Below are 57,671 nucleotides of genomic sequence, written 5' to 3' on the forward strand. Positions count from 1 at the left end.
CGTGGACATGGCCAGTCTCCAATTGCGACCCTTGGCGGTGCATTGACGTAATGCGATTGTAACACTCGCACCTGAACATGAATATGAACATGGTTGGGCAACGGTGGCAGTTGCGTGGCCGATCTTCCTTGTGTCAGCGAACAACGCGGCGCACGATGGTCATGATCAGATGCGCGTCCGGGAATTCGGCTTTGATACCTCCGGGCCGAGCGCGGGTCTCACGAGAGGACCAACTGGGCGACTTTGATCGAAGGAGAACTTCGATGAGCACGTCCGAATACTTGACTGAGCACCAACTCATGCGATGCGTGGTCGAAGGCGGCCCAAACTCCGGTCTGCACCTGGCGATGCTGGAGCGACAGCAACAGGCATTGGCCACGGCAGAAAAGAACGCAATGATCAAGGACCACGCGGTCGCTCCGACGGACAACGGCGCGAAACGAACGACACCACACCTGCTCCAGCTACGGCTGTCCCACTGGCTCGGTGTCAAGCTCATCTCTGCCGGCCACCGTCTGGCCGATTCAACCGTATAACGCGGCGGGATGCGTTCAGCCCAGGACGATCATCCCAACCCGGGTCATTCAGAGCGGGTTGCCCTGTATCTCAGACCGTGTAGCCGCAGTCTTCCAGAGTTGCAATCGAGCAATGTTCGGGCAGCCACGGAGGACTGCGACTACGCGAGCGAACCACATTGAGCGAGGCGGATACCGGCGTGGCCAAGGTAGATCGTGCCGGAGACGAAGGCGCGCCCATTGGCCTGGACAGCCTGGATGGCGCCGCGATCGAATCGATAGGAACCCCGCCCGGTCCGATGTATGGTATATGGTATGTGTCAGTCCGCCATGCATACGTCGGGAAGGCGAACCGATGCGCAAGACAACTATCTATTTCCCCGATACGCTCAAGCTCGAAATCGAAGCAGTTGCCAGGATGGAGCGCCGGCCTGAGGCCGAGATCATCCGGGAAGCAGTCAGCGCGTATTTGGAAGAACGTCGCAAGCGGCGCTGGCCGCGCTCGATTGGCTTTGCGTCCGACAAAGAGCTCGACCCCTTGGACATCGACGCGTACCTTGCAGACAACTGGAAGCCCGATTGGTAACGCTCGATACGTCGGCGTTGTTCATCGCCATGAATCGGGACGCCCCGCAACATGCGGCATTTCGGGAGTTCTTCGCATCCTGCAGGGGACCCCTCATCATTCCGGTCGGGATCATGTCCGAAATCACCTACCTCGTCGAAACGCGGCTTGGGCTGCAAACCGTCGACGTCTTCCTGGAAGACATCGAACTGGGCAGCTACCTGCTCGACTGTGGCGACCAGGACCTGCCGCGCATTCGGGAACTCGTGCGCCGCTACCGTGACATGCCGCTTGGGTACGCCGACGCATCTGTGATCGCCTGTGCCGAACGCAACGGTGGACAAGTCGCCACGATCGATCTTCGCCACTTCTCCGCGGTTGCGCGAGAAGGCACGATCCAGATCGTTCCCTGACTGGTCAGCTTCTCCGCAATGCCGCGCCGATGTCGCGCACCGTCGACTCGAGGATGGCCACGTCGTCCGCGGTCGTCGTCCAGTTGTCGAATGCGCAGCGGATTCCGGCATGGCCGCGGTAGACCGTACCGGAAACGAAGGCGCGGCCATCGGCCTGGATGGCCTTGACCGCGTCGCGGTTGAACTGGTCGGTGGCGGCTTCGTCCAGCCCCTCCGGCGTGTAACGCCAGCAGACGATATTGAGCGGCGCGGGCGCGATCAGCTCGAGACCGGGTTCCGCATCGACCCACTCAGCGAACGACCAGGCATTGTCGAGACAGCGGTCGACCATTTCCTGGTAGCCGCGCAAGCCCATCTGCTTGATCGACATCCAGATCGCGACACCCCGCGCGCGACGTGACATTTCCGGGATGTAGACGTCGAAATCGAGACCCACGGGCGCGCCGGCAAGATAGGCCGCGGGATTGCTGAACGATCCGAAGAGCGTCCTTGTCCCGCACGAAGGCAAAGCCGGAGTCGTACGGCACGTTGAGCCACTTGTGGGCATCGGAACCGATCGAATCGGCTCGTTCGATACCATCGACCAGATGCCGGGTACGCTGCGACAGCCGGGCGAAGAGCCCGAACGCCCCATCGACATGCACCCACGCTCCGCCCGAATGCGCCCGGGCGATATCGATCATGCCGTTCAGGTCGTCGAAATGCCCGGAGTTCACTTCGGCGGCATTGGCAACCACCAGCACCGGGCCATCGATCGCATCCATCTCCTGCTGAAAGGCAGCGAGGTCGATCGCGCCGCCCGGGGCAGCTACCTTCCTGATGGCCTTCTTGCCCAATCCGAGATGCCCAAGCGCTTTGATGGCGCTGGTATGGATTTCGGTGCTGCTGACCACCGGGATGACCGGGTTCCCCGCCAGCCCATCGAGCGCGGGATCGAATCCGAGTTGCTGCCCGACCCATTGCCGTCCCGCCGAAAGCCCGACCATGTTGGACATGGTGGCCCCGCTGGTGGTGGTTCCCACCCAATCGGCCGGAATCTCGAACATCTCTTTCAGCCAGCGCACCACGGCATGCTCGGTCTGTACCGAGGCCGGATTCGCGGTCCAGAGCGATCCCTGCTGGTCGAGCGCGGAGATGAGCCAATCGCCCGCGATCGCGCCGGGAGTGACTCCGCCGAAGACCCAGCCAAAGAACCGTGGCCCGGCGGTTGCGACGATGCCCGGTTCGGCGCGGGCGAGCCATTCGTCGATCGCGACAGCGGCGCGCACGCCCTCGATCGGAAGCGCGTCATCGAAGGCAGCTTCCATCGCCTCGGGCGAGACCCACGCCCGACCGGCCGATCGGCAAACGTGAGGATGAGTTCCCTGGCGGCAGCATGGGCCGCATCCATGGCAAGCGCAACATCTTCGAATGGGTTTGGTCGGTTGGACATGGTGACCTCGGGTTAGGACGGAAATAGGAAATGGGAAATAGGAGATAGGAAACTGGAAACGGCTAAAGCTTGGCGACTGATCGACACGCGGACGCAATGTACGAAATCACTATTTCCCATTTCCTATTTCCCATTTCCGACAACCATCGCAATCGGGCTGACCATCGAGCCGGTGGCGCCCATGAACTTGAGCGGGGTGCATACAAAGGTAGAGATCCAGGCGTTGGCGTCGGAAAGGGCCTTCAGGTAGAGGTTCTCGATGATGTAGATGCCATGCCCAACCAGGAACGTCGCGTGGCCGGGGAGCTCCATATCGAGCTCGGGATCCCACAGGCCGATTGCATCCCAGGCCATGGTATCGGCGCCGGTCGCTTTGATGCCCAGGCTCGCCAGCCATTTGGAGGCGCTGCCGTCCATCCCGGGACCGGGGAGATACTGGCCGGGATCGTTCCAAACCAGGTCGTTGCCGGTGCGGATGAGGACCACATCGCCGGCGTGCACCTCCACTCCTTGCGCCGCGGCAACTGCCTGAAGCTCGACCGCGCCAACGACATCACCGGTGACCAGCGATTCGACCCCACGGTGCTTCGCGACATCGAGCAAGACGCCACGCGCCACGATCGGGCCGATCTGCTCGACCCCGTGATTGGCATAGCCACCGAACTTGATCGACTCTTCCGCCGGCGTCCCGCCGTAGAACTGCAGATCGACCGCCTGGTGGCAAAGGGCATCGATGTGGGTGCCGGAATGCTCCATTGCCACGATCACACCCGATGATCCGGTGCGGGATCCTGGGGCACCGTTGCGAATGGCATCGGTATGCCGCCGGTGGAGCGAATAGAAGTATCCCGGCTGATGCGAATCGTGCACGGGCATCCCCCGGAAACGGGGTTGCTCCAGATCGTAGATTTGCACTGCGCGTCCGTCGACAGTGCCGGAAATCGGTTGCTCCATTGCGCGCGGTCTCCTGGTGGGCGAAGCCTGATGCGTGATGATACGATGCGTTTGCAGCGATGAATCGGGCCTTCTGGAAAGCTCGAGCAGAGACGATGTTCGGTCCGGCGCGAACGACGCCAGTGGTCGAGTTTGGGAGCACTTCACACGGTATTCGAATCCGAACCTCCGGTTCGATTCGGATACCGCGCGCGGTTCATCCGTATATGGGAATCGGCGTTCCGGTGGATCACACTGTACAGATGCCTCCGGACGTGAGGCGTTTGTCGTGCTGCGTCGATGCCGCACGCCTTCGCATATCGGAATCGTCATGACTCGTCGTTGGTCAATGCGAACCCGCTTCGTTGCAGCGGCGTCGCTTTGCCTCCTCCCCTTGTTGGGAGTCATTTTCTACATCCTCGATCAGAGTCTTTCCAATAGCCGCGATCAGCTTTACGAGACAGAAGTCGCTTTTGCCGAAGTTGTCTCACGCGGCATCAATCAGACATTGCAAGAAAACCAGGACGTGCTGACCAGCTTGTCGGCCAACCCCGCGATCTCGTCGATGGACCCAACCCAGGCGAGTGAGGTGTTGGCGCAGGCCAAGGAGCTCCGTCCAAGCCTGGCCGGGCTCTTCCTGCTCGATCCGAATCAACAGGTCATCGCCTACTCGGGAGGTATCGACCCGGCAGCCTTTCAAGCGGAGATCAAGACCGCGGCCGATATTGCGCTGACCGCGGGAGAATCGGCCATCACCGGCAAGCTCGTGGTGCCCGAGGGCGAGGTCGAAGTCATCGCCATGGTCTCCCCCGTATTGTCGAAAGCCGCGGACGGCAGTGAGGACACCGGCACCCCGGTGGGCGCCATCGGCTCGTTCATTTCGATCGACCGTTTGCAACGCGCGTTCCTGCCGGTTTCCGGCGAGTCCGAGAGCCAAACATCGGTCATGCTCCTTTCGGCCGGAGGCGTTATCGCCGACCAGGAAACCGATACCAGCGCCAGCCAGACGATCACCTCCGACCTCGAACAGGCGGTGACCGATTCGGTGGCTGGCAAACGCGTGCGCATCAACTACACCGATCCGAACGGTCTGGAGCGGATGGGGGTGCTGCTTCCGGTGGAATACCCTGGCGCGCAATGGTCGGTGGCGGTCACCGGACCCGCCCCGGCCAACTACGGCCCGAACGAATCGCTCGTGCGCAACAGCCTGATCGCGCTGGCAACCGCGGTCGCGCTCACGTTGCTCCTCTCGGTGATCTTCGGCGAGCTCACGGCCCGCCCGCTCCGGCGCCTCACCAAGGAAGCGGCCGCAATCGCTTCAGGCGATCTCGACAGCCAGGTCGAGCCGGTCGGCCGAGGCGAGGTCTATTCCCTCAGTCTCTCCCTGCGCGATATGGCAAACCGGCTCACGAGCCAGGTCAAGGAAGTCGAGATCGCGCGGGCGCAAACCGATGAGCAAAACGACCTGATGCGCGAGCTGCTTCGCCGCACGGTGCGTCTGCAGGAAGACGAGCGCCGCCGCATTGCCGGCGACATTCACGATGCCGTCTCGCCGCTCATCACCGGCGCGCTCTATCGGGTGCGCGCCCTCGTCCTTTCGGAGGGCGGCAACGGGCATGGTCACGCGAACGGCAATGGCAACGGCGAATCGGCGCAAACCGAGGGGCTCGTCGCCACGTCAGAGCTGCTGGAACAGTCGATGGACGAGCTGCACAACGTGATCTTCGCGCTCCGCCCACCCGACCTGGACGATGTCGGCCTGGAAGCCGCCGTAGAACGCTATGTCAACCAGATCAACCGCACCGGACTCCCCTCCGAACTCGAGGTCACGGGCGAGATTCGCCGGCTCTCGCCGGAAGTGCGGCTCAGCATCTATCGCATCATCCAGGAAGCGTTGCACAACGCGCTGCGGCATGCGCAGGCGGACGAGTCGCTGGTCAAGATCGAGTATCGGGAAAACGAGCTGCGCGTTTCGGTGCGCGATAACGGCTCCGGGTTCGATATCGACGCGGCGGGGCGGTCGATGTCGCTTGGGCTGCTGAGCATGCGCGAGCGGGCCGCGGCCATCGGCGCGGATCTCGATATCGTCTCGCGCCCTGGCGCCGGCACCATCGTCGTCTTGCGTCGCGCGTGGGAGAATGATCTTGTCCGGCAGCCACCGGAGGCCGAGCTGGATGAGTGGGTGGACGATGTGACGCTCGACGGCGCGTCGACGAACGGCATCCCTGCAACTGAGCCGGTCGAAGAGGCGCAAACCGCGTGATTTCTGTGCTCTTGGTCGACGATCATCCAGTGGTCGTCGAAGGCATCCGCCGGGTGCTGGAAACAGCCGAAGATATTTCCGTCGCCGGCGTGGCGAATGACGCCTCGACCGCGTTGGAACAGGCTCGCGCGCTGAAGCCGGATGTGATCCTGCTCGATCTGCGCATGCCCGGGGCGAGCGGGGTGCAGGCCACCCGGCGATTGCGGGAACAGGATGTTCGCTCGGCGGTCATCATTCTGACCTCCTATGGCGATCAAGCCTATGTGCGGCAAGCGCTCGAAGCCGGAGCCGACGGCTACCTGCTGAAATCGACCCCGCCCGATCAGCTCATCTCCGCCATCCGCAGCGCGGTGCGCGGACGCCGCCAGCTCAGCCCCGAACTGCTGGATGCGGTGCTGGAAGACTTCAAGGGGCTGGCGCGCGAGCAGACCCGGCGCGACGCCGATCTCTCCGATGAAGACCGGGACATCCTCAAGCTGGCCGCGCAGGGATTGACCAACCGCGAAATTGGCCGGGAACTCGGCCGGAGCGAGATTGCGATCAAGAAGCGGCTACAGGTCATCTTCGCCAAGCTGGGGGCCATCGACCGCGCGCATGCCGTCGCAGAAGCGATTCGGCGGGGATTGATATAGGTCCGGGGTCCGGAGTCCGGAGTCCGGGGTCCGGGGTCCGGGGTCCGGGGTCCGGGGTCCGGGGTCCGGGGACGATTCTGGGTGTGGATGACGCGATCGGGCGCTGTGCGCTGGGGTGTTTTCGCACGACGCGCGAGATCCAAGATCGTTACGCGCGAACGGACCAAAATTGGTATCCAATCGGCCATGGTTGTACGCAAAACCCGGTTCTATGATGGAAACAGATCGAAGGAGCGCCAGCCAGCCGCCTTCGATCAGCGCCGAACACCATCCAGCCAAAGGTGTCCGGTGGAACTTCCCTCCAAAGAAGTAGGCCGAACGGGACCAGCCACCCGTTCGGCCGATTTCATTTTCTCGGCACGCGGCACGCGGCACGCGGCACGCGGCACGCGGCACGCGGCACGCGGCACGCAGAGATTGTCGGCGAACCGCGCCGGTCTGAACGCTCTCTCCCAATCGTAGGGCAAAGCGTCTCTCCGTTCCCCTTCCGGTCGTAGGGCAAGGCGTCTCTACGTTCCCCTTCCGGTCGTAGGGCAAGGCGTCTCTACGTTCCCCTTCCCCTCGTAGGGCAGGGCGTCTCTGCCCTGCCAGCGGCCGTAGGCCGCCATTGCGCGACCCGACGGAACTCGACTGGACACTCAGGAACGGCTCATCGTCACTCCGCGAGGTCCCACCGTTGAAACGCCGGGCTAACTCCCCTCGGCAATCACCTGGAATTCGGGGTTGGATTCATCGACCGCGGCGCCCCGGTAATACGGATTCTTGCGCTCGTCGATGTAGTAGAGGGTCAGCCCGATCATCGCCAGCGGCACCGTGATGGCATAGATGAAGCTGCTGATCAGGTTGGCGGCAACGGGTTCCAGATCGAGCCAGACCATGAGCAGGAACCCGATGATCGGTCCCGGCACGATGGCGATCGCCTGGAACACGATCGTGTTGAGACAAGTCGGTATCCAGCGATGGCGCACCACTTCCCGGCTCGCGTCGAGCGCGCCCTTCCAGGTGCGCGCGCCGCTCACCAGCACGCCCTGCACATAGAACTGCCAGCGCACCAGGATGAAGATGGCGATGATGATGCCGATGAAAAACGAGGCGAGAACGCCAGTCACCAGGGTGAGCAGGATCAGGCAAATCAAGATCGGTTTGATGCGCAACAGCGCGGTCTTGTAACAGCCAACGACATTGGCCGGATGCTTGCGCAGCAGCGTGGCGGTGGCTGCCACGGTGGCCGGCACGACCAGCAGCAAGATGGCGAGATACTGGAAGCTGGTGGCCAGGAAGAGCGAGGCCACCGACGTTTGCGACGGGCTGTTGAACCACTCCACGATCCAGGTTCCCGGCCGGGTTCGCTCGAGCAGCCACGCGAGCGCATCGAACGCGAGACCAATTGGCACGGCCAACAGCCCGATCCCAAGGAAAAGCCGCCAGTTCTCGCGGTAGATACGGACGGCGCCTCCGATGCGGCGGCGGGTGGTGAAGCCGAGGGTGCCAATGGCAACAACCACCGCCAGCAAGCCGATCAGCAGGGCTCGCTGGTTTTGATCGGCCCAACTGATGATTGCCGCGCCCCCCGACGAGAGGGCGCAGAACGTGTCGGTGACGTTTGGGCCAAGCGAGCCAGATCCGGGCACGATCAGACTGGTTTCGCGCCAGTTGGACATGTCGCTGACCGGATCGGCCCAGCGACGGGTGAGATTTGGAGAGCGAGGACCGTTGAACTCCCAAGGTTGCCGCTCGCCCCAGCGCCCACCAAAGGTCGCCCATCCGAACTCGCTATTCGGATCGGGATCGTTGGGTACCACGATTGCCACCAATGGCGTGTTGGTTCCTGGAGGCCGTGAGTTGTCGCAACCGAACCCGGTGCCGTTCTCGCCCCATCCCAGGTAGAGCTCCTGCTCGTAATGGGTGGCGTGGGAACCGGCGGCAGGATAGATAACCGGGTGACCGTTCTCGATCAGCAGCTTGCGGTCGCCGGGATCGGCCAGCTCGCCGCCACCGTGCTGCGCGTAGGCATAGCGGATCGGTTCGGATGCGAGCGCGCCTTCGATGCTGTCGGCGTCAAAGACAACCTGCACGACCTCCCAGTCGCCCTCGTGCAGATTGTTCCAGTCATTGAAATACCACCAGAGCCAGTACTGAATGACGACGCGGTGCTCCTCCTCGTCCATCACGATGTGGGCGTAGGTGGTCGGTTTCAGACCGTTAGCTTCGGCGTACTCCTGGAAATCGGTTTCGAAGACACAGCCGGGGCGACGCGGATTGCCGGGAAAATCGAGATAGTGCGTATCGTCGAGATTGGCAATATCCTGCGCGGTCGGCGCCATCTTGACGATGGTGTCGGTGGCAGAAGAATCGGAGTCGGCAATCTTGAGCGCGACGTCAGGGTTACCCAGCACCGATTCGACCGGCGCAGGGAAGTAGCCTTCGCCGTTGCGGTCGCAGGGACGGGACTGGTCGCGCAGCACAGCCAGCGGCACATAGCGATCGGCAAGTTGCTGCGCGGGATCGGTTTGCGCGATCACTGGTTCGAACAGTTGGCTGGCGACGCTTGCCAGCAGCAGAACGCCCAGGAGCAGCATTCTCGTAGGGAATCGAATGGTCATCCGATGATCTTCACTCATGAGGTGTAGCTGGTGAATCGTACACGTCTGGGTGTCCCGGCACATATGCGCCACCCTACCCCGCGCATTCGCCACCGTCCGAAACCGTGATCGGGCCGCCTGCCATCGTCGCCGATCGACTTGCCTGAAGGCCGGTGCGTTGCTTGCCATCGGCTTTGGCCAGGCGTATAGTCGGACCATCTCTCCTCCTCGAACACGCGTATCTCCTGCTCACTTCTTCCCCCCTCTCTTCACGAACGGAGCTGCGTATGGACACCAGTACACATGTCGCCGACACGGCGCATCGGGCGTTTATGGACCCAGCCGCGCTGGATGCGGCGGCGGCATTCTGGGTGCGCTTTCTCGACGTCATGTATGCCTTTCCTGAGGTCAGATCCAACCACCGCCGTATCGTGAACCTCATGGAGCTGCACCCAGGCTCCTCGCTGCTCGATGTGGGGTGCGGCACCGGGAACTTTGCTCGTGACGCGGTGGCCATCGTGAGCCCGGGTGGACGCGTCGTGGGGTGCGATATCAGCGAAACGATGCTGGGTATCGCCAATACCCGAACCGCGGATGCTGGTCTGGAGATCGACTACCACCTGGGAAATGCCAATGCGCTCCCCTTTGGCGACGATTCGTTCGATGCCGCCCGCATCGAGCGCGTGCTCCAATATCTGGACGAGCCGGCGAAAGCCGTGGAGGAAATGGTTCGCGTCACGAAACCCGGCGGTCGGATCGCGGCCACTGAGGTCGATTGGGATGGCATTAGCATCGACTGCGGCGGCCGACTCGATCATGACATCTGGCGCCGCGCCATCGGGTCGATCAGCGACGGAGCGGGCAACGGTTGGCAGGGCCGGGAGATTCGCCGGCTCTTCATCGACGCCGGACTCGAAGAAATCACATGCGAGGCCGTCGTTGTCATCGTGACGGAAGCCAGAACCATGCTCGAGGATCTTGCTGGCCGCGTATCGATGGAACGGGCACGAGATGCCGGGGCCGTCAGCGATCAGGAGGTCGAACAGCTCGTTGCGACCGCTTTGGAGCTCGACCGCACCGGACGATTCACCGGGGGAATTCCGCTTTACACCGTCGTGGGTCGAGTTCCCCGGCAAGCGTGACCCCCAGCGCTCCCGCAACCGCGAGTCGCTGACCGGATCCCCGAACTCGAGATCGCATCGATGCGCCAGTCAGATCGGCAGTCCTGACAAACGTCCCAGCGCTGCCGATGCGCGCATGTGCACGCCCAATCGAGCGAGGATGGGATACTTGCCGGGCAAAGGAGCATTGGTGTCATGGCGCATCCCGACAAACCGCATCTCGACCGCGTACCGAAACGCTGGCAGCCGTCCGTCTGGGCGAGCAAGGTACCGTTCGGGCTGACGACCCCGCATCCCAACAACTTCGCCGAGATCACCCGCGCCATCAAGGAAAACAAGGACCAGCTGCCCTTCGCCTGGCGGATTCTGAACGAGGGCGTGTGCGACGGGTGCGCGCTCGGTGTGGCCGGGATGAAGGACTGGACTGCCGACGGTCCGCATCTGTGCAATATCCGGTTGCGGCTCTTGCGCCTGAACACCATGCCGGCGCTCGACGTGCGGCTGTTGGCCGATGTCGAACCGCTGAAGAAAATGAAGAGCGCCGAGCTGCGCGAGCTCGGGCGGCTCCTACCCGATGCTGCGCGCGAAGGGCGAGAAGGGCTTTCACCGGATCACCTGGGATGTGGCGCTCGACAAGATTGCCGCGCGTATCCGGGCCACCACTCCCGACCGGGTCGGGTTCTACCTGACCGGCCGCGGCACGGTGAACGAGACCTACTACGCCGCGCAAAAAGCGGTGCGCGCGATGGGCTCCAACTCGATCGACAACGCGGCGCGCATCTGCCACGCGCCGAGCAGCGTCGCGCTCAAGGACACCCTGGGGGTTGCCGCCACCACCTGCGCCTATGGCGATTGGATCGGCGCCGATCTGTTGGTCTTCATCGGCTCAAACCCAGCCAACAATCAACCGGTCACGACCAAGTACCTCCACTACGCCAAGAAGGCCGGCACGAAGGTCGTGCTCGTCAATCCCTATCGTGAACCGGGCATGGAACGCTATTGGGTGCCGTCGATACCGGAAAGCGCGCTCTTCGGCACAAAGATCGCCGACCGAACCTTTCTCATCACCCAGGGTGGCGATATCGCTTTTCTGAGCGGGGCGCTCAAGCACATCTTCGAGAAGGACCTGGTCGATCACGCCTTCATCGCCGAGCACACCAGCGGGTTCGACGAGCTGAAAGCCTCGATCGACGCATTGTCCTGGACGGAACTGGAGAGCGCCAGCGGCCTCTCCGAAAAAGAGATGCGCGCCTTCGGGCAGCTGGTCGGCACGGCCAGGACCGCGGTCTTCGTCTGGAGCATGGGGATTACCCAGCACACCACCGGTGTGGCCAACGTGCACGCCATTGTCGATTTGGCGCTCACGCGTGGGTTCGTGGGGCGCGACATGTGCGGTCTGATGCCGATCCGCGGGCATTCCGGCATCCAGGGCGGCGCGGAAATGGGCGCCTATTCGACCGCCTTCCCCGGCGGCGTGAGCATCGACGCCGAATCGGCGGCCGCGTTGAGCGCGCAATGGGGATTCGATGTGCCGGACACACCGGGGTTGATCACCTCGGAGATGATCGACGCCGCGCACGAGGGGGCGCTCGACGTGCTCTACTCCGCCGGAGGGAATTTCCTCGAAGTGCTCCCCGATCCGCCGTACGTCGACGCGGCGTTGGCGCGCGTGCCGCTGCGGGTGCATCAGGACATCGTGCTTTCCAACCAGATGTTCGTCGACCCGGCCGACGAGGTGATCTTGCTGCCGGCGGCGACCCGATACGAAACCCCGGGCGGGGTGACGCAACGCTCGACCGAGCGGCGCGTGATGTTCTCCCCCGAGATCGAGGGACGGCGCATCGGAGAAGCGCGTCCAGAGTGGGAGATCTTCCTCGATCTCGCAAAGCGCGTGCGCCCCGACCGGCAGCAGTTCCTCACCTATGCGAGCACCCAGCAGTTGCGCGAGGAGATCGCGCAAGTCGTGCCGCTATATGACGGGATTCAGCACTTGCACAAGACCGGCGATCAATTCCAGGCGGGCGGCAGGCATCTTTGCGAAAACTGGGTCTTCCCGACCTCCGACGGCAAAGCGCATTTCATTCCGGTTCCGTTGCCCTCGCACGAGATTCCCGCCGGGAAATTCTTCGTCTCCACCCGGCGCGGCAAGCAGTTCAACAGCATGGTCCATGCCAACAAGGACGCCATCACCGGCGCGGTGCGCGACGCGGTCTTCATGAACGCGCAGGATGCTCGGGAGCTCGGTCTTTCCGAAGGCGATGCAGTAACGCTGCGCAGCGAGAGCGGCGTGTACACCGGCCGGGTGAAGATCGTCGAGATCGCGCGGCGGAACATGCAAGTGATGTGGCCGGAAGGGAATGTGCTGTTGCACCGGCAGAAGCGGTCGCCGGAATCGGGCGTGCCGGATTACAACGCCTATGTGACGGTGGAAAAGGCGCCGGCTTCGTCGTTGGCGGCAGATTGAGATGAGCGTTTCGCCCCTCATCCATCCCCCCGACCCCCGTCCTTCTCCCAGGATTGGGAGAAGGACGGGGGAGGACGATTCGCCTTCAGTCAGTGCGCATGCGAAAGCCCATCTCTTCGCTCCCCGTCCCGAGCGACGGGGTTGTGTGCACGACGCACTCTCAAACGGCGCGTGTTCGTTGAGCCCCCTCCTCTCTCCTCGTCGCGAAAGACGAAACGGGGGCCACGATGCGCTCCCACTCGGCGCGTACGCAAGAGGCCCCCTCCGCTCTCCCAATTTTGGGAGAGCGAAGGGGGTTGGGGGAGGAGTGAGTGTCGAGATCTCCCCCAAGATGAACCGCTAATCCATGGACGGGCGCAGATCGGGCAAGACCCGGGTTCGGTTGCAGTCGGTCGAGGACGGACGCGCGACGCCGCGCATCGACATGCTGGCGACCGAAGAACCGATGGAGATCCGGCTCCGATCTGGAAACCGGACGCGCCCGGTGACCGTGACGATGCGCACACCGGGAGCGGATTTCGAGTTGGCGGCAGGGTTGCTCTTTGCCGAAGGGATCGTGACCCGGCGCGAACAGCTCAACCGGATCGAATATTGCGTCGAGTGCGAGGGTTCCGCTGCGCAGCAATACAACATCGTCACGGCAGTCACCTCCCCCGGCACGTCCGCCGATTTCTTCATCCCCGGCCGCGCGCTTGGCATGACCTCCGCTTGCGGGTTGTGCGGGAAGGAACGCATCGACGAGATCGAACGACGCGGGATCGCGCGGGTGCGGTCGGACGTGACCGTTTCGCACGAAATCATCACCAGCTTGCCGGACCGGTTGCGCGAGGCGCAGGGGTTGTTCGACTCCACCGGTGGGTTGCATGCCGCCGGGTTGTTCGATGCGTCGGGCAATCTGCGTTGCCTGCGCGAGGATATCGGGCGGCACAACGCGGTCGACAAAGTCATCGGCTGGGCATTCCTGGAAAACCGTCTGCCGCTCAGCGACGCGATCTTGATGATCTCCGGACGGGGCGGGTTCGAGATCGTGCAGAAAGCGGTGGCGGCAGGTATCCCCATCGTTTGCGCGGTTTCCGCCCCGAGCTCACTGGCGGTCGATCTGGCGCGCCGGTTCGATCAGACGTTGATCGGGTTCCTGCGCGGGTCGCATTTCAACATCTACAGCGCGGCGAAGCGTATCGCGCTGGCTGAGGCATAGCGCGACGCTCACCATCGTTGCCACACGCTTGGCCCAAATTGTTTATGTGGAGTTGCCGGGTTGGGTGGGCAGCCACAGAGGGCTGCTGCTACGAGGCGTTGTCCGGTTGAATGGGCAGCCACGGAGGGCTGCGGCTACGCGAGGTTGCCAGGTTGCGAAAAACCAACGACGGCCGCCACGTGGACGGCCGTCGTTCTGAATTCGGATGAAGTTCGCGGCCTACTCCTCGGAGGGAGTCTCCCGCAGCCGCTTGGCCGCAAGGACCGCCGCGGCGCCCAGCGCAGCGACGCCCAGTAGGCCGCTAGACCGAGCGGTGTCACCGCTCCCGGTCGCCGGCAGGGTGGTCACCGGTGCGTCTGGTTTGGGCTGAGGCTTGGGTGGCTTCGGCGGCTTCGGGCAACAGTCGGCCGAGCACGCGCCGCTCTTGCAGCAGCAGGTGCCCTTGGGGCAGTCATAGTCGCTGCCGCAGTGGCAGCTGCAGACGCCGTGGTCGCATTCGCACCCGTTCGGGCAGTCCCAGTCGCCGCAGCACTCGGCGCAGACATTCCCCTTGTCCCACTCGCAGCAGACCAACCCGTGGCAGCAGTTGCCTTCCGGGCTGCCGTCCGCCGCCAGCACGACTTCGCAGTGCTCGCCGTATCCGGCAAGTTCGTAGCACTGGTAGTTCTCACCGCACCAGCCGCAATCACCGCAGTGAACGTCGTCACCATAGCCACAGCATTCCCACGGCCCGCACGAACCGTCGCAGCAAGTCTCGCCCTTGCCGCACCCGGAATCGTCTCGACATTCGAAGCAGTGGCCGCTAATGCAGACGCCCCATTCGCAGTCTTTGTCGTCACAGCATTCGGCCTGGCAGACGCCGTCGCAGCAGTACCCGCCTTCGCAGTCCCAGTCACCGCAGCACTCAGCGCAGTAGCCGCTCTTGGACTTGTCGTCCCAGCAGCAGCTGAGCCCGAGCCCTTCGCAGCAGGCGCCGTTCAAGCCATCGGCTCCGGACACCGGCTGGCACCAGTCGCCGGCCAGTCCGCAGCAGCCTTCCGACTCGTCGACGCAGGTGTACAGATTGGGAACTGTTTCACAGCAGGTTTGCGATTCGGAGCAGCTGCTGTGGCACCAGTTGTCTTCACCGCAGTACTGGCAAGCGCCGCAGACATGGGCCTCTTCCGCGGCCGCTACGCCAGCCGGAAGCACCGAGCAGCATTCGCCATAGACACATTGGCCGTAGCAGCAGATCTGACCCTTGCCGCAATGCGAATCGTCGCCGCACTGGACGCACGCACCCTCTGAGCAGACAAGCCCCTTGTCGCAGTTCCAGTCGCCGCAGCATTCGTAGCAGGCGTGGCCGCCCTTGCCGGAATCGCAGCAAAGGAGTCCATCGCAGCAGCTTTGCTGGTTGTCGGCGCCAGCTACCTCATCGTAACCGCAGCTCTCGCCCCAGCCGTCGCAGCATGTGCCGATGGGAACGCATTCCTCGCCACAGCATTCCTCGTCTTCTTTGCAGGTGTTGACGCAGGAACCGGTGGCGCACAAGTGGCACGCGGTCGGGCAGGGCCGCTCGGGATAGCAACACTGGGTGTACTGGCAAACGCCATAGAGGTCGCAGTATCCGCACAAGTCCTCGGTGCAGTCGCCATCATTGCAGCAGGAGGCGCAGTAGGCCTCTGCTTCGCCGTAATTGCAACATTGCTGACCCGCCGGGCATTCCGGAACGACGGTGCAGAGATTGTCCAGACAGGCAACGCTGGAGCAGAAGGTCGCATCCGGCACGATGCAGTCGTCGACGATGCAGCATTGGCCGCCCTCGTGCCAGACGCCGCCGCAGCAGATGCCGCCGGTCTTGGGTATACAGGCGCCGCCTTCGCATCTGGCGCAGTCGCTACAGGCGTATTCGCAATAGCCGCCGTTGCAGGTTTCGCACGCGCCACAGTGAGACGCGTCGCAACATTCCGTCTGGCAGACGCCATCGCAGCAGATGCCGCCAGGGCACGTTCGGTACGCGCAGTAGTAGGCTTCGCCACTGGGCTCGCACGTTGCCGTGGTGCAGGTGTCTGGTAGCGGACAGTCCGTCAGCACAGTATCCGGCGTGCATGTCCGTTGCGCGCCAGCCGGGTTGAGCCGGGTAGAGGCGACTGCCACCCCAACTGCTCCCCCGAATAGCCCCTTGATGGCGGTGCGTCGCGAGGTTCCCCGCGCGAACGCCCTGGTCAAGGCATCGAACCTTCGATTGTCCATATGCCCTCTCTTCCCGTTGCAGCTTCTCTGCACAAAAAAAGGACTCGCTGCAGTCCTGAGTTGAGAAACCGTACGTGCATCCTAATGGATAAAAGTTGTCAAGTAAATAGAGCCGCGCCCCGAATCTGGCGCCGAATGCCGGGGCATGGTGGAAACCGTCCAGCTACCCACCTGTCGCAGTCGGGAAGAATCAGTAGTTTTTACGGATGTCCATTTGACGAACGGTCGCTATGTTGAGTCGAGTCACATCGATTCGTTGAAAGGAGATCGTTATGTCACTGACCCATTCTGTCCGGATCTCCCGTCGTCATATGCTGGCCGGTGTGGGAGTCACTGGTCTGGGAATTGCGCTCCTCTCTCCGGGGATGGGCGCGGTGTCCGCGCAGGATGCCTCGCCAGGTCCTGATGCCGACTATCCCGAGTTCGTCATCACCGCCGCCGACTATCACCTCGAACTGCCGGCAGCCAGCATTCCCGGAGGATTCACCAAGGTTACGCTCAAGAATGAAGGCTCGCGTTCACATCACGCCATGTTCCTCAAACTCAACGACGGCGTGACCGTGGACGATTTCAACGTTGCGCTGGAGTCGCCCGACCTGGGCGCGATCTTCTCGCTCGCGACCAGTCTCGGGGGCCCGGAAGTCGATACGGGCCGCACCGCCAGCGTGATTCTCGATCTGCCGGCGGGTCAATATGTGGTCTTCTGCCTGATCCCCGAAGGGGACGATGCGACGCCCCACTACATGCTTGGCATGCACACGCCACTCGAGGTCACCGAGGCCGTGGAGCGGCCCGCGCCAACCGCGGACGGGCTGGTGGAGATGGTCGACTTCGGCTTCGGCGATATGCCGATGGAGACAACGCCCGGCGTCCATACCTGGGAAGTCACCAACGTCGGCGAGCAATTGCATCAATTCCTGGTTCACCGGCAGGCCGACGGGGTGACCTTCGCGGATGTGGAAGCCATCCTGGCCGCCGAGGCAACACCCGCGACGCCCACGGACGCCGCAGCGCCAGAAGGACCGCCGCCATTCGTGATGGTTGGAGGCGCGGCGCCGATGTCGCCGGGAGCGGTCAACTACTCCATTCTCGAGCTCGAGGCGGGAAACTACTTCGCCATCTGTTTTATTCCGGATCCCGCCTCGGGCGCCCCGCACTTCGCCATCGGCATGCTCATGCCGTTCACGGTCGCCTGAGCGACTCACTCGGTGGGCGTTCCCTGGTGGAAGAGCATCACCAGCGCGCCATCGCATTCACGCCAAATGGACGAGCGCCGGCTGCGGCGCTCGTCCAGCTCGATCAGATAGGTGAGGAGGTAGCACCCCTCCGCCAGCACCGTTACGCGAAGTTCCGTGGATTCGGCCCGCGCGTATCCAGATTGATCGTTCGCGAGGAGATCGCGGATGACCTCCTCCCGGGTCCAGAGCCGGCCCGATTGGCCGATCTCGGTGAAGTCCGGATCGAGCCAGCGTTCCAGGGCAGCGCGGTCGGCGCGCACATCGGGGTTCAGCAGCGCCATTTCGGCATGGAGCAAGCGCTCGATGAGGTCCGGATCCATTTGCGCCCTTCGTTCGCGTAACGCCTGGGTTCAGTCGATCCAGATCGGATTCGACCAAGCACTCCTGCCGGCAGCGTCCACGATGGTGACGCGCACGTACGATCCCCGGCAGGTTTCCAACGACGCCGACCAGTGCGTGATCTGCAACCCATGCTTGCCGTACATCTGCACGCTGGCCGGGTCGCTGGTGGCGTATGCGGAGACCACCGGCGAGTTGGTCACCTCGATGCGGGAACCGTCGCCGCAAACGCGAATGTCGTGAAAGACCGGTCCCTGGCTGGTATAGAAGTCGCCGGCCTTGAGCGCGGTCACCAGCGCATCAGGATCGAGCTGCGCGCTGCGCACCCAAACCCAGCAGCCGAATCCGGCCGGAGCGTCTTCCCCCACGCCCGAGGCCACCACATCGGCCGGCTCGGCGTCTTTCACCGTCATGACGTGGCGAAAATGCGCGTCGTCGCCGCCGACCGCGAACTGGCGTCCACCCGCGGCGAGCACTCGGTCATAGATGGCCCAACTGTCCGCCCGGTTGTTGAGCCGGCCGGCCACTTCGTTCTGCGCCTCGATAGCGTGCGCAGATGGGATCGAGCGCAGATCGGCCACGCTTGCGCCGTACCACTCCGGATGCGCCAGCACGAGAAATGCGCCGGCATCGACAGCCCGCTGCGCCAGCTCGGGACCCGTTTCGTTCGCGTCCGGCGGCGCGAAATCGAACGGCAGCCCGATACCGAGCATGTGCCAGAGGTGGCCGTTCTCCAGCGCCGGCGCGTGCAACTCGGCGCCGATCAGGGTGGTGAAGGTGTCGGTGCGAAACGGGGTGGTATCGACGATCGGATAGCCATACCTGGACATGAAGTGATCGGTCACCGCCAGGAAGTCATAGCCCTGCTGCCGGTACGCGCGGCAGACGGCCTCCAGCGGCATCCCGCCATCCGAGTGCGATGAATGCGTATGCAAATTGCCGCGGTAGAAACGTCCGGGCGTGTCGCGATGAAAGAGATCGTATCGGTCGGGCATGCGTTCCCCTGTGCGATATAGCGGCACCATGCAGGATCATACCGTGCGGCAGGATCGCAAGAAACTGCTTGCAACTGCCGAGCTTCGTTTCGGGGAATGCACTCGCAACCTGTTTGCTGTACCGCTGGCGCATCGCATGCCACACCAAGTCGTGTAACAGAAAAGACCCGCCACCTCAGCCAACGGCTGCGGAACGGGTCATGACTCTCCAGGTAAGGCGCCACCCATGATCCGGTTCGAGAGATTTCGCTAAACAGATCATCTATCGGTCGATGCAGGCGCCAACCATCGCCTGCACCAACGCGACGGTGGCAGGCGAAACCACTCCCCGCCGCCGCAGAAACCGAAGTTCGCTCTGCGCTCCCGCCTGGTCGCACATGATGACCGAAGGCTTGGTCAATCCGCCTTCTGGCGGCTGGATTCGAATGTGGTAGCTAATGTTGCGATCAGTTCCGGTGATCGGCACAACATAGTGGAGGCCATTCGGGACGCCGTTGAACCGATCGTTCGAAATTACCAAAGCTGGTCGTACTCCGCTCTGTTCTCGGCCAACCTGGGGATCGAAATCGACATCCCAGACTTCACCCTTGGACGGTTCTGGCGTGCTCGGCACGGATCTCGTCCTCCTCTTCGAGTGTGTAATACGGTGGTTCATTGTCGAGCGTCCCACCAGAGCCACCTGTGAAAAGCACAATCTCCTCCTGATAGCTTCGCCAGGCCTCGGGGTCGGATCGGAGCCGAACGAAATCGGCATGCACACCGTCCCAGAATCGTTCCTTCTGGTAGCGGGCAACCGCCTCGGCGATCACCTGACCCATCGATCGGTGTTCCTCGAGAGCAATCTCGCGCAACTGCGCGGCAACCCTCTCATCTACCCGAACCGTGGTGGCCATTCGGTACGATCCTTTCCGAGCGCACGCCTTCCGCTCTCATCATGTCGACAGTTCTATATGCGCTAGTATATACGTTTCCGTATACGCTGGGCTGCTGAGTGGCTCAGATGAAACCCCGAGACTCGATGAATGGCCAAGAGCCAGAGTGCCGCGACAGCGCGAAGCAACACTGATAGAGGCTTGACATTCCCCGACCCGACCCGCAATATGAGATGCTGCGGGGAGTTGTTCTCCGCCTACCGATCGCCCTCATCTGGGGAAGGAAGGTCCGCTATGGTGCGAAGCCTCATGCAAATGAATCTCGGCGTCGCGCTTGTGGCAGCCGACTCCCCGGCTCCTCATGGAGGGAAGGGTCGGTGCCTCAAAGCAAGCGGTCGACATCGCACGATGCCCGATTTCAGCGCTTGCTTCGGACCTGGAACGCATTGACACCAGTCCAGCGACCAGTCCGATAGCTTCCCGGTAACGCACCGACAACCCGGCTGCCGCGCGCGTCGCGGCCGCAGTCCACCAGCGCGGCACTCTCTTGTCTCGTCCCAGCCGCGCCGCACTCTGAGGAGAACACTCCGTGAATCATTCTGTCGAACGAACGATCGATCATGCCCAGAACGCGCTCGAGCTGCGCGATGTCACCAAGCGCTTCCAGAAGAAGCGGGGCGAATACACCTATGCGCTCAAGGGCGTCTCGCCGACCCCCGCCGGGGAAGTCGTTGGCATCCTGGGGCCGAACGGTTTTGGCAAGAGCATCGCTCGTGCGCGCCATTTCGACCTTGACTGTGCCTGATTCTGCTCGGTCGAGATCTTCGATACCGACGCCGTAGCGAACCCGAAGATCGTGCAGCGCTATATCAACCGGGTGAGCGTGGAAGCCAGCTTCTTCAAGAAGATGTTCTGGCGGAAAACCTGCTCTTCGGCGCCAAGCTCTATGGCATCACCGACCGGGAGAGCTGCCCGCGCATCGAGGAGATTCTGCGCAGCATCGGTTTCGATGTGAAGCGCGTGGGAGAGCCGATGGAGCATCTCTCCCGCGGCACGCAGCAGAAGACGCGCTCGCCCGCGCGCCGCTCACGAGTCCGATGCTGATGCCACGACGAGCCGACCACCGCCTCGACCCGCGCAGCAAGCGGGACGTGCAGGAGCTGATCTGGAAGATCCGCGTCGGGCACGATTTGTCCATCTCCTCTGTACCCACGATATGGGTGAGGCGGAGGAGCCTGCGACCGGATCGGCATCCTGGTCGACGGCAACCTTGATCGCGCTCGATACCCCGCTCGGGCTCAAGCAGCGGTATCAGGTGGGCGACGAACTGCCGACACATTGGAAGAAGTCTTCATGCTCGCTTTTCACCGGGCTTCGATCGACGACGCCAGTTCGAAACGGACGACGACAGCGACGATGCGACCAAGGTTCCGGCCGAGCTGAATGAATTAAGATCGAGGTTTAAAGGATATGGGAGCACGCTGCACGCACCTTTGCAGCAATCGAACCTAAAGCGCGAGCTGGTCGCCATTTGGGGCTATGCTCAGCGCACTACTTGATCGCGCGCTACTTCCTCTTGGGAAGTGGTTTGGCTGGTTCATTCGACCATGAACGCGCTCACGATCGGGTTCATCGGCTTTGTTGAAGCACTGCGTGGAAGAAACTGGTAGCGCGCTACATTCACCTTCTTGCTCATCGGCACGTTGATCTGGAGCTATCTCTCCATGATCTTCGACATCCCGTTTGAAACCGTGAGCTGGGAACTGGTGGGAAGGAACGATCGGAACACACTCTCATGAGTCCGCCAGCCGCGGCCTCGCAACTCATTGGCATGGGGATCTACGCGGTCGGATACGGCATCGTGCGCATGATCGTCATGCTCGGCGCGATCTGGTTGTTCTTCGACCTCTCCGTTGGGGAACGCGAACTACCTCGGCGCGCTGGCGATCCCGTGATCTGCAGCATTTCACTGGTGGGTTTCGGCATGATCGCGGCGGTGATGCTGCCGCGCTTGCCGGAGAAAGGTCAGCAGGTGACCTATATCTTCTCGGCAGTGCTGCTGTTGATCAGCGGCATCTATTACGCATCGACGTGCTGCCGGGCTGATGCAACCGCTGGCCAAGCTTTCGCCGATCTATTACACGCTGAACGGCATCCGCGCGATGCTGCTGGACGGCGCGTCCTTCACCAGCCAATGGGCCAACATCTGGCCGCTGCTGATCATGGGCGTCGTCTTCCCGCCGTTAGCTCTACCTCTTCAGCAAGGGCGAGCACTATGCTGGGCGTAACGGGTCGGTGAAGCGAACGGGGTAGGTTCGATCGCCATGGCGGGACCCGTGCCCGCCCCGTCGTAGCGGTGACCTAGCTCGCCAACGGCCAAAGGCCGCCATTGCCGCCCACAGTCCTGATTCCGAATCGAATCATGATCGCTGGATACGTCCGTTATCGGGCTGCGCCCGGGATTGGCGGCCACAGGTGCCGCCACGACGTCCACAATCGGCGGCCACGGGTGCTGCCATTGCGTCTACGACACCCGGTTGACCGGGGACAGAGGGCATCATTCCGGATCCCGCAGGAGCAACCGGCACAGATCCGGTCAACCACGCTTCGAACTGATCGTAGGTCCAACCGCATCGCCTGACATAGCGCTCGCAGCTCAGCCAACTGATGACCGCTGTGACCTCGCGGCAGCGCGGTCGATCGAAAGCTCTGCTCGCAACACACCCCACGCGTCGAGTTGTTCGACAATCCAGCGAGCGCCTCCATAAAGCCGGGACCAATTCCCTGTTCACGGCAGCCGCCACATCGGGTTCGTTCGCCGCGCCGGACAACAGCGCCCGCAGAACATCCCCGCAGCGCCTTCCTGAAACTGCCGTTGAGCCGGACATCCAGCGCGATCAGATGCCGGGGATCGCGCGTCGCCCGCATCTCATCCAGAATCGCCGGAATGCCCATCTCCTCGTCGAGAAGATCGACGATCGCCAGCACAACGGCGCCCTTCGAGCCAACGCCGTCATAGATCGTCTGCACCGAGGTTTCCGCTTCCGCAGCGATATCCGCCATCGTCGCAGTAGCCTCGCTCGCCGAAGAGTTTGCGAGCCGCCTGCACGATCTCCGCGGGTGGCTGCCGCTTGCTTCGTCTTCTGGTCGATTTTCTGGCCATCTCTTTGCTACCTTTCCAAATGATATATTAGCATTCTACTCAGTAGAATGACATTCCAGTAATTGGAAGCGTTTTTGATTGGAAGGGATCCGCGTGCGATCGTACCCAGCCTCCCCAGAGACCGCTTGGTGCCGTTGTCATCCGATCGCGCCCGGCAGAGCGCCACCGCAACACACCCATGTGCAGCCGGGATGTTCCCGATCGATCTACGACGTTTCTCCAAAGGAGTGTTCTCGATGCAAAACGGATTTCGAATCCTCCACAGTCGTTCCTTTTCCCGGCGGTCGGCGCTTCCAGTTCGCCGGCGCAGCGAGGTATCGGCGCTTTCGGCAGCGATACCCGGCGCTCGCCCAGAGTCCGGCAACCGGTGATGTGCCGGAGTTCCATGTCGTTGCCGTCGAGTATTCGTTCGATCTTCCAGCAGAAACACCAGCGGGTTGGACACGTGTGACCCTCGACAATCAGGAACCATGGAGCATCACGCCGTGGCGCTGCTCAAGCTTCGCGATCCAGCCGCGCATGCCGATCTCGAAGCAGCTCTCCAGACACCTGACCTCGGTGCGATTTTGCGCTCGCCGACAGTCTGGGTGGGGTTGTGATCGGTCCCGATCGACAGCAAGCGCGCTGATCGATCTGCCGCCTGGCGACTATTTCGCCATCTGCGCTATCCTCGACGCGACGGAACGCCTCACTATTCATGGGGCAGCAGGCCCCGTTCTCGGTGACGGGCGAAGCATCGGCCGGCGAAGCTCCCGCCGCGGATCTCTCGATCGACATGAGCGAAATGGTGTTCACCGGTATCCCCGAGACAGTCCCCTGCCGGCGCTCAGGTCTGAAGGTTTCCAATGTCGGCCAGCAACTGCACGAAATGGCGATGATGCAGCTTGCCGAAGGGGTGACGGCCGAGCAAGTGATGCAAAAATGTTGGGCTTGAGCCCAGCAACGGCAACCGCAGGCGACGAGGCAACCCCGGCGATGGAGATGAGCGGCCCACCGCCCTTCACCGTCGTCCTGGAGCATTGCGCCGATGGGTCCGGGACAGGACCAATCATCTGAGCTCGATCTCGCTCCCGGAACGTACATTGCGGTTTGCTTCATTCCTGATATGGCGACTGGCATGCCACATGCCATGATGGGGATGGCCGCGAGCTTCACCGTCGCGTAACTGGCAACCTACCGAAACACCCGCATCACCGGGCGGCCTCATTCGCATGCACACGCGGCGGATGAGGCCGCCTTCGCATGGCCGTGGTCGCGACCGTGCGTTGCCACCGGCCAGTTTTTCCTTGATCCAGATGCGCGCCAGGTCGAGGGCCCTATGCCCATCTTTTCAGCTTCTGCCTTGAGCCGCGCGGTCGGCAGCATCAGAGCCGAATGCCACGACGACATTCTTCTTGTCCCGCCCCGGCACGTGTACCCGACCGATTCGATGGCGTGCCGGGAAAATCCAGGATGCTGTGCGTATCCCAGAATTCGGCCCTTCCTCGATACCTGGAAAGATGATTCCGCCATTGCGCTGGTGTGGGATACCCCAGGTCGACGGTCGGTTGGGGCTTCGGCTCAGCCGTGTTCTGCCGCTATTGTCCATAGATGCTCCGTTCTGGCCTGCACGGTCTGGCGCCAAACGGATACCAGAGTCCTGGGGCGCATCGGGACCCAGCCCAACGATGATGGAAATGCAGGTTGGTCCAGCCGCATTCGGTCCTGCAATGACGATCCGACCCTATATGACTCCCGAATGAGCACATGATCTCCATTGCAAATGAACTCGACGTCTTCGAGCGTACATCCGTAGCCAGTCATGTGCGCCTGGTTCCAGTCGCCCCAATCGAGTTCGTCGCCAATCGCACCATGTACTACAAACGTGATACACACTGCCGGCATCAGAAGACTTTCTTCGTCATCATCTACCTTCCCCGTAACTGCAGGATCGATTACCGACTGCAATTCATCCCTGAGCAGATCGATCGCCAGGATCAGGCCGGCGAGGGTGGCAGGGCGGGAAAGAACATGGTCCAGGGGCGATTTGGGCGTAGGTCTTTCCGTCGCGGAGCAATGAGCCGAGCGATGGTTGCGGCGGTTGCACCCCCCAGACCCAGAAAGCTCAATGCACCTCGGCGATGGCGGCGACCGACAGGTGCGCGTGTCTGCACCAGGAGCGGACCGGTCAGATTCGGTGCAGGATATGGCGAAAACGATGCGCCGGGTGGTCGCGTTGCCTACCCGCGCGGCCAGTGACATATTCCGCCTGCTGAGCCCAAGGAAGGCCACGCGCCACGCGCACGAAGATCGGCAAGGTGACGACCAGAATCGTGACCACCAACGCCGGGATGCCCGGTTCCATCACCATCACGATCAGCAGGTTGAGCAACATGGCTGGAAGGCGAAGAGGATGTCCGTCAGACGGCCGATGACCTCATCGGTGAATCCGCTGGCATAGCCAGAGATCAACCTGATGGTCGCGGCTGATACGCTGCTGCGAGCCTCGCTGCCAGCAGCGCGATCAGCAACGAGAGATCGCGCATGCCGGCCGCCAACCGCGCCACGACACTCCGTCCGGCAATGGCGCCCATCGGATACGCGCGCGATGGGCTGGCAAAGACCGCTAGGGGATCGGATCTTCCTCCTGATCGCCGGTCCCGACAAGCGGGCCGATTGCGGCAAACCCGATGGCGAACAACAAGACGACGAGGCGCGCCGAGCGGGCTCGAGCGCACGAACGCGGAGAACCCACGCGGCCGGGAACGCTTCGACCGCCAGCAACCGGCGATCCGGGCATGTTCGTGGCCGCAGGTCAGCACGGAATCGCTCATCGATAGCGAATCCGGGGATCGACCCAGGCATAGAGCAGGTCGATCTACAGTGGTTGCTGAACGTCAAACAGCGCCGCGCTGAGCACCACTTTCGTCGCCTGCGCTACCGATATCCCGCCGCAGGATGCCCTGCAGCGCATGGCCTGGCCTGAACCGGCAGCGCGAAGATCTCTTCCACGATCACCGCGCTGCTCAGGAAGCCGAGACAGATGCCGATCACGGTGATGACCGGAATCGATGCTTCCCGGACCACATGGCTGCGGGTGTGACGGCGCGTGGGCTCAATCCTTGGCCTGGGTGGTGACTACATAGGGTTCGTTCAGCACCTCCGCCACACTGGATCGGGTGACGCGCATCACGACGGCGGTGGTGATGAGTCCCAGCGAAAGTACTGGCAGCACCATCGATTTCAGGTTGCCGGACACTCTCACTCGGCGAGACGTAGCCGGAGACCGGCAACGGAATCCCACGGGTCGAGACGAAATAGATCAGCAACGTGCCCAGAACGAAATCGGAATCGAAAGGAAGAGGAGCGACAATCCGCGCACCCCGATACGGGCGTGTGCGCCGCGCTTGACCGCCGCGATGATGCCCAGCGGTACGCCCAAACCGATCGAAATGAGGGTCGAGAGCAGCGCCAGCTCGATCGTCACCCCGGCACGCCGCGCCAGCTCGTAGGGAAATATCCGCGTGCGTGCCGAGCGATTGGCCGAAGTGTCGCCGTGCAGCGCGTTCTTCCAGCCAGGACGCCGGCTGTGCACGATCAGCGGGTCGTTCAGCCCAGGCGTTCGTTGAGCTGTTCGACCAGTTCCGGTTGCTGCGCCCTGGTGGGCCGAGCATGGCGGTCGCGAATCCACCCGCACCATGCGCATCGCCACAAAGACGATGAGCGACATACCAGCAGCACCACCGCCGCCATCACCAACCGGGCAAGGATGAATCGAAGCATCGCGGTCCGCGTCCGATCGAATCGAGCCAGGTGGCCCAGCCGCTGAACAATTTCGGCGGCCGGAGATGGGTTACGACAACCCTACGCTCCCACGACCGAAACGTTTCGGATCATACGCCAGCATGGGCAACCGAAGTCGCCGCAGCCGCCAGCTCGACCCCTTCGATCAGATCGCTGCGCCAGGCAACGAAGTTGTTACGGGTGGCGAGGAATCGAAGCAGCTCCGGTAAGGATCTGGGTTTCGATTTGCGCGAGGATGGCTTTGCGCTCGTCCGGATCGATGGCGGTCGAGAGCTCGCGCAACAGCGGATCGATGCCCATGCCCTCGGCGCTGACGATCAAGCCGGAACGATGTACTGGTGAAGTTCAGCAACAGGCTATATAGGCTCGCTGAATCTGGCGAACTACGCCAACAGGTCAGATGGCGAAATAGCTCGACCGCCCATGTTCGCACTGAAGGAGGCGAGGTCTTTTCGCACGATCTCGACTGCGATACCGACTTCCGCCAGTTGTGCGCGCATGAGCTCGGCCATCGGAACCGTGACGGGAGCACTGGGCAGCACCATCAGGGTCGTGGCGAGCCTGTTCGGGTACTCCGCCTTTTTCCGCCAGCGCTTTCGCTCGCTGCTCGACGTCGCGGGTATAGAACGGAAGCCTCCTCACCGGGGGGCGTGGTGGCGAATCCGGCGGGCACCCCGGACCGGAACGCTCGCCCGCCCCGGAGATGCCTACTGTCCACGAGCCGTTGCCGGTCGATGGCCAGCGAAAATCGTTTGCCGCACGCGTCGTCGGCCAATTCCGGATGCGCGGTACGACCAGCATCAGATAGGAATTGGTCGTCAGTTGCTCGTGCACCGACACATTCGGGTAAACGGCGCGAGATTCAGATTGAGTGACGTTTCGAAGGTGGTGACCTGAATATCACCTGCGCAACGCCGCCAACCGGGCCGATCTGTCCGCATGATTCGCTGACCAGTTCGTCCGCCAGTAAGCTGTCCTGCTAATAGCCGTTGTGCCGAGCCATGATCCAATGCTGGTCCTCGGCGTGATCGGTCACTTTGAACGGGCCGGTACCACCGATCGTGTTCAGGTCGATCTCGCCGGAGGCCACTTCGTCCCCGGAAGATGGCGGTCACGGTCGCGCCAGCGCTTGCAGGAAGGCGCCGTAGGGTTCGGTCAGGTTGCGGTAACTTCCAGTGGGCCGTTGACTTCGAAGGTGACTCCCACATCGGCGGGCGTGCCGGCGGTTGGAGTGGCAGGTTCGGACCATTGTCCCAGCCGGGTGCGCCACTCAGGAACCGATCTCCGGATCGAGCGCCTGGTCGAGCCAGAGAAGACGACGTCTTCGGCGACAGTTCCCGGCCGTTGTGGAAGGTCACTCCCTGCGGATCGAGAAGACATAGTCGTCGTCGACCGGAGTGGTGGTTTCAGCGAGTTCAGGCGCTGTTGAACCCACCGTCTCGATAGTCGAGAAAGGTCAGGTCAGAGACCACCGAATGGAGCTCCCAGGGTTCGATCGGTGGACGAATGCGATCGATACGGTTCGTAGTCAGGCTATTTGTTGATCGTGATGCGCTGGCGTCTCCGCGCCTCCGGCAGCGCTCCTTCACCCCAATCGCGGCCAATCCCACCAAAACCCGCAGCACCCAGACCTCTGCGTCGTGTTGTTTACCGTTTCTAATAAAGAGCGCAAGCGTCGTCACGCTTATCGTAGTTCACGCGGTTTTCGTTGTTCCGACTACTTTCGTCATCCCGATCACCCTTTCGTCATCCCGACCACCCCATTCGTCATCCCGACCACTTATTGTCATCCTGACCGAAGTGGGAGGGATTCCCGTTCATTGCCAGAGCGAGTCGCGGACAACAAGAGTATCCGGCAAGCTCGACGACAGGGGCGTTCGTCATTCCGACCGAAGTGGAGAGCCCGCCCCGAGCGCAGCTGACGAATCTCTCGTTCTCTGGCGACGATGTTCCTTTGGCTGAGGCCGAGTCGCGGACAACAAGAGATCCCCGGCAAGCTCGGGATGACGGAGGTGGTGGGATGACGGGGGTGGCCGGACACGCGGTTGGGACGGGCGGGGTGCTACATGATGTAGCCATGCGCGGCAGGACCGCGCGGAACGCGTATCCACGTGGCATCGACGAGGGTGTCAAGTCGAACGTGGTTTCCGGCGTCACCGACGCATCGACCGCCGCGATCAACCCGTCGAACCACACACCCGATGCTGCGATCATGGCTGCGCCAGTCGGCGTTGCGGTTGCGCACCTTGCGGATCGGCCGGTCGAGCACGCCCGCGCGGATGCGCAACCAGGTCTCGCCTGCGCCGCCGCCACCGCGGTGCTGACGGCCACGACCCTGCCCGCCGAGAGCTTCTCCTCCACCAGGTCGAACGCCATGCGCTCCAGATAGGCGACCCTTTCCAGCGCCGAAGAGTAGCGAATGAGGTCGTCCGGACCGTCGTAGCCGAAGCCAGTCGCGCTGTGGAGATGAATGGAAAAAGCGCTCGCCGGCGTCACGAGAGCAAGGATAGTCGACCTCCCGCTGGGGAATGACGTCTGCCGCAAGCCGGTCGAGCCTTCGCCTGTCGCGATCCGGGAACCATGCCGAAACCCACGCTGCGCCAGTATTGCTCGCCGCGCCCGGCATCCACACTTCGCGGATGCCGGTATTGTAGATGCGTCCAAGGGTCGCGCACCGGGTCGAGCGTGGTTCCCTGATGACGAGCGTGGTGTCAGATGGTCGAGTTCCACTCTGCCGAGCCGCACCGCTCCGGCGCTCTTCACCTGCGCAGCGCAACCGCCGGCCATGCTGAGCATCACGGTAGCCCGGCTGGCAATCCCGTCGCCGCGGTCGTGGACGGCCGCCGCACGCGCCCGGCAACCCGTCCCTGACACTCCCACCCCAGGCAACATATCGGGATCGATATCGAGCGCCTGCAAGACGTCGAGCGGCCATGCATTGCGGGTCAGATCGAATCCGACTTCAGCGCTGTCGTCTGGTCGGTTAGCGCCCATTCACGGTCAGCTTCCCGATCAGGAAATCGGCTGATGCCGCCAGGTATGCATGCGTCCGGCCAGCTCGGGATGCTCCCGGGCGCTGAACCAGACGATTTTCGGCAAGCCCCAGGAAACATTGCGCCCAATCCTGGGAACGCAGTCGATTTCAGCGGCAACTTCGGCGGCACGCCGATCGCTGCACATCAGGGCGGGAGCAAGCGGTTGCCAGGCGGCATCGAGGGGGAACGACTGTCCCCGACGTCGATGTCACCGAAACGCCGGCAATCTCCCGATCTCCCAGCGAACCCGTCAGGCGCCGCAAACATTGGGCAACTGCGGACCACCATTCCTCCGGTTGTTGCTCCGGGGCCGGACCAGTCGCCAACGAATCACCGGTTTCCGAAGCAATGAGCATTCCACCGGGACGCTACGATCAGGCAGCCCTGGGTGCCGACATCGAGGCCGATGACGACCGCCTCGGCCTTCATGCCGGGTTCGACTGGGCAAACTGGATGCGATATCTCGTACTCGGCTTGTTACCGGTCGGTATCCGCCGAATCGAACCGCTGGATCGCGCGTTCTCCGCAACCAGCGCCGCTCCCTCCTCCAACGACTCGATCTCTCCGGCGGCGAGCATCTGGAGCAGCACGTTGCCGATAGCGGTCGCCTCCGACGGTCCAGCCCACACCGGGCGGCCGAGCGCGTATTCGCCATCGCCCGGTAGAGCGGGGCGTTTCTCGACCCACCGCCGAGCACATGCAATCCGGGAAAGCGCGTTCCGGCCGCGCGCTCGATCGTCTCCAGCACAACGCGGCTTTTCATCGCCAAGCTGTCACGGTGATGCACTGCAGGATGGCGTCGGGGAGCCGTTCGGGTCGAGACGAGCCACAGCGCCGATGGCTGCTGGCAGATCGGGCGGGTCGACCAGGCGCGTTGCCGGACTGGATGAAGCTGCGCAGGGGAGCCGCCTCTTCGATGAGGCTGAACCATCCGCGTGATCGAACCGAACACCCCGATTCCCCAATGCGTGCGGCATTGTTCCAGCAACCAGAGTCCCATGATGTTGCAAGGCAGAACGCCAGGTGCTGCCGACCCCGCCTGTTGGCGATGTTGGCGCGAAACGCCGCTTCTGAGACGATCAAGGGTCCACGATCGTGCCGAGCAGTCCCCAGGTGCCCAGGCTCGTGGAAGGTGCCTGGTTTGCCCTCGGTGGCGATCATGGCCGAGGCGGTGTCGTGCTCGGCAATCGCCACCGCGGCAATACGCGGCGCGCTCCAGTTCCTGCAAGGATGCTCTCACGCAACCTCCCACCTGCCGACCCCGGCGAGATCACGGCGCGAAGATGTCGCGCGGCAACCCGACCTGGGCGAGCAGGTTGGCATCCCAATCGTTCGTCTCGATCGAGAGGCATTATGATGTGGACGCGATGGTGTATTCGTTCTGCTTCTCCCGGTCAGGAAAAAGCGCAGTGCAAGTCGGGCGTCATGAGCAACGTGCGCGCGTTCTCCACCTGCCAGGGACGTTCGTCCCCTGCAAGCGGATGAGCTGACGATGTGTTGAACGACAGGCTTTGGATCCCGGTGGCGATAGAGGTCCGCTGGTGAGATGGGTGCGAAAAAGCTCGGCTTGCATGGAACGCTTCTTCGCCCATATCGCGATAGTGGTAGGGATTGGTAAAGGAGCTGATCCAGTGGCGTCGAGCAACCCATAGTCGAGCCCCAGGTATCGATCCTGGAAGCCGTCAGGGATCAGCGAGCCGTGGGGCGCGGCTTTGCCGATGGCGAACTTGATCTCGCCCAGCAACCGCAAGATGTCCCAGTGAATCCGCCGCCGAACGCGCCGTGGATTTGAAAGCGGCGCACTCGCCGCGAAACTCGAGTTGACCGTTGCGCAGCGTGCCGAGCATAGCCCGTCCGCTGGTGGCGGCTTCAGATCGATGGCGAGATGGCCTACCGGATGCGTCCTTCGGCTTCGCTGTCGCGCCCGATTCGGATGCACGGAATAATGCCGAATTCGGGCTCGAGCTGTCAGCCTGTGCCTCGCTGGCTACGCTGGCTCACTCGACGATGCGTGTTGGCAAACATCCCCGCTTGGGGCGCTTCGGGTCCCGATCGCCCCCAGAGCGCGGAGCGAAGCCGACGGGAAACGGAGAACGGGAGCGCTTCAGGAATGGTCCGGACTCAATCCATGCCCGGATCGACCGCTACGGAGATGAGCATCAGGGTCACCGGGTGTTGGAGGTATTCCGCAGTGTGACGTCGCACCCGCCTTCGATCCACACGCCATGATCCGCATCGAGCGCCACGACTTCTCTCAGCGATGAGCGGCTGTCCATTCTCGCCCCGTACCGCTACCGGCGGCGGATCCCGAGCTTGCCACCTGACCCCGTCCATGCTCGCGCCGGCCAGCAGCTCGACACCCGCGGGCAGCGTCAGCAGGACGGTGAAATGTTACTTCGGCGAACGATCCGCGTGGGCCGGTACACGAGGTTCGATTCCGGTCCAATAGGCATGCCGCTCCAAAGTTCCGTTTTTCTCCGCCACTGGAATTGGTTCCCGATCTGGATGGCGCATGGCTCTGATCCGACTCACCCACGTGGGAAACGAGGTAGCGCAGTACCGGAACGTGAGTTCCATCTGCAGACCGCACGCGCACCTGCATGCCGCTCGGGATCGCTGCAGATCCGCCTTTTTCCAGCACCACGGGCGCGGCAATGGTTTGCCCATCGGACATCAGTAGCTTGGCCGATCCGGTCTCGACCAAGACGATTCCGGCCCCGGCCACACGCCACGCTTGCTCGTTTGATTCATCCAGCTCGAGGCGTGTCAGCGATGTGACCACACTGCAGCGAGCTGGAAATGTCCAGCGTCACCTGTCTGCGGGCCCGGTCACGTCCAGCCACCGCATTCCCGGCGCCCAGCGATCGACCACCAGGCCGCGCCCCACCCGGAGGACTTCGGCATGCGGCGCCGCTTCGGCATGCTCGGCGGCAAGTCCCGCGATCTCGAGTGTGCTCCGACTTCCACCCGCTGAACCTGCGCAATCAAGGTATTCCCAGACGCGTCGACGGCGCCACCCCTTGTAGCTGCGTGACTGGACGCGTTGCTCATCGCCTGAATCTCGGCCAGAAAGGCACCGCCGGCTGCACCACGCCCGAATCCGTGGTCATCCTGAAACAGTGGAGACAGCAAACCGGCCAGCAGGGCGGCCTGCTTTGCCTGCAAGCGTCGTTCAAAGCAGCATAGAAGGTCTCACCCGTTTCCACGCTTGCCAGGGCAAGTGGCGCCCCGCCGGGATTCACCGAGCGAAACAGCGTGCTTTGGACGGTGAAACCAGCGAGCAGCACGAGTGCAAGGATGAGGGCAATTATCGTGCGTAGCATGGCCTGGACTCCCTTCCGCGCATTCGCAGCGCAATCGGCTCCAAAGGCGCGTCATCCCATTCTTGCCGGGGTGGATGGCGAACTCCCATGCGCAACGCTCACCGTTTACTCACAGGTTGCTTCATTTCCAGATGGCCGGAAGCTCGCCAGAAAGAGTGGTTCGGCGTGCGTGAAGCGCGGCAAATCGGGGCCGGTGATACTATTCCGTCAACTCCCAAAGCCCGATACGTACGCTCCGTCCGGACCACGCTACCCTGGATCGATATTGACACCGCTCGGCGAGTTCCTCCTTTCCTATCGTGTGCGCGCGGGACTCAGTCAGGAAGCACTGGCCGAGGCATCCGGCGTGAGCGCGCGCACCATCAGCGATCTGGAGCGCGGCCAGCGGCCTGGAGCGCATCTCGAAACCGTGCGGATGTTGGCCTCCGCGCTCGATCTTGCCCCGGAAGAACAGCTCCAGCTGCTGGAAGCCGCCCGCCCTTCCACGCGCAGATCCCACCCGTCCGCTGCCCCCATCCCCCCGCGCGCTTCCGACTTCCCCTGGGCCGATACCCTCCCCCGCCCAACGACCTCGCTCGTCGGCCGCATGCAAGAGCTCGATGCGCTCGCCTCCCTCGTCACCGCCCGCACCGGCGAAATCGTCACCATCATCGGCACCGGCGGCGTCGGAAAAACCCGGCTGGCGGTCGAGCTGGCGCACCGCGTGGCGCCCGCATTTCCCGATGGCGCCGCCTTCGTAGGGCTGGCGACTGTGCCCCAGGCCGAACTCGTGCCCGACGCCATTGCGCGCGCCCTGGGCGCCCCCAGTATCTTCCGGCTCACCGCTCTGCTCGCCTCGCGCGAGCTGCTGCTGGTGCTCGACAACATGGAGCACGTTCTCGATGCCGCGCCATTCGTGGCCGAGCTGAACGTCGCCTGCCCGCAACTCACCATTCTGGCGACCAGCCGCGTTCGTTTGCGCCTCTCGGCCGAACGGATCGTTCCGCTGGCGCCCCTTCCGCTCGCGGAGCAGAATGCGCCCCTGTCACAGGCACGCGACAGCGACGCGAACAAGCTCTTCGTCGAACGCGCTCGTCTCTCCAACCCCGAGGTGGACTTTTCCGAGCAGAACGCAGCCGCCATCAGTGAGATCTGCCGCCGACTGGACGGCATTCCGCTCGCCATCGAGCTCGCTGCCTCGCGCATGCGCGTGCTCACCGCGCCCACTCTGCTGCAGCGGCTGGAGCATCGCCTGCCGGTGCTGACCGAAGGCGGACGCGACCTTCAGCTCCGCCAGCAATCGATGCGCGACGCCATCGCCTGGAGCTACGAACTCCTCTCGCCCGACGCGCAACACTTCCTCCGCTGGGCATCGGTCTTCGTTGGCGGCATTTCGCTCACATCGGCCGATGCGATCTGCGCTGCCCTCGGGTTTGGCCAGGACGCCACGCTGGAAATGGTGACCACCCTTTTCGATGGCGGCATGATCTACCGCATCGCAGCGGGAGATTCCTCGTCCCGTTTCCAGTTCTTCGAAACCATCCGCGAATTCGGACTCGATCAACTGGCAGCAAACGATGAGCTCGATACCGCCCACCGGTTCCATGCCGAGCATTTCCTGGCGCTGGCGCTCCAGGCCGATGAACTGCCCTTCGGTTTGCCTCCCCCAGGATGGGTCGAGCAGATCGATCGGGAACGAGCCAACATCGTCCAGGCCTTCGACTATCTCTGCCAACCCGCCACCGCCGAGCAAGCGGTGCGCTTTGGCGTCCAGATGGCATGGTATTGGCGCAATCGTGGGCCGATGGCCGAGGGTCAGACGCGGATCGCGCGCGCGATCGAGCTCGCTCCCGAGCAGCCGATGATCGAAACGGCATATCTGCTCTTCGGCGCGGTCTATCTCATCGGGCCGTCGAGCGGCTATCCCGAAGCCGCGCGTCTGGCGCAGGCCACCATCGACATCGCCGAGCAGGTCGGGACAACGGCCGACAAGGCGCTCGCCCTGCAATCGCTGGCCTATGTCGAAGAGCACTATGAGCACTTCGACCGGGCGAAGGCGTTGCACGAGGAATTGCTCCACATCTGGGAATCGCTCGACAACACCATCATGCAGGCGCTCTGTCTCATGCTCCTCGGTGGGCTGGAGTACGCGGATGGCAATCTCGACCGCGCCCAGGCGATGGAAGAACGCGCGGTCGAGCTCTTCCTTCAGTTGGGGGACGTGCGCAATGCCGCCGCGGCCACCTGGTATCAGGGAATGTTCGCCTATGCCCGCAACCAGCTCGATGTGGCGGCAGAAAAATTCGATACGAGCCTGCGCCTCTGGCTGGAAGACGATAGCGAGCGTATCTGGTTCAAAGCATTCGTGGGCCTGGCGGATGTCGCCTCCGCCATCGGACTGGTGGAACCCGCAGCCCGTCTGCTCGGGGCAACAGAAGCGCTCCTGCGGGTGCTGGGCGGCGAGTTGATGCCATTCGACAAACCGTTCGCTGCCCGTGCCGAATCGGCCTGCCTGCGCGCGCTCGAACCGGGCGCCTTCGCCGCGCTCAAGGAAGAAGGGACCGTTCTCACACCAGACGAATCGCTCGCTGAGTCAGCCGCGATTCTTGCTGCCGCGCGGGCGTTCAGTCAGTCCGCTCCCTGACCGGCTTGGTCGCCCGCACCTACGGCTTCTGTTGCGCGGCAATGAGGAAGATCGTCACCGCATGCGGCGATGTATTGCGGAGGATGACTGGCCCGCTCCCTTCTTCCACCCAGGCAGCATGACCGGCATCGATCCCCGCGAATCCCTCGACTTCGATCGCCCATTCGTTTTCGCCAACGATCGAGAAGTACGCGCCCGACCCCACGAGCTCGATTCCCGGGTCATTGGTTCCGGCCAGCAGCTCGGTCCCCTCCGGCAACGTGAACTCCAGCTCGCCCCCAGCCGGCAGCACCACCATCGCCGGCCGATGCTGCATGTCCGCCCCGGACCAATAGCGCGTTCCCCGCCAGAGCACCTGCTGGCTACCCACGGGCAGCGCATTGCTGCCCCTGGAACCGGTTCGCGCCGGGGTAGGATGCCGTCAGCCGTGTCACCCAGTAGAAAACGACCGAGACCGGCGCCCCATCAGCCGATCGGATCCGCGCTTGCGCGCCAGCGGGAATCGTCGCAAACGCGCCTGGTTCTAGCGGCGTGGGCGCCGTCCAACTCGCTTCGTGGATGAGTTGCAACAAGACCGACCCTGATTCGACGAACGCGATCCCAAACCCCTCCATGCGCCATGTCTGCTCGTCCGAACCCGCCAGCCCGACCCGCAGCAGAGTCGTCGTCACCCCGATCGAGCTCGAAATCGCCGGGGGGTCGCCCTCGAAATCGCGCACCTCGAACCAGAGATCACGCGGCGCCCACCGATCGACGATCTGCCCCTTGTGCACGCGCAACACTTCGAAATGCGCGCCCGGCAAACGCGGGCGCATCGTCAGCCCGGCCACCTCGATCGTTCCGCCGGCCACCGGTTGCACATTCACGATCAGGTTGGCGCCTGCCGGCTCGATCGACACGACGTCGAGCCGCGCCTGCTGCCGCGCCGCGCCGGCGGCAACCAACGCATCCAGCAGTTCCTCACGCGTCAAGGTCGCCTCGGACTCCGAATCGTGATCGGCAAAGATGGGAGAGAGCAACGCACTCAACGACTCAGTGGACCCTCCCCCCAGCACGGCATTGACCTCGGCATAGAAGTCGCGCGCCGTCTCGATTCCAGCAGCATCTTCGGGCGCCACTTCGGCTCGTGACGCATCCAGCACAACCGTTCGCACGGTGAATCCCGCCACCAATGCAATCAGGAGGAGAATGGCCAGGCTCGCGCGACGCATATGCATATGGTTCGCTTTCTGGTCGAGTTTCTGATCGATGCCGGTTGTTCTCGGTTCTGGACCGTCATCTCCCGCTCTGACGACCAGGCCGATTGCTCACGGCTGTTCGGAAGGACATCCGCAACACGAGCGGAACCTCGCGCTCCGTGCCTGCGGATCACGGATCGAGCGTGAAGGAAGATCGCTCCCCCACCACCGGTGCAGGTGAGCGGAAACGAGGGTGGCCGGACAACGGTAGGCCACGCGCGCTCCCACTCACCGCACGCGATGAAGCGGCAATTGACGAGAGATCTGCAACGTCGATGGGACGGCCGGGGCGCACGTGGAACGACTGTTTTGCCCAAACAGGATCGTGCAATGTCAAAGACCTCGCGAGTCAGGATCGAGGCGCTCAGTCTGAGTACGTGACATCCCGGCGGTCCGACGCATCTGCGCTGCATCACAATCACCGCACCATCAGTATTCGCAATCCTGCCCGGCAGCACTACACCGAACACCCACCTTCTTCTCACCGGTTTCTTACCGGTCGCTGATTCGGTATCCCGCCGGTGACTCCGCGTCCGTTTGCGCACCCGCTCGAAGGACCATCTCCATGGAACGGATCGGACGCACCGCTCCGACCCCGCCATTGCCGCTATGCTGTCGGTGAGAACTCATCTTCGTTCGAGGAGCAGAGACGATGCAGCGCACAACCGTTGGCACCTGGCGACAGGGCCTGATCGGCTTCACGGTTGCCGGAGCGGTGCTGATCGGCATATCGGAGTTCACTATCCGGGAAGACCGCCCGGCAGTGGCGTCCACGGTTGTCGCCGTGCGGGACGTGCTGGTGGAAGGCTCTCCCGAAGCCGCCGACGGGCAAGTGCTTCAGCTCGTGCGGTACGACATTCCACCAGGCGTCGTCTTGCCGATGCATACGCACCCCGGTATGCAACTTGCCTGGATCGAATCGGGAGTCCTGACCTATCACGTCGTGGACGGCGGATCGATACCGGTCACGCGCGCCGCCCACGACGGCACTCCGGAAGCAACCGAGCTCATTGCCCCGGGCGAGACGACGGAACTGCACCCAGGCGACTCGGTGTCCGAGCTGGATGGCGTGGTGCACTACGGTGAGAACATCGGCCCCGATACGGTGGTCATTCTGGCTGCCACGTTGCTCGATCCCGACGAGCCGGCCAGCGTGGTCTGGACGCCGGTGGCTTCGCCAATGGCAACGCCGGCGGGCTGATCCCGCCGCTCCGCGACATCAGAGCACCCGGTCGACCGCACGCACCGGAGCCTACACCGGTTGCGCTGCCAATGCGGTGTCGCCTGGCGCGCCACCGCGCTCGGCAAGTTCCGGTTCCACCCGCTTGAGCAGCACCGCATTGACCGCCACGATAATAGAAGAAAGGCTCATCAATAACGCCGCCCACTCCGGGCGGAGCTCGATGCCAAAGCGGGGGTACAGCACTCCGGCCGCAATCGGGATTGCCAGGATGTTGTAGACGCTGGCCCAGCCGAGGTTTTCCTTCATCTTCCGCACCGTCGCTTTGGAAAGCGTGATGGCGCGGTGGATGTCGAGGGGGTCGCTGCGCATCAGCACGACGTTGGCCGTTTCGATCGCCACGTCGGTCCCGGCGCCGATTGCAATGCCAATATCGGCCTGCGCCAGAGCGGGTGCGTCGTTGACCCCGTCGCCAACCATGGCCACACGTTTGCCCTCCCGTTGCAACTGAGCCACATACGACGCTTTCTCCGCGGGGAGCACTTCGGCAAACACGCGCTCGATACCGAGCTCGCGCGCCACCGCTTCTGCGGTGCGCCGGTTGTCGCCGCTCATCATGACCGCTTCGATCCCCGCGGCCTCGAACCGCCGAATCGTCTCGCGCGCGGTCGGTTTGATGGTGTCGGCAACGGCCAGGATGGCCGCCGGCTGGCCATCGACGGCCATCAGGATCGGGGTCCGTCCCAGACTGGCCAGCTCGTCGACCTGAGGGAGAAGGCGGTCGACCGAAATACCGCGATCCCGCATCAGCCTGGCATTGCCGAGCAGCACGGACTTCCCATCGACCACGGCTTCGATGCCATGCCCCGCGACCGCCTCGAAGGTGGTCGCATCGGCAACAGACAATCCACGCGCGCGCGCGCCATCGACGATGGCCTGCGACAGCGGATGCTCGGACCCGACTTCGGCGGCAGCAGCCAGACGCAGGATCTCGTCATCAGTGAAACCCGGTTGCGCGAGCACATCGGTCAGGCTTGGCTTTCCTTCGGTCAAGGTGCCGGTCTTGTCCAGCACGACCACCTGCACCCCGGCGACACCCTCGAGGGTGGCCGCGTCCTTGATGAGGATGTTGTGCCGCGCGGCGATACCGGTTCCCACCGCCACCGCAGTCGGAGTCGCCAGACCCAACGCATCCGGGCAGGCGATGACGACGGCCGAGATCGCGAATGTCAACGCGGTGACGAACCCAACACTCCCGAACAGACTCCAGGCAACGAAGGTCAACACCCCGGAGCCCACCGCCAGGATCACCAGATACTGCGCGGCCTTGTCGGCCAGACGCTGGCCGGGCGCCTTCGAGTTCTGCGCGTGCTGCACCATGGCCACGATCTGGGCGAGCGCGGTATCCGCCCCCACTTTGGTTGCCACGAAGGTCAGGGTTCCCGCTTGGTTGATCGAACCGCCGATCACCTCGTCGCCCGGCCCCTTTTGCACCGGCAAGCTCTCCCCGGTGACCAGCGCCTCGTCGACACTGGACGAACCCGAACGCACCTCGCCATCGACCGGAATCTTCTCGCCGGGCCGCACGAGCACGACATCGCCGGCCACGATCTCCGCCGTCGGAACCTCGATTTCCTGCCCACCGCGCACGACCGTCGCGGTCGGAGGCACCAGATCGAAGAGCGCGCGCAACGCATCGGTGGTGCCGCGGCGGCTCTTCGTCTCCATCCAGTGACCGAAGAGCACGAAGGTCACCAACATCGCGGCAGCTTCGAAGAAGACATCTTCCTCACCCAGCGCCATGAGCACGATGCTGGCTCCATACGCGGCCAGGACGCCGGTGGCGATGAGCACGCTCATGTCGAGTTGGCGGGAACGCAGGGCATGGTAGGCGCCGGAAAGAAAGATCCAACCAGCCCAGAACACGACCGGAGTGGCCAGCAGGAGCATGATCCACTCGGCCGAAATCGGAGTGGGCAGGTCGACGCCGAAGAAATCACGCCCCAAAGGTGAATAGAGCACCGTCGGGATGGTCAGCGCCAACGCGACCAGAAACCGGTTGCGCATATCCCGTTCCATGGCCGCGGCCATGGCTGGATCGCTCATGTCATGGCTCATTCCGCCATGCGCGCCGCCTTCATGCGCGGACATCTGATGACCGTCATGGCGCATGTCATCGTGCCGGGCGTCCGCTGCTTCGGGCATCGCCTGATGGTGTTCGTGCCCGGGAGCCACCGCTGGCGGGACGGGCTCCATGAGGTGATCGTGCGAATCGTGAGAACTGGTTGCGCCGTGGACGGTGTGCTGATGGTTCATAAGTACGGTCCTTCCGGCCGGGATGTGTTGCGGGACGGAGCAAGCGACCCGTCTTCACTTCGCAGTATACCCCTGGGGGGTATATTTTGGAAGCCCCCAAGACGCAACCCGCCGCCGCCCATCCCATCCGCACTCACAAGACGGTCGAACCCCAGCGTTGCAACGCTGGGGTTCGACACAAAATCGCTCTCCTGTTCCGCCCCGACCGGGGCGCGCCACTCTAGGTCCAGATCCCTGCGTGATTCGTTCTTAACAGCGCGGATCCCATGGAGTGCAACCAAGCAGCGAATCGATAAAGAGGCTGGCTGGCCCGAATTCGGCGGGGTAGCCGTCGGGGCCGAGTGGATCGGACTCGAAACCGTAACCGGAGCTCTCCAGCACATCGACATCCAGAATCTTGGCGATGTAGGTCAGGGTTGCGTCGCCGGCATCGTATACCGGATCGGTCAACTCGAGAATCACCACGTCGGCGCCGCTTTCGGTATCGATCACCAGAGCAGCATTGGGCGGATCATCGGACGAGAAGTCGAGTAGCTCGAGAAACCGCTCGGTCGAGACCGATCCCGCGATGCGCGCCGGACGATCGGAAAAGAAAACGGTCTGCGCCGGCGCTCCCTGCAGCGTCAGCATCCAGCTTTGGACGCCGTCCGTGGCCTGATCGAGCATGCCGGATGTAAAGCCCGACTGCACGAAGAGATACGCGGTTTCATCCCCAGCCGCGGAAGGGGTGCCTTCATCATGAGCAGCCACGCCATGGGTAGCCAACGCGAAGCCGCCGAAACCCGCCAAGGCAGCGGCGGCAAGCGCGGTGCGGCGGGACAGCCGCGAGTTCGGAGCAGAAAGTTCGAATGCCATTGTGAGCTCCATTCGGTACGCAACGAAAACGGGCGACGCTCGATCGCGCCGCCCTCCATCTTACCGGGATCTCTGCACCAATCCGCTGCGGTGTTGAAAGAACGCAGTCGCCTCCCCGCGGTCATTCTGAGCGAAGCGAAGAATCTCGCGCGTTGGCGTTGCCCAAAGTCCGCTCTCTGCTCTCCGTAGCCGCAGCCCTCCGTGGCTGCCCCGCCAACCCTCGATGAACAAGACCCGTCAGTCTGCCGCGATGGTGCTCAGCTTGACCGGGTAGCCGTGCGCGGTGCGGCCCACGTTGCCTTCGAAGTCGTAGGTGGTCTTGAACCGCTCGTGCTGACCGGTGGCGTGCGGCTTGGTGCGCGCCAGCAGCTCGCGCTTCTGCTCGTCGGTCATCGGCTCGAAACTCGTCGCGATGGCCAGGTTCTGCTGCATGACCTCGATGCTGTCCATACCGGAAACCACCGTCGCCACCGGCAGGCTCATGGCATAGCCCAGGGCCTCGGCCGGGGTGATCGTGGTGTCGAGCCCGAAAATATCGCCCGAAGCGAACGATTTCATGCCGATGACCGCGATCCCCTGTTCCTGGCAGATCGGGAGAATCTCCTGCTCGAAGCTCTTGTAGTGCGCGTCCAGCACGTTGAGCGGCATTTGCACCGCATCGAACGGGAACCCCTGCGAGAGCATGCGCTTGTGAATGGCCGGGTCCTTGTGACCGGTGAAGCCGATGTAGCGCACCAGCCCCTTCTCCTTCGCCTTCAGCAACGCCTCGGCCGATCCGCCCGGGGCGAAGATCCAATCGACATCGTCCTCCCAAACGACCTCATGGATCTGCCAGAGATCGAGATAGTCGGTCTGCAACCGGCGCAGACTATCTTCCAGCTTCCACATGGAATGGTTCGCCTTGCGATCGTGGGCGCAATCCTTGGTCATCAGGAAAGCGTCCTTGCGCCGGCCGTCCATAGCCAGCGCCTTGCCCATGCGCCGTTCCGACTCGCCGTCGTTGTACTCCCAGGCGTTGTCCATGAAGGTCGCGCCGGCATCCATGCACTCGTGCACGATTCGGATCGCCGTTTCCTCCGAGCACCGTGGCAACGCCAGATGCGCGCCGCCAACGCAGAGCAAACTCACCTGCTCGTCATACGTCCCGAATTGCCGCGTAGGAACCGAACCCGCCATCCGAACCCTCCCGTCCGTCGCCATGAGGTATCGCTGCCTGCACAATACCCGGCTCGATCGTTCGATGCAATTCGAGGGCGGCCCGCTGCCAGTCATCCTTGGGCATACTACCGAATCTGGGCCGCGCCCCGAGGCGTTTTCGTACTTCAAACATGAAAGCGGGCATCCTGTAGCATGGCGACATCGAAACGCACCTGGACCCAGCGGCTGAAAAACTGGTCGATTGTCATCGGGCTACTGCTACTTTGTCTTCTCTTCGGCATCTATGTCTGGTTCAACAAGGAAGCAAGCCCGGTCCAACCGGGCAGTTTCTACACCCCACCTGATCCATTGCCCGCCGGCGTGGCCGGCGACGTGATTCGCAGCGAAACGATCACCCGCGGTCTGCCCACGGGCGCCCAGGCCTGGCGCGTCCTCTACCTTTCCAACGATCTGAACGATCAGCCGATCGCGGTTTCCGGCTTGGTTGTCGCGCCCACCGCGAAATCGGAGACACCACGCCAGATTGTGGCCATCGCGCGGGGCACCCAGGGAATCTACCCCTATTGCGGCACCAGCCAGCTACCGGACGCGCTGACGCATATCGACTTGCTGCAAACCATGATCGACCAGGGTTTCGTAGTCGCTGTCACTGACTATCCTGGCATCGGCACCCCAGGCATCAGCCCGTATCTCGTTGGCAAGGTGGAAGGGCAAACCGTGCTCGATTCTGTGCGCGCCGCCCGCAATCTGGTGCCTGAGGCCGGCGCCGACTTCGCCATCGTCGGCGCGTCCCAGGGCGGGCATTCGGCTATGTTCGCCTCGCAACTGGCGCCGGCATACGCCCCGGAGTTGACCCTTAAAGGTACCGTTACCCAGGCGGGCGCCTTCGACCTGGAGGGGATTCTCGAAGCCCGCAGCGCCGATCGCGTCGGCGGTATCCTCTTCCCCTTCGTCTTCTACGCTTGGAGCAATGCCTACGCCATTCCGCTCGACGGGGTCATCGAGCCCAGCGAGGTCGAAGTGGCGGAACGGCTTTCCAAGGCATGTATCACCTCCCCGCTGGGATACCTGAGAATCCGCCACATCCCCACCGGCGGCGAACTGTTGGCCATCGACCCCACCACCACCGAGCCATGGAGCACCCTGATCGAGGAAAACACTCCCACCGGACCGGTCGATGCCCCACTCCTGCTCGTACATGGCACCGCCGATCAGGTCATTCCTTTCCAGGGAAGCGTGGACGAGGCCGCCCGTCGCTGCGCTGAAGGGGAAGACGTCACCTTCCTGCAATACCTGGACACAACGCACGATTCTCAACCCCAATCGATGCTGACCGTGCTCGGCTGGGTGGTCGATCGTTTCGCGGATAAGCCCTCGACCTCCAACTGCGCCAACCGGCCTCCGCCGGGAACGGGATCTTGAGCCCTTAGCGAGTATCCTCCTGCCGCCTGCTTCATCAGCGAATCTTTAGAATCGACTCCTACAATCGAGGCTCGACCGTTCGCATCCCCACCCCGCCCGACCGAGCCGATGTTCGAAACGCGACCTATACCTATCGTCCCTGGCGTCTCCCGGAAAGCGCGTCTCTCCCAGCTGTGGGGTGTGGGTGTGCTGATTGGCATGACGCTGCTCTTTGCCGTCTACCTCTGGTCCTCGCGTGAATCCACCGCAGTGCGGCCGGTGGATGTCGTCACCCTCCAGTCACCCGCGCATGCCGGCAGCAGCACCATCCAGATCGTGCCCTATCGGCAGGAGTTCGCGCCTGACTGTCCCCTGGACACCCCCTCCAGCGGCTTTTGTCTGGTGATCGTCGACAGCCCAACCCCAACCCCCGGCTCCATGACCTTCACCTAACCCGCAACCGGCTACACTTCCCCCAGCGGGACGACCTTCGTATCCGTCGTCCGCGCAAACTGTTATGTCGATTTTGCTACGCTTCTTCACCCTGATCACCATTGCCGCCGCGGGTTTCGCGTTGCCCATGAGCTGCGCGCAAACCTCCGCTGCCGCACCGGTGACCATCGACATCCCGGCGGTCCAGCATATCGACGTTGCCACGCCGGAACCGCCGCTCGAGCACATCGGCGCGACGCTCGCCCAACACCTGAGCGAAACCCTGCCGCTCGACTGCGGCGACGGCGCCACGCCCAGCGCCAGCGAACACCCCGCCACCTTCGACACCCAGCCGTTCGTACCCGGCTATCTGGTCTCCACCATTCAATTGGATGAGGAAGCAACCGATTTCTTCGCCCCGCCACCGGCGCTCATCCAGATCGACAGCCGCGCCGGTCCGCCCGACGCTCCACCGCCCAAATCCATCGACTGATCGCGCGGTTCCTGCGCGATCGAGCCGCCCAACCGCTCCCCCGGGAGTGGCTTCGTGACGTTTCTCGTTCGATGGAGAATCAAAACCAATGGCAACATCCAGCAAACAAAAACGCAAAACCCGCGCCCAGGTGCGCGCCGAAGCCGAGGCGTCCCGCCGACGCCGGATCGCGCTCATTGCCGGCGCGGTGGCGCTGGCCGTGCTCGTGGCTGGCGCGCTGATCTGGACCAATCGCGACGCCAGCGATCTGCCCACCCTGCAGGTGGCCGAAGCCGCCGCGCTGGAGGGCATTCCAACCGACGGCCGCGTGATCGGCAATCCGGACGCGCCGGTTCATCTGGTCGAATATGGCGACTACCAATGCCCCGCCTGCGCCAGTTTCAATACCCAGGTCTTCCCTGAGCTGCTCTCGACCTATATCGCCACCGGGCAGGTGAGCTTCGAATTCCGCGATCTCGCCTTCCTGGGCGCCGATTCGGTCACCGCCGCGCAAGCCGCCGCCTGCTCGATCGAGCAAGACGGCTACTGGCCGTATCACGAAACCATCTACGCCAATCACTATGGCGAGAATCTCGGCAACCTGAGCGAATCCCGCCTGCTGAAGATGGCCGAACTTTCCGGGCTCGACCGCGACGAGATCGAATCGTGCCTCGACGACGGCGCCACCTCCGCCGAGGTGCAGGCGATGCATCAGGAAGCCACCGGGCTCGGTATCGACAGCACGCCGTCCTTTGTCATGAATGGCGAGGTCGTCCCCTGGCAGGGATGGGACGCGCTGAAGCAGACGCTCGATGCAGCCCTCGCGAACCAATAGCCGCCTGACCGTGGTCTCGCTCGCCCTGGCGTTGGGCGGGATCGCGGTCTCTGCCTATCTCACCCTGGTGCACTACCGGGACGATCTGCTGGTCTGCGCGGTGGGCGGCTGCCACACCGTGCAGAAAAGCCCCTATGCCGAACTGGAGGGCGTGCCCGTCGCCCTCCTCGGCCTCGGCATGTTCGTCGTCATGACCGTCCTCTTCCTCCTTCGCCGGGCCAAACCCGAGTGGGCCGGAAACATCACCCTCGCCACCTTCGCGCTGGCGCTGGCCGGCGCGGTCTTCGCCATCTATCTCACCTATCTGGAACTCTTCGTCATCGACGCCATCTGCCAGTGGTGCGTGCTGACCGCCATCATCATCTGGGCGATGCTGGTCGTGGAGGCAAAACTGGTATTCGACACCTCGTCGGACGATCAATCCCTATCGGACGATCTTCCGGACGACGAACAACCGCCCGACGATACGACGGTGAATATCCAGAACTCGGCTGGCTCCTGACTGGTGACGGTAGTGGACAGCGTGGAGTCTGGCGGAGCGGCCACCGCGAATCCCGGCTCGATGGCGGCAAACGACCGTTCGTCCTGCCATTGCCGCACCGCATCGGTTTGCAGCAGGTCGCGCTTCTGGCTCCGCACGTCGATCGCGCCAGAGGTCGGCAAGATGAGCTCGTAGCCAGCGGTTTGGTGCTCAGGCAGGCGCTGGCCTGGCGCCATGACCGCGAAGCCGATCGACACATCGAGACAATCCGCCCCGGAGACGAAGTGCTGGCTCTGCCCAGCAACCGAGACGACGACGCCCGGCGCCAACTGGCGCGGCTGGTTCGCGGTGGAGTCGACCGTGGGTTGTTCGATGGGAGCCGTGGACAGTGTGAGGATTCTCCCAGGCGCATCAGTTTCATTGGAAATCGAGACCGCTCGATCCGCGGCGATCAGCATCGATTCCCCTGCCTCGAGCGTACGTTCCTCCCCGTCGTAGCGCACGGAGAATCGCCCACGATCTCCCACGACCAGCGTGTCGGTGGTGAATGCCGTTTGCTCGCTCGCATATGCGTCGAAGTCATGACGGCTCAGCTTGATCGTTTGCATTCCGGCGCTGGCGCCCCGGAGCACAACCGGCTCCAGGGACCGCAATGTGGTCCCGGCGTCCTCCAACACGATGCGTCCTACGATCCATTCATCCCGCAAATACAGCAGTTCCCGCTGCAAACGCTCGACAGGTGGCAGCGGAATGGCGCCAAACTCCCCCGGCTCCGCATCCACCACCTGCACGACTGCCAGTACCCACCCGCGATCGCTCGTCATGCGGATCGGAGTGAACTGCCGGTGCGGAAAGGTGCGCGCTTCCTCGACCGCCGCGCGCATGAAGTCCGCTCGGGTCAAGGTTCGCTCGATATCCAGCCGCTGATCGGTAAACTCGGGCGCGAGCAAAGTACCGAGCCGGTCATCTGACGGATCCTGACCGAGCGCGTCCAACGCCTCGTAGAAACGCTCCGCCGTGCGCTGCTGTGCTTCCCATCGGGGTCCTGTGTCGTCGCTCGACTGCATCCCGGCCAGATAGCCACCGGCAAGTCCCACGAGCAGGACCAGCACCACAATCACCAGCGCTCCCAACCGAACCATCATGACGCTCGCTTTCCGGTCGAACGGACAAGGCTATCGCCCGCGAGGCGCGTGCAACGACGCCCGTTCATCCAGAGGTTTTTCAGAGTCAGCGAGATTGCTGATCGGCGGCAAGCTCCCGCTGCCAGGTTCCGCGACGGTTGCTTCCAGCCGCGGGTAATCGATTGCGAATTTCTGGAACCGATTCATACCCCAATCGGTTGCATAGACATTCCCGAGCCCATCGAGCGCAACGCCCGTCGTCCCATCGAACTGGCCGAGTTCGGCCCCGCCGGAACCCACCCGCTCCAGCAACGTTCCATTCGGGTCGTAGATGCTGAACGAGCCACCGAAGGCATTGATCTGCGCGACGAAGAGATTGCCATCTTCGTCCACCGCGATGCCGTTGATGCGGTAGTCCTCGCGGGTGAGTGCGATCGTCGTCCAGGCGCCATCGGCTTCCAAACGATCGACTTCCTGGGTGTCTCCATCAACAACATGGAGACGGCCATGATCGTCGACCGCGATGCCATTGATGCTCAGGAACGTCCCGGCTTCGAACGGGTCGTCACCGACCGGTTTCCCAAGGGTTTCCTGATATTGGCCATTCGCGTCGAACCGCTGCACATCGAGCCGGAGCCGATCCCCGACAAAGATGTCGCCATTCGGCGCAACCGCAACATCGCTCGGGAACAGGAACGCTCCCGCTCCACGCCCTTCTGAACCGACGATCAGGTCGGGTTGCGCGCCGCTCGCCGGGTACGCATAACTCGTGCCTGCCGCGCGGATCGTGCAACAGGCGTTCGCCATCCACCCGAACGCGCTCGCCGGAAATCGCTGTACCCGGAAGTTGGCCGCGTCCACAACATAGAGCGCCCCAGAAGCATCGAACGCGATGTCGCACGCGTTGCCGAGCGGAACATAGCCATCCATCTCCGCGGTCTCTTCGCCGAAATCGAACTGCCCCGGCTCGGAACCGTGTGACCCGAACTCCCGCAGGAAGTTCCCTTCGGCATCGAAGATCTGCAGCCGGTCGTTGGCCGTATCGCACACCCAGACCTCGCCGGATGGGGAGACCGCGATACCAGTTGGATTCTTCAACGCGTTCGGACCGCCCGAGCTCTTCCAAAGCGCGGTAACGGGACCCTCCGTTGCTGACGCTGTCTCAGCCAGCGGAGCATTCAGGATCGAGGGAGCCTCTCCTCCGATGGCATAGACGGAACCTGCACGGGTGGCGATGAACAACCGCTCACTGGTAACCGCGGGCGCTCCCTGAGCGACTTCATCCAGCGGAAGGGTCCACTGCACATCACCCGTTGCCAACTCGACTGCCGTCAGCGTGCGGTCCTTGCCGGTCAAGTAGATGCTGCCCGCACCCGTGGACATGTCCCCGGTCAAATCACCAAGCTGCTGGTTGACCCACACAACTTCCAGCGTATCTGGGTCATATGCAATGACCATCTGCTCGGTACTCGCAATCAGCAAATCGTCTACAAACGCGAGGATCGGAGTCACTGTGGGATAACTTTCGAAACCGGTAACGTTCACGGGACCGGTCGCGCCGGTTTCCCCATCCACGAGCAGCACACCACCCGCGACCGAAACCACCACTGCGTCGCCATCGACCAGCGGACTTCCGAACAGGCCGGGACCGGGATCGACCGCCCAAAGTTCCGCGCCGTCCGCTGTTGCCAGCGCGCGCAACATGCCGCCCGGCGTGGCGACGAATATCCGCCCCGAGCGCTCGTCGATCGCAAATGCCGGCGCGTCGGCAAACGGATCCGTGGCCCAGCGATCCGCTCCAGTCTCGAGATCGAGCGACCGCAACTGGTTGCCATCATCGACCAGGAAGATCGCGCCATCGACGATCGTTGGATCGGAGACCGCGACGAGATCATCCCGCTGCCAAATCGTTGCGCCTGTCTGCGCATCGAGCCCGAACAAGCTTGCCGTGGTCCCCACCACCACGATGCCCTCCCCGATTGCGGCACTTCCCGTGATCGGTTTGCGCAGATTCACGTCCCATCGCTGCATTCCCGTTTCGGCATCGAGGGCATACATGTGATGCTCCCGATTGCCAATGAACACCGCGCCGTCGGCCACGACTGGAACGCCGTCGATGCGCCCATCGGTTTCGACCCGCCACTGCACATTCGGTTCGGCAATCGCCGGCGCGTCCGGATTGCTGTTGGTCTTGCCGGGACCGCCCCCGGACATCGTCCATCGCTGAGCGCCAGGCGACGGAGCGCCATCGTTGCGCCGATCCAGAAAAAGAATCGCGCTGACGGCTGCGATCGCCAGCAACGCGGCCACCGCCGCCGCGAAGCTGCCCCAACGCCAACGCCTGGACTTCGGCCGCGTTTCGGACCGAACGGGCATCGGCACAATGGATGGCGCAACTGGCGCGGTTGGCTGCGCCGCTGCGGGAATCACCGATTCCGGCTGTTCGCTCTCCAGTAACCGCGCCCAGAGATCGTCCAGGAAGCCCGGCGCCGGTTCGGGCGCTGACGTCTGCGCGATCATTCGCCGGACCGATTCCATTTCAGAAGTCTCGCGACGCGTAGGCTGCTGGCCGGTGACGAGATCGTTCCAGAACGCATCCAGGTCGAGTTCCAGTTGCGGCGTCGCGCGATCAGACATCGCTCGTCCCTCCTCGGTCCGGAGCGTCCTGCAAGACCGCCTGCAGTTGCAGCACGGCGCGACGCTGATTGGTCCGCACCCATGCGGGCGAGCGATCGAGGATCTGGGCAATCTCCGGGCTGGTCAGCCCGGCGAGCCGCAGCTCGATGATCCGGCGCCGCGCCTCCGGAAGGTTCGCGATCGCCTGGCTGAGACGGGCCGCTTCATCGAGCTGAATGACCTGGGTGTCCGGCCCGGGAGCCGTATCGACCATCTCGGTCACGTAGGGAAACGCGCTGGGCAGCCGATTCGCCCGGTGGAAATCGACGATGACGCGCTCGGCAATGCGAAACAACCACGCCGGCACCGATCCCCCCTGGAATCCTGCCCGGCCCCGAAACGCCTGCTGAAAGGTTTGGCTCGTGGCATCCTCGGCATTTTCGACACTCCGCAGCCGGCGATAACAGTAGGCATGCACCTGCGGCGCCCAGGCACGATAGACGGCTTCGAAGGTATCGACCTCGACGATCGACCCCGCCGTCCGCATCGCCTCCGAGCTGTGCAGCTTCTCGGTCATCAGCGTTTCGCCTGTGAACACACCGGACCCCACGAATGCCTGGGACTCAATGCTTCTCGCTCTACAAACGTGGGAATTCGCAGAGTGTGACAGGTCCGCGCCCACCATGTCGGGTCATGTCAGATTCGGCGCGCCACCAGCTTCGGGCCGTACCATTGCGATTGCGGTCACGTGACCGCATCCATGGAGGCACGCAAAATGGCTATCGAGAAACGAAACGACGTCTATCCCAACGAAGGCGAACGCAAGTACGGCGACGTCCAATTCGCCGATCCCACCAACAAGAAGTACCCCATCGACACCGAAGAACACGTCCGCGCCGCCTGGAGCTATATCCACATGCCCCGCAACGCCGACGAGTACAGCACCAAAGACCTGGAAACCATCAAGAACCGCATCCGCCACGCCGCCGAGAGCTACGGCATCCACCTCGAGCCGGAATAGCCCCCGTCGTCCCGACCGGAGCCCGCAGGCGGAGTGGAAGGACCTCTTGCTCTTCCAGGACCCGGTCTTCCTCCACCATGGAGCGGCAAGAACATGACCACGCTATCGAAGCAACGTCCCTTCAGGACTGGACGATGGGCAAAGCACGCTCAGTCCCGGAGGGACTTCGCTCTGTGAGCCCGGGGTTTCGACTCCGGGTGGGGCGTCGGATCGGCTCACTCCCCGGGTCGACCCGCTGCCTCCACCTATCCCCCGTTGACGACCCCACCATTCCCCCGCATACTCACGCAACCGAACCAACCCAACCCCACGCACCCGCGGAGTCGTGCCCACTCATGGCAACCGAATTCAAAGACATCGAATCCCGCCTCTGGAAGGTGGCCGACACCCTGCGCGCCAACTCCGGCCTCCGTTCCTCCGAATATTCCACTCCCGTCCTCGGCCTCATCTTCCTCAAATACGCCGACACCCTCTCCGCCTACGACGACCTAATCGAAAACAACACCCGCTGCGTTACCATCCTCGAGGAAATGGCCCAGCGCCTCTACCGCGAATGGTTCGTCCACTTCCGCTACCCCGGCCACGAATCGGTCCCCTCGTCGAAAGCGAGCTGGGCTTGATCCCGGAGGGGTGGGAAGTCAAGCCGCTGGGAGACCTAGTAAAGACACAATACGGCTACACAACATCGGCAACGGAGAAACCAGTCGGGCCCAAGTTCTTGAGGGGGATGGATCAGCAAGTCGACGTTCATCGACTGGGATCGCGTCCCGTACCGCAAAATCGATCCCCAGCAACTTCCAAAAGTATCCTCAAGCGAGGTGACATCGTGCTAATCCGTATGGCAGATCCGGGTGCTGGGATAACGAGAAGGACACCAACGCGGTCTTAGCCTCGTACCTGGTTCGCTTGCAGATTGGATTGTCTCATATTTGCCGCCGTACTACTTGTTTTACTTCTCTTGCTTTCTGATCGCCATCAGGATTACATCGGCGGAGCCAGCTCCGGAACAACACGCCAAAGTGCGAGCGGCCGTTTTAACGGGATTAGCGATCACCATTCCATCTCCTGACATACTCAATCGCTTTCTGAGGAGGCGTGCTACTCTCCGAGCCATTTTGAAAACACTCGAGATCAACGCGACAATAGAGAAGACCCGCCGATTGCACCTGGCTAGGCTGTTCACTCCTTGAACGACCCCCTCGTGGTTGACAAAACAGGATGCATATCCGAATATTGTGGACACGTACGTAATTGTCAACCGAGGTGAATCGTGAACGAGATCGCAATCCAAAGGCTGTTGAGGAATACGTCACGCTCGACCTGATAGCCGCTATTCGAGCCTCCATTGAGTCCTCGTACTGGCAGCGGACGCATTCGTGGCGCAGTATTCTGAAGAACCTTATTGGAAGACAGTATTGGCCCCAAGCCCGCCGGGCGTTCAGAAGCCAACTGGCCGGGCTTGTGACGAAGGCCCCCAAGATATCACAACGGAGCTGAGTATGAACTCAAATCCGGTCTGCCGTGCCATTCTTCGGCAAGGCTTGGACCTTTCGTTCTCGTTCAATGCACTACGCGCGGCGCAGACTCCCAAGGCGCGCTTCTTCGTGAAACGCTCGCCCAAAGCTCACAGCTGCTCTCATTCTTCCCAGAATCTGGTCCGTCATTACTTCCTAACGAATTGGACCGATTTTTGGGATCGTCACGCATCACCCTAGCCGCCAGGATCCATTTCGTGCAGCCTATCTGGATCTCCACATCCCGACCCGGAATGCAGGTAGCGAACTTGCTGTTTCACGACCTGTTGCTTAGAGAGAATATGTTACTCGATCAACAATTGGGTTGTGGTTGCTTCCGGGAGCCTACCTTCGGGCTACGACTGAGAAGATTCAGCGAGGAAATCTGGTTGATGTCCACTGGCGTAAATGGGTTTTCGAGCCACAGACTTCAGCAAGCGCGGGCACTACGGAAGTAGAGAGCCAAACGCACGGGCTACCTTGACCGGCTTGAGCCCAGAGATGATTTCTTCGATATGAGCGAGATCGGTTTTTCCAACTGCTGATTCACTTCTCATGCTTTCCGGGTTGCGCTGCGGATGCCACCGATTTCTTCCTTCAGATCCGATTCAAAGCGGAAAGCAATCTCCGGTCTTTCGGTCGATGGTGAGCACGCTGGACACAATAGCGCGACAGGTCAGGTGCGTATCTTGAGCTGTTGGAAGAATTCACGGTCGCGGTTGACTCGATCGTGGAGCAAGCAGATTGCACGATCCCGTCTTGGAATGAGTTAGGCAAGTTGGATGTACTGTCCCCCTGGCAATCGAAGACGCTGCTAGCAAGACGTGAGGCAACACTTTTCGGTTGGGATCAACTATTCCCGAATTTATGAACCTGCTTGAGGCAGAGGAGTCTCACAGACAGCTATTCTTGGCTGACCGCGAATTAGATGGGCTCTCGCAATGGAATGGCGACAGAGCGTACGTTGTCCTTAACAATAGCAAGTCTGCCGCTCGCTCAAGGTCTGATCTGAGTGCATGAGCTTGGCCATTTGTGCTCCATCGCCATGTGGAACAGGTATATGTGCGTGATCGAGAGTCATTCAAGAAGTTAGAACAATGTGTCACATTTGCTGCTGGAGCTTTATTGCTTCCGGCTGAAGAGTTTGCTAATGATGTTTGGAGTGGGACACTTGAGGAGTTCGCTTCCACCCAAGAGCAAGTGGCAGGTGTCAGCGCAAGCGATGTTCGACGGGCGCACGATTTAGAATTGTGACCGAAGAACACTATCTTCGATTGCAGAAGGCAATCTCGATACCGGAAGTGGCGTGCAGGAGCCGCTGAGGATGTGGTCTGGCGAGAACGCCCGTCGCTGCTTTCGCAGGCAGTTCAGGTTGTAGTTGCAGCAGATGCGAAACGGGAGGGAGCGAATCCTGGAGTCTCATTCTGTTTGGCCCGGAGATACTCGACTCTGACCAAGCATAGACGCCAGCGTCTTCCCGCCTGAGTGGAACTGGATAGTGGTGCCATTGCGTTCAGGCCAGTGTAATAGACATCCCGTGTCTCACTTCAGAAAGTAGAAAGCCTCCGAGCAGTCGCTCACCTATTCCGAAAACACCCTCGTCGAACAACCAGCCATCGAGTTTCTTCGCCGCCCTCGGATGGCAGACCCAAATCCACTGCGGAGACAGAGTCAAATCTGGAAGCGGTCTGCCATTTCAAGGAGTTTGAGCCCATGGTTTCAACCTTGGGTTCCCTGATTCCAGAATGTGCGTCAACAGGAGAAAGCCATCGCCGGCTCTGTGGGACGGCGAAAGATCTACTTCTGCACGGTAGATGAGACTTCGACAAGTATGAATTGGTCTATGCTCACGGTCAATCTGACCTTCCGGGGCGTAGTCCCGGGACGAAATGTCTGACTACTCCGAAAACACCCTGATCGAGCAACCGACTATCGCGCTTCGCCGACCTCTGATGGCAGGCCCAGTCCTGCTTGGACGAACTCTGCGGGCCCACCAATCCTCGGCCGCGAAACCTGCAACGATGCCGTCCTGACCACCTTTCGGCTGTACTTACCCACTGAGATCCAACTCGATCATCCTGCAGCTCGACGGGCAAGTCGCGCATCGTTGCGTCATGAACGAAGCAGACCTTCTCCAACTCGCCGCCGGCGGCGAATCCGAAGCATTGGAATTCAAGGCGTCCACGGCCGAACTAGATTCCGGGTTGCAGTCCGTCTGCGGAGTCCTGAACACCGGATCGCCCGGGTTCGTCTTCTTCGGCATTACCGATGGCGGCGATGTTCGCGGGCAGGAGGTCGGAGACCAACACTTGAACGTGTCGCAAATGGTGTTCGCCGCATCGAGCCAATGACGGATATCAGCATCGATACGGTGAGTCTGGAGAACGGTCGCGCTGTTGTGATAGTCGCGTGCCCAGCGTCAGTGCGCACGCATACCTTCGGCGGTGTTCCCTACCAGCGTCTGGGCAAGACCACCTCGCGCATGCCCTCGGACCTCTATCGACAGCGGATCATCGACGAAGCGCACCGTTCCGATAGTTGGGAAAGCCGGCCAGCCGCCGGTTTCACACTCGCTGACCTCGATCATCGCCAGATCGTCATGACGGTCGAAGAGGCGATCCGACGGCAACGGCTGTCAGATCCACTCACGCGTGATATCGAACCGCTCCTTCTTGGCCTGGGTCTGCTGAAGGATGGACGCATTCTCAATGCTGCGATGGTGTTGTTTGGCAAAGAAGATCGCCTTCGTGTCTCGTATCCGCAATGCCTGCTTCGCCTGGCGCGTTTTCGAGGCACGACGAAAAGCGAGTTCCTGGACAATCGGCAGTTCGTTGGAAACGCCTTCGACGTGTTCGCTCGGGCGCAACAATTCTGGATCGATCATCTGCCGGTCGCGGGCCGCATCGTTCCGAATCTCATCGAACGAATCGACGAACCGCTCTATCCCACCGCGGCGCTCCGTGAGGCAATGGCGAATGCAATCTGCCACCGCGACTATGCCGCCATCGGGGGAGGCATCGATCTGGCGATCTACGACGACCGCCTGGAAATCACCAGCACCGGACCGCTGCGGTTTGGCATAGCGATCGACGATCTCCTGGCGCCGCACCAGTCGCGCAGTTGGAATCCAGTGATTGCGCATGTCTTTACCGGCAGGGAATCATCGAATCGTTGGGCAGTGGAACCCTGCGCATGATCGATGGCTGAACCAATCGGCCGGTCTGCCCCGCCTGAGTTCGTTTCCACTCCCACATTCCTTCACGGTTCGGATTCCGCCCAACCGCGTCTCGCGCGCCAAGCCGCGTCGATACGGACTTGTCCCCTCTCTTCAACAAGCCATTCTGGAACACACTTGCGGAGCATGGGCCGATACCTTTGCGGGAACTCATGGATCTGCTGTTGACGAAAACCTTCCGCGCCGCGTACTGTGCAGACAACCGCAGATACTGAAGATGTTGGGACTCGTCTATAACGCAGGAAAGCAAGAGCATCTCGGTGGTTGTTAACGGGAACGGTTCGGGGCCGGCAATCCGTCCACTGCTCGCGGTCGATCAAATCTGTTCGAGACACGCTCGCTCCGGTTACCAATCCGTGTGATTCCGTGTGATTCCGTGTGATTCCGTGTGATTCCGCAGATCTCGCAGTGAGATGGTGTGAGATTCGGTGTCAATCCGTGTGATTCCGCGTCGAACTCACTCCAAATCCAATACTATCCTGGAGCGACAGAACCGCACAGGAACAAAGGTCCCGGGGTGCAAACCGACTATTCCGAAAACACCCTCGTCGAACAACCAGCCATCGCCCTCTTCGCCGACCTCGGATGGCAGACCCAGTCCTGCTTCGACGAGCTCTGCGGACCCGCCAACCCGCTCGGCCGCGAAACCCGGCACGATGTCGTCCTGGCCACCCGCCTCCGATCCGCCCTTACCCGACTCAACCCCAACCTCCCGACCGCCGCCATCGACCAGGCCGTCACCGAGCTCTCCCAGGACCGTTCCGCCAACCACCCCGTCCACGCCAACCACGACCTCTGGAATCTCCTGCGCGATAGCGTCAAGGTCACCGTTCCCGATTCCCAGGGCCGCGAGCGCGTCGAGATCGTCCGCGTCATCGACTGGGACCGCCCCGCCAACAACGATTTCTTCCTCGCCTCCCAGATGTGAGTTGCTGGCGATCCCTATACCAAACGTCCCGATCTCATCGGTTTCGTCAACGGTCTCCCCCTCGTCCTCGTCGAGCTCAAAGCGCTCACCAAACCCGCCAAAGACGCCTACGACGACAACTTGCGCGACTACAAGACCACCATCCCCCAGCTCTTCTGGCACAACGCCATCGTCATCCTCTCCAACGGTCACGAATCCCGCATCGGAACGACGACCTCCGAATGGGAGCACTTCTGCGCCGAATAGCGTCGCGCCCGCCAGCCAGACGGTCCTCGCATCAGGTGAGACTCGAATAGGCGCAGACATCGTGACCCTGACTCTCGGAAAACTCGCACACGGCATAGGCGTCGACGCCACAACAGTCGCCGTTCACGGCGCATGGCTCGCCTATGGTCCGGCATGGGTCATCGAAACAATTTCCATGGACGCATCTGGTGCCCGTTCCGCAGCAGTTCTTTCCGCACGGGATTTCGCCAGTCGAGCAGCAAATTTCCTCACTGGAACAGGTGCCGTAGCAGCAGGCGTTGTCGCAGCAGGTCGCTTGGCCATCGGGACAGCAATCAGGGCCGCATTTCGTATCGCCGTCGGGGCAGACGCAGGCGCTTCCGTCCCAAGTCTGATTGCCGGGACATTTGACCGGTTTGGGAGTTGGGGTGGGCCGGCGAGCGGCATCGGCCTCTGGCGCTCGCCCGCCGAGCGCGGCAATTCCGCCCAGTCCCAGCGCGATCTTGATTGCGGAGCGGCGTGATTGCCCGCTCGCAAGCGCCTGGGTGAATCGATCGAATTGGGAATCTTCCATGCAGAGCATTCCATTCATCGAGATTGGCAGTCGAGACAACTGAGAAACGTGGGTGTGTGGTCGTTACGATGAGTGTATCAGCCGCGTGAGGAGCCAATGAGCTCGCCGGGCACAGTCATCCTGAGCGAAGGATCGAAGGATCTCCCTCGTCTCCCACCCGCCGTCATCCTGAGCGAAGTCGAAGGATCTCTCGTCCCCCACCCCGTCATCCTGAGCGAAGTCGAAGGATCTCTCGTCCCCCCACCCCGTCATCCTGAGCGAAGTCGAAGGATCTCTCATCTTTCAGGACCACACTCCCCGACAGAAGCCCAACCCCTCCGCAGCGAAGGGCCTCCGTGCCCTCCC

The 57,671-nt window shown here is 62.5% G+C and carries 52 protein-coding genes and 1 pseudogene (1 of these 53 only partly in view); 27 read left to right on the forward strand and 26 right to left on the reverse strand.

The genetic code is table 11. From position 1 onward, the window contains the following. Positions 1 to 9, reverse strand: the start of a protein-coding gene (locus tag R2855_02965; GenBank protein MEZ4529968.1) for a helix-turn-helix domain-containing protein. It extends 2,427 nt beyond the left edge of the window; the window shows 9 of its 2,436 coding nt (coding positions 1-9); its start codon is at positions 7 to 9; its stop codon lies beyond the left edge, outside the window. Between the two features lie 254 nt (positions 10 to 263). Here R2855_02965 and R2855_02970 point away from each other — a divergent pair, with 254 nt between their 5' ends. The 3 genes from R2855_02970 to R2855_02980 all read left to right on the forward strand — a co-directional run bounded on the left by R2855_02970 (position 264) and on the right by R2855_02980 (position 1,493). Further along, positions 264 to 536: a hypothetical protein gene (locus tag R2855_02970; protein MEZ4529969.1), complete on the forward strand. Its 273-nt coding sequence runs from the start codon at positions 264 to 266 to the stop codon at positions 534 to 536. 334 nt (positions 537 to 870) lie between these two features. Then, positions 871 to 1,101, forward strand: a complete 231-nt coding sequence (locus tag R2855_02975; GenBank protein ID MEZ4529970.1) for a ribbon-helix-helix protein, CopG family — start codon at positions 871 to 873, stop codon at positions 1,099 to 1,101. Beyond that, positions 1,095 to 1,493, forward strand: a complete 399-nt coding sequence (locus R2855_02980; GenBank protein MEZ4529971.1) for a PIN domain-containing protein — start codon at positions 1,095 to 1,097, stop codon at positions 1,491 to 1,493. The genes R2855_02975 and R2855_02980 overlap by 7 nt, the downstream gene beginning before the upstream one ends. A 4-nt stretch (positions 1,494 to 1,497) precedes the next feature. On the opposite strand, the gene R2855_02985 is transcribed toward R2855_02980, so the two are convergent. The 3 genes and pseudogenes from R2855_02985 to R2855_02995 all read right to left on the reverse strand — a co-directional run bounded on the left by R2855_02985 (position 1,498) and on the right by R2855_02995 (position 3,879). Beyond that, positions 1,498 to 2,073 (reverse strand): pyridoxal-dependent decarboxylase, encoded by a 576-nt coding sequence (locus R2855_02985; GenBank protein ID MEZ4529972.1) that lies wholly within the window; start codon positions 2,071 to 2,073, stop codon positions 1,498 to 1,500. Then, a pseudogene (locus R2855_02990) lies at positions 1,982 to 2,800 on the reverse strand (pyridoxal-dependent decarboxylase). Before R2855_02990 ends, R2855_02985 begins: the two are co-directional and overlap by 92 nt. Before the next feature lie 248 nt (positions 2,801 to 3,048). Then, positions 3,049 to 3,879: a cyclase family protein gene (locus tag R2855_02995; GenBank protein ID MEZ4529973.1), complete on the reverse strand. Its 831-nt coding sequence runs from the start codon at positions 3,877 to 3,879 to the stop codon at positions 3,049 to 3,051. Between the two features lie 310 nt (positions 3,880 to 4,189). Here R2855_02995 and R2855_03000 point away from each other — a divergent pair, with 310 nt between their 5' ends. Next, on the forward strand, positions 4,190 to 6,121 hold the full coding sequence (locus R2855_03000) for a HAMP domain-containing protein (GenBank protein ID MEZ4529974.1): 1,932 nt from the start codon (positions 4,190 to 4,192) through the stop codon (positions 6,119 to 6,121). Further along, complete coding sequence (locus tag R2855_03005) at positions 6,118 to 6,753, forward strand: response regulator transcription factor (GenBank protein MEZ4529975.1); 636 nt, start codon at positions 6,118 to 6,120, stop codon at positions 6,751 to 6,753. The genes R2855_03000 and R2855_03005 overlap by 4 nt, the downstream gene beginning before the upstream one ends. 689 nt (positions 6,754 to 7,442) lie before the next feature. Here the strand turns inward: R2855_03005 and R2855_03010 are convergent. Continuing rightward, a complete protein-coding gene (locus R2855_03010) occupies positions 7,443 to 9,356 on the reverse strand; it encodes a hypothetical protein (GenBank protein MEZ4529976.1) in 1,914 nt (637 codons plus the stop codon). Between the two features lie 266 nt (positions 9,357 to 9,622). Here R2855_03010 and R2855_03015 point away from each other — a divergent pair, with 266 nt between their 5' ends. The 3 genes from R2855_03015 (at position 9,623) to fdhD (ending at position 14,118) form a co-directional block, all read left to right on the forward strand. Next, complete coding sequence (locus R2855_03015) at positions 9,623 to 10,477, forward strand: methyltransferase domain-containing protein (GenBank protein ID MEZ4529977.1); 855 nt, start codon at positions 9,623 to 9,625, stop codon at positions 10,475 to 10,477. 553 nt (positions 10,478 to 11,030) lie between these two features. After that, positions 11,031 to 12,920, forward strand: a complete 1,890-nt coding sequence (locus tag R2855_03020; protein ID MEZ4529978.1) for an FdhF/YdeP family oxidoreductase — start codon at positions 11,031 to 11,033, stop codon at positions 12,918 to 12,920. A gap of 346 nt (positions 12,921 to 13,266) precedes the next feature. Beyond that, positions 13,267 to 14,118 (forward strand): formate dehydrogenase accessory sulfurtransferase FdhD, encoded by an 852-nt coding sequence (fdhD, locus tag R2855_03025; GenBank protein MEZ4529979.1) that lies wholly within the window; start codon positions 13,267 to 13,269, stop codon positions 14,116 to 14,118. Positions 14,119 to 14,337: 219 nt separating this feature from the next. On the opposite strand, the gene R2855_03030 is transcribed toward fdhD, so the two are convergent. Next, positions 14,338 to 16,350, reverse strand: a complete 2,013-nt coding sequence (locus R2855_03030; protein ID MEZ4529980.1) for an LPXTG cell wall anchor domain-containing protein — start codon at positions 16,348 to 16,350, stop codon at positions 14,338 to 14,340. A gap of 272 nt (positions 16,351 to 16,622) precedes the next feature. Between R2855_03030 and R2855_03035 the strand changes: the two genes are divergently transcribed. After that, the gene (locus R2855_03035) at positions 16,623 to 17,546 is read left to right on the forward strand and encodes a hypothetical protein (GenBank protein ID MEZ4529981.1); all 924 of its coding nucleotides are present in this window, start codon (positions 16,623 to 16,625) and stop codon (positions 17,544 to 17,546) included. Between the two features lie 5 nt (positions 17,547 to 17,551). Here R2855_03035 and R2855_03040 read toward each other — a convergent pair whose 3' ends face one another. From R2855_03040 to R2855_03055, 4 genes are all read right to left on the reverse strand, one after another. Next, on the reverse strand, positions 17,552 to 17,908 hold the full coding sequence (locus tag R2855_03040; protein ID MEZ4529982.1) for a DUF4440 domain-containing protein: 357 nt from the start codon (positions 17,906 to 17,908) through the stop codon (positions 17,552 to 17,554). 30 nt (positions 17,909 to 17,938) lie between these two features. Further along, on the reverse strand, positions 17,939 to 18,922 hold the full coding sequence (locus R2855_03045; GenBank protein ID MEZ4529983.1) for a CehA/McbA family metallohydrolase: 984 nt from the start codon (positions 18,920 to 18,922) through the stop codon (positions 17,939 to 17,941). Between the two features lie 262 nt (positions 18,923 to 19,184). Beyond that, positions 19,185 to 19,535: a type II toxin-antitoxin system PemK/MazF family toxin gene (locus R2855_03050; GenBank protein MEZ4529984.1), complete on the reverse strand. Its 351-nt coding sequence runs from the start codon at positions 19,533 to 19,535 to the stop codon at positions 19,185 to 19,187. Beyond that, the gene (locus tag R2855_03055) at positions 19,504 to 19,815 is read right to left on the reverse strand and encodes a ribbon-helix-helix protein, CopG family (GenBank protein ID MEZ4529985.1); all 312 of its coding nucleotides are present in this window, start codon (positions 19,813 to 19,815) and stop codon (positions 19,504 to 19,506) included. The genes R2855_03050 and R2855_03055 overlap by 32 nt, the downstream gene beginning before the upstream one ends. A gap of 568 nt (positions 19,816 to 20,383) precedes the next feature. Between R2855_03055 and R2855_03060 the strand changes: the two genes are divergently transcribed. Beyond that, positions 20,384 to 20,599, forward strand: a complete 216-nt coding sequence (locus R2855_03060; protein ID MEZ4529986.1) for a hypothetical protein — start codon at positions 20,384 to 20,386, stop codon at positions 20,597 to 20,599. A 59-nt stretch (positions 20,600 to 20,658) separates the two neighbouring features. Here R2855_03060 and R2855_03065 read toward each other — a convergent pair whose 3' ends face one another. Further along, positions 20,659 to 20,835 (reverse strand): hypothetical protein, encoded by a 177-nt coding sequence (locus R2855_03065; GenBank protein ID MEZ4529987.1) that lies wholly within the window; start codon positions 20,833 to 20,835, stop codon positions 20,659 to 20,661. Between the two features lie 826 nt (positions 20,836 to 21,661). On the opposite strand from R2855_03065, the gene R2855_03070 reads away from it, so the two are divergent. The 3 genes from R2855_03070 (at position 21,662) to R2855_03080 (ending at position 24,122) form a co-directional block, all read left to right on the forward strand. Further along, positions 21,662 to 22,093 (forward strand): hypothetical protein, encoded by a 432-nt coding sequence (locus R2855_03070; GenBank protein ID MEZ4529988.1) that lies wholly within the window; start codon positions 21,662 to 21,664, stop codon positions 22,091 to 22,093. Between the two features lie 1,561 nt (positions 22,094 to 23,654). Then, positions 23,655 to 23,891, forward strand: coding sequence for a hypothetical protein (locus tag R2855_03075; protein ID MEZ4529989.1), 237 nt, complete (start codon positions 23,655 to 23,657; stop codon positions 23,889 to 23,891). A 93-nt stretch (positions 23,892 to 23,984) separates the two neighbouring features. Further along, positions 23,985 to 24,122: a hypothetical protein gene (locus R2855_03080; GenBank protein ID MEZ4529990.1), complete on the forward strand. Its 138-nt coding sequence runs from the start codon at positions 23,985 to 23,987 to the stop codon at positions 24,120 to 24,122. A 1,002-nt stretch (positions 24,123 to 25,124) separates the two neighbouring features. Here the strand turns inward: R2855_03080 and R2855_03085 are convergent. The 5 genes from R2855_03085 to R2855_03105 all read right to left on the reverse strand — a co-directional run bounded on the left by R2855_03085 (position 25,125) and on the right by R2855_03105 (position 28,120). After that, complete coding sequence (locus tag R2855_03085) at positions 25,125 to 25,331, reverse strand: hypothetical protein (protein MEZ4529991.1); 207 nt, start codon at positions 25,329 to 25,331, stop codon at positions 25,125 to 25,127. Positions 25,332 to 26,051: 720 nt separating this feature from the next. Next, positions 26,052 to 26,195, reverse strand: coding sequence for a hypothetical protein (locus tag R2855_03090; GenBank protein ID MEZ4529992.1), 144 nt, complete (start codon positions 26,193 to 26,195; stop codon positions 26,052 to 26,054). Between the two features lie 63 nt (positions 26,196 to 26,258). Next, positions 26,259 to 26,666: a hypothetical protein gene (locus R2855_03095; GenBank protein MEZ4529993.1), complete on the reverse strand. Its 408-nt coding sequence runs from the start codon at positions 26,664 to 26,666 to the stop codon at positions 26,259 to 26,261. A 248-nt stretch (positions 26,667 to 26,914) separates the two neighbouring features. Continuing rightward, on the reverse strand, positions 26,915 to 27,061 hold the full coding sequence (locus R2855_03100; protein MEZ4529994.1) for a hypothetical protein: 147 nt from the start codon (positions 27,059 to 27,061) through the stop codon (positions 26,915 to 26,917). Positions 27,062 to 27,895: 834 nt separating this feature from the next. After that, entirely contained in the window at positions 27,896 to 28,120 is a 225-nt protein-coding gene (locus R2855_03105; protein MEZ4529995.1) for a hypothetical protein, read from the reverse strand. 640 nt (positions 28,121 to 28,760) lie between these two features. On the opposite strand from R2855_03105, the gene R2855_03110 reads away from it, so the two are divergent. From R2855_03110 to R2855_03125, 4 genes are all read left to right on the forward strand, one after another. Beyond that, complete coding sequence (locus tag R2855_03110) at positions 28,761 to 29,129, forward strand: hypothetical protein (GenBank protein ID MEZ4529996.1); 369 nt, start codon at positions 28,761 to 28,763, stop codon at positions 29,127 to 29,129. A gap of 638 nt (positions 29,130 to 29,767) precedes the next feature. After that, on the forward strand, positions 29,768 to 30,127 hold the full coding sequence (locus tag R2855_03115) for a hypothetical protein (protein ID MEZ4529997.1): 360 nt from the start codon (positions 29,768 to 29,770) through the stop codon (positions 30,125 to 30,127). A 780-nt stretch (positions 30,128 to 30,907) separates the two neighbouring features. Next, positions 30,908 to 31,132 carry a hypothetical protein gene (locus R2855_03120; protein ID MEZ4529998.1) on the forward strand — a complete coding sequence of 75 codons (225 nt, stop codon included), beginning with the start codon at positions 30,908 to 30,910 and terminating at the stop codon, positions 31,130 to 31,132. 2,231 nt (positions 31,133 to 33,363) lie between these two features. Then, the gene (locus tag R2855_03125) at positions 33,364 to 35,721 is read left to right on the forward strand and encodes a helix-turn-helix domain-containing protein (protein MEZ4529999.1); all 2,358 of its coding nucleotides are present in this window, start codon (positions 33,364 to 33,366) and stop codon (positions 35,719 to 35,721) included. A 19-nt stretch (positions 35,722 to 35,740) separates the two neighbouring features. On the opposite strand, the gene R2855_03130 is transcribed toward R2855_03125, so the two are convergent. Beyond that, entirely contained in the window at positions 35,741 to 36,091 is a 351-nt protein-coding gene (locus R2855_03130) for a hypothetical protein (protein ID MEZ4530000.1), read from the reverse strand. After that, entirely contained in the window at positions 36,084 to 36,932 is an 849-nt protein-coding gene (locus R2855_03135) for a hypothetical protein (GenBank protein MEZ4530001.1), read from the reverse strand. The genes R2855_03130 and R2855_03135 overlap by 8 nt, the downstream gene beginning before the upstream one ends. Positions 36,933 to 37,611: 679 nt before the next feature. Here R2855_03135 and R2855_03140 point away from each other — a divergent pair. Beyond that, positions 37,612 to 38,160, forward strand: coding sequence for a hypothetical protein (locus R2855_03140; protein ID MEZ4530002.1), 549 nt, complete (start codon positions 37,612 to 37,614; stop codon positions 38,158 to 38,160). Between the two features lie 51 nt (positions 38,161 to 38,211). Here R2855_03140 and R2855_03145 read toward each other — a convergent pair whose 3' ends face one another. From R2855_03145 to R2855_03155, 3 genes are all read right to left on the reverse strand, one after another. Beyond that, positions 38,212 to 40,395, reverse strand: a complete 2,184-nt coding sequence (locus R2855_03145; protein ID MEZ4530003.1) for a copper-translocating P-type ATPase — start codon at positions 40,393 to 40,395, stop codon at positions 38,212 to 38,214. 309 nt (positions 40,396 to 40,704) lie between these two features. Further along, positions 40,705 to 41,310, reverse strand: coding sequence for a hypothetical protein (locus tag R2855_03150; GenBank protein ID MEZ4530004.1), 606 nt, complete (start codon positions 41,308 to 41,310; stop codon positions 40,705 to 40,707). A gap of 237 nt (positions 41,311 to 41,547) precedes the next feature. Next, complete coding sequence (locus tag R2855_03155; GenBank protein ID MEZ4530005.1) at positions 41,548 to 42,486, reverse strand: aldo/keto reductase; 939 nt, start codon at positions 42,484 to 42,486, stop codon at positions 41,548 to 41,550. Positions 42,487 to 42,660: 174 nt separating this feature from the next. Here R2855_03155 and R2855_03160 point away from each other — a divergent pair, with 174 nt between their 5' ends. The 5 genes from R2855_03160 to R2855_03180 all read left to right on the forward strand — a co-directional run bounded on the left by R2855_03160 (position 42,661) and on the right by R2855_03180 (position 46,110). Then, positions 42,661 to 43,890 (forward strand): lipase family protein, encoded by a 1,230-nt coding sequence (locus R2855_03160; GenBank protein ID MEZ4530006.1) that lies wholly within the window; start codon positions 42,661 to 42,663, stop codon positions 43,888 to 43,890. A 108-nt stretch (positions 43,891 to 43,998) separates the two neighbouring features. Further along, positions 43,999 to 44,322 carry a hypothetical protein gene (locus R2855_03165; GenBank protein MEZ4530007.1) on the forward strand — a complete coding sequence of 108 codons (324 nt, stop codon included), beginning with the start codon at positions 43,999 to 44,001 and terminating at the stop codon, positions 44,320 to 44,322. 64 nt (positions 44,323 to 44,386) lie between these two features. Beyond that, entirely contained in the window at positions 44,387 to 44,794 is a 408-nt protein-coding gene (locus R2855_03170; GenBank protein MEZ4530008.1) for a hypothetical protein, read from the forward strand. Positions 44,795 to 44,882: 88 nt separating this feature from the next. After that, entirely contained in the window at positions 44,883 to 45,608 is a 726-nt protein-coding gene (locus R2855_03175) for a DsbA family protein (protein ID MEZ4530009.1), read from the forward strand. After that, a complete protein-coding gene (locus R2855_03180; GenBank protein ID MEZ4530010.1) occupies positions 45,586 to 46,110 on the forward strand; it encodes a vitamin K epoxide reductase family protein in 525 nt (174 codons plus the stop codon). The genes R2855_03175 and R2855_03180 overlap by 23 nt, the downstream gene beginning before the upstream one ends. Here R2855_03180 and R2855_03185 read toward each other — a convergent pair. From R2855_03185 to R2855_03195, 3 genes are read right to left on the reverse strand one after another with little or no spacing between them, the layout of a single operon-like run. Continuing rightward, positions 46,026 to 47,234 (reverse strand): hypothetical protein, encoded by a 1,209-nt coding sequence (locus tag R2855_03185; GenBank protein MEZ4530011.1) that lies wholly within the window; start codon positions 47,232 to 47,234, stop codon positions 46,026 to 46,028. The genes R2855_03180 and R2855_03185 overlap by 85 nt on opposite strands. A 30-nt stretch (positions 47,235 to 47,264) precedes the next feature. After that, the gene (locus R2855_03190; GenBank protein MEZ4530012.1) at positions 47,265 to 49,850 is read right to left on the reverse strand and encodes a PQQ-binding-like beta-propeller repeat protein; all 2,586 of its coding nucleotides are present in this window, start codon (positions 49,848 to 49,850) and stop codon (positions 47,265 to 47,267) included. After that, entirely contained in the window at positions 49,843 to 50,406 is a 564-nt protein-coding gene (locus R2855_03195) for a sigma-70 family RNA polymerase sigma factor (GenBank protein ID MEZ4530013.1), read from the reverse strand. The genes R2855_03190 and R2855_03195 overlap by 8 nt, the downstream gene beginning before the upstream one ends. 198 nt (positions 50,407 to 50,604) lie before the next feature. On the opposite strand from R2855_03195, the gene R2855_03200 reads away from it, so the two are divergent. The 4 genes from R2855_03200 (at position 50,605) to R2855_03215 (ending at position 55,560) form a co-directional block, all read left to right on the forward strand. Beyond that, positions 50,605 to 50,850, forward strand: coding sequence for a DUF6582 domain-containing protein (locus R2855_03200; protein MEZ4530014.1), 246 nt, complete (start codon positions 50,605 to 50,607; stop codon positions 50,848 to 50,850). Positions 50,851 to 51,185: 335 nt separating this feature from the next. After that, entirely contained in the window at positions 51,186 to 51,470 is a 285-nt protein-coding gene (locus R2855_03205; GenBank protein MEZ4530015.1) for a type I restriction-modification system subunit M N-terminal domain-containing protein, read from the forward strand. 3,008 nt (positions 51,471 to 54,478) lie between these two features. Then, on the forward strand, positions 54,479 to 54,715 hold the full coding sequence (locus tag R2855_03210; GenBank protein ID MEZ4530016.1) for a putative DNA binding domain-containing protein: 237 nt from the start codon (positions 54,479 to 54,481) through the stop codon (positions 54,713 to 54,715). After that, positions 54,712 to 55,560: an ATP-binding protein gene (locus tag R2855_03215; protein MEZ4530017.1), complete on the forward strand. Its 849-nt coding sequence runs from the start codon at positions 54,712 to 54,714 to the stop codon at positions 55,558 to 55,560. The genes R2855_03210 and R2855_03215 overlap by 4 nt, the downstream gene beginning before the upstream one ends. A gap of 496 nt (positions 55,561 to 56,056) precedes the next feature. On the opposite strand, the gene R2855_03220 is transcribed toward R2855_03215, so the two are convergent. Together R2855_03220 and R2855_03225 are read right to left on the reverse strand one after the other, a co-directional pair. Then, a complete protein-coding gene (locus R2855_03220; GenBank protein MEZ4530018.1) occupies positions 56,057 to 56,833 on the reverse strand; it encodes a hypothetical protein in 777 nt (258 codons plus the stop codon). Next, positions 56,805 to 57,326 carry a hypothetical protein gene (locus tag R2855_03225; protein ID MEZ4530019.1) on the reverse strand — a complete coding sequence of 174 codons (522 nt, stop codon included), beginning with the start codon at positions 57,324 to 57,326 and terminating at the stop codon, positions 56,805 to 56,807. Before R2855_03225 ends, R2855_03220 begins: the two co-directional genes overlap by 29 nt. Positions 57,327 to 57,671: the final 345 nt, after the last annotated feature.

This window comes from Thermomicrobiales bacterium (genome assembly GCA_041390825.1).
Lineage (GTDB): Bacteria > Chloroflexota > Chloroflexia > Thermomicrobiales > UBA6265 > JAMLHN01.

Coding starts and splice junctions, on each gene's coding strand:
- R2855_03200 (MEZ4530014.1), top strand. CDS start 50,605: ATGGCTATCGAGAAACGAAACGACGTCTATCCCAACGAAGGCGAACGC.
- R2855_03225 (MEZ4530019.1), bottom strand. CDS start 57,326: ATGGAAGATTCCCAATTCGATCGATTCACCCAGGCGCTTGCGAGCGGG.
- R2855_03220 (MEZ4530018.1), bottom strand. CDS start 56,833: ATGTCTGCGCCTATTCGAGTCTCACCTGATGCGAGGACCGTCTGGCTG.
- R2855_03170 (MEZ4530008.1), top strand. CDS start 44,387: ATGTCGATTTTGCTACGCTTCTTCACCCTGATCACCATTGCCGCCGCG.
- R2855_03135 (MEZ4530001.1), bottom strand. CDS start 36,932: ATGCGTCGCGCGAGCCTGGCCATTCTCCTCCTGATTGCATTGGTGGCG.
- R2855_03205 (MEZ4530015.1), top strand. CDS start 51,186: ATGGCAACCGAATTCAAAGACATCGAATCCCGCCTCTGGAAGGTGGCC.
- R2855_03110 (MEZ4529996.1), top strand. CDS start 28,761: ATGACGGGGGTGGCCGGACACGCGGTTGGGACGGGCGGGGTGCTACAT.
- R2855_02970 (MEZ4529969.1), top strand. CDS start 264: ATGAGCACGTCCGAATACTTGACTGAGCACCAACTCATGCGATGCGTG.
- R2855_03140 (MEZ4530002.1), top strand. CDS start 37,612: ATGCAGCGCACAACCGTTGGCACCTGGCGACAGGGCCTGATCGGCTTC.
- R2855_03155 (MEZ4530005.1), bottom strand. CDS start 42,486: ATGGCGGGTTCGGTTCCTACGCGGCAATTCGGGACGTATGACGAGCAG.
- R2855_02985 (MEZ4529972.1), bottom strand. CDS start 2,073: ATGGTATCGAACGAGCCGATTCGATCGGTTCCGATGCCCACAAGTGGC.
- R2855_03115 (MEZ4529997.1), top strand. CDS start 29,768: ATGCCGCCAGGTATGCATGCGTCCGGCCAGCTCGGGATGCTCCCGGGC.
- R2855_03030 (MEZ4529980.1), bottom strand. CDS start 16,350: ATGGACAATCGAAGGTTCGATGCCTTGACCAGGGCGTTCGCGCGGGGA.
- R2855_03040 (MEZ4529982.1), bottom strand. CDS start 17,908: ATGGATCCGGACCTCATCGAGCGCTTGCTCCATGCCGAAATGGCGCTG.
- R2855_03095 (MEZ4529993.1), bottom strand. CDS start 26,666: ATGTCGCTCATCGTCTTTGTGGCGATGCGCATGGTGCGGGTGGATTCG.
- R2855_03145 (MEZ4530003.1), bottom strand. CDS start 40,395: ATGGAGCCCGTCCCGCCAGCGGTGGCTCCCGGGCACGAACACCATCAG.
- R2855_03160 (MEZ4530006.1), top strand. CDS start 42,661: ATGGCGACATCGAAACGCACCTGGACCCAGCGGCTGAAAAACTGGTCG.
- R2855_03215 (MEZ4530017.1), top strand. CDS start 54,712: ATGACGGATATCAGCATCGATACGGTGAGTCTGGAGAACGGTCGCGCT.
- R2855_03010 (MEZ4529976.1), bottom strand. CDS start 9,356: ATGACCATTCGATTCCCTACGAGAATGCTGCTCCTGGGCGTTCTGCTG.
- R2855_03180 (MEZ4530010.1), top strand. CDS start 45,586: ATGCAGCCCTCGCGAACCAATAGCCGCCTGACCGTGGTCTCGCTCGCC.
- R2855_03075 (MEZ4529989.1), top strand. CDS start 23,655: ATGGGGCAGCAGGCCCCGTTCTCGGTGACGGGCGAAGCATCGGCCGGC.
- R2855_03000 (MEZ4529974.1), top strand. CDS start 4,190: ATGACTCGTCGTTGGTCAATGCGAACCCGCTTCGTTGCAGCGGCGTCG.
- R2855_03175 (MEZ4530009.1), top strand. CDS start 44,883: ATGGCAACATCCAGCAAACAAAAACGCAAAACCCGCGCCCAGGTGCGC.
- R2855_03055 (MEZ4529985.1), bottom strand. CDS start 19,815: ATGGCCACCACGGTTCGGGTAGATGAGAGGGTTGCCGCGCAGTTGCGC.
- R2855_02995 (MEZ4529973.1), bottom strand. CDS start 3,879: ATGGAGCAACCGATTTCCGGCACTGTCGACGGACGCGCAGTGCAAATC.
- fdhD (MEZ4529979.1), top strand. CDS start 13,267: ATGGACGGGCGCAGATCGGGCAAGACCCGGGTTCGGTTGCAGTCGGTC.
- R2855_03015 (MEZ4529977.1), top strand. CDS start 9,623: ATGGACACCAGTACACATGTCGCCGACACGGCGCATCGGGCGTTTATG.
- R2855_02975 (MEZ4529970.1), top strand. CDS start 871: ATGCGCAAGACAACTATCTATTTCCCCGATACGCTCAAGCTCGAAATC.
- R2855_03210 (MEZ4530016.1), top strand. CDS start 54,479: ATGAACGAAGCAGACCTTCTCCAACTCGCCGCCGGCGGCGAATCCGAA.
- R2855_03105 (MEZ4529995.1), bottom strand. CDS start 28,120: ATGTCTTCTCGATCCGCAGGGAGTGACCTTCCACAACGGCCGGGAACT.
- R2855_03165 (MEZ4530007.1), top strand. CDS start 43,999: ATGTTCGAAACGCGACCTATACCTATCGTCCCTGGCGTCTCCCGGAAA.
- R2855_03150 (MEZ4530004.1), bottom strand. CDS start 41,310: ATGGCATTCGAACTTTCTGCTCCGAACTCGCGGCTGTCCCGCCGCACC.
- R2855_03020 (MEZ4529978.1), top strand. CDS start 11,031: ATGCTGCGCGCGAAGGGCGAGAAGGGCTTTCACCGGATCACCTGGGAT.
- R2855_03080 (MEZ4529990.1), top strand. CDS start 23,985: ATGGGTCCGGGACAGGACCAATCATCTGAGCTCGATCTCGCTCCCGGA.
- R2855_03035 (MEZ4529981.1), top strand. CDS start 16,623: ATGTCACTGACCCATTCTGTCCGGATCTCCCGTCGTCATATGCTGGCC.
- R2855_03190 (MEZ4530012.1), bottom strand. CDS start 49,850: ATGTCTGATCGCGCGACGCCGCAACTGGAACTCGACCTGGATGCGTTC.
- R2855_03185 (MEZ4530011.1), bottom strand. CDS start 47,234: ATGATGGTTCGGTTGGGAGCGCTGGTGATTGTGGTGCTGGTCCTGCTC.
- R2855_03085 (MEZ4529991.1), bottom strand. CDS start 25,331: ATGTTGCTCAACCTGCTGATCGTGATGGTGATGGAACCGGGCATCCCG.
- R2855_03070 (MEZ4529988.1), top strand. CDS start 21,662: ATGATCGTCATGCTCGGCGCGATCTGGTTGTTCTTCGACCTCTCCGTT.
- R2855_03045 (MEZ4529983.1), bottom strand. CDS start 18,922: ATGCCCGACCGATACGATCTCTTTCATCGCGACACGCCCGGACGTTTC.
- R2855_03065 (MEZ4529987.1), bottom strand. CDS start 20,835: ATGCTCCATCGGCTCTCCCACGCGCTTCACATCGAAACCGATGCTGCG.
- R2855_03195 (MEZ4530013.1), bottom strand. CDS start 50,406: ATGACCGAGAAGCTGCACAGCTCGGAGGCGATGCGGACGGCGGGGTCG.